The organism is Hoeflea sp. YIM 152468, from assembly GCF_029210485.1.
In the GTDB taxonomy this organism is placed as follows: Bacteria; Pseudomonadota; Alphaproteobacteria; order Rhizobiales; family Rhizobiaceae; genus Hoeflea.
On record NZ_JARGET010000012.1, the window covers coordinates 114,540 to 172,210 of the forward strand.

Genomic DNA, 57,671 nt, shown 5'->3' on the forward strand with positions numbered 1-57,671 from the left:
CCAGGCGATTTCGGCGCCAGTCATGCCGGCAATCATTTCCGCCAGATCGCGGACCCGATGGGTCTCGGTCATCTGGTTGAAGATTTCCACCTTTGAGCCGGCTGCAGGCGGGTTGTTGAGCGCAATCTCGATGCAGCGCACCGAATCCTGAATGTGGATGAAGGCGCGGGTCTGACCGCCGGTGCCATGCACGGTCAACGGATAGCCGATGGCTGCCTGAATCAGGAAACGGTTGAGCACGGTTCCGTAGTCGCCATCATAATCGAACCGGTTGACCAGTTGTTCGTGACGCCGGGTCTGATCGGTGTGGGTGCCCCAGACAATGCCCTGATGCAGATCGGTGATGCGCAGATTGTCGTTCTTGGCGTAGAACTGGAATACGAGCTGATCGAGACATTTGGTCATATGATAGATCGAGCCGGGATTGGTCGGATACAAAATGTCCTGCTTGACCGTTTCGCCGGACATGGTTTCGATGCCGACCGGCAGATAGCCCTCGGGAATCGCCGCGCCAATGGTGGAATAGCCGTAGACGCCCATGGTTCCCAGGTGCACCAGGTGCGCATCGAGATCGATTGCGACCATGGCATTGAGCAGATTGTGGGTGGCGTTGACATTGTTGTTGACCGTGTAGTTCTTGTGCCGGTCGCTTTTCATCGAATAGGGCGCGGCGCGCTGTTCGGCGAAATGGATGATCGCATCGGGTCGCTCTTCGGCCAGCCAGGTCTTCAGCACGTCATAATCGCGCGCCAGATCGATGAGATGAAAATGGATCTTCCGGCCGGTTTCAGCGTGCCAGATCCGGGTGCGTTCCTGAATCGAATCCATCGGGGTCAGGGACTGAACCCCCAGTTCGGTGTCGATCCAGCGCCGCGAAAGGTTGTCGACAATATGAATCTCATGCCCGGCGTTGGAGAGATGCAGAGCTGTTGGCCACCCGACGAAGCCGTCGCCACCCATAATTGCAATCTTCATTGATCAATCTCCTGTGCCTGCATGGTTTTAATCCTGATAGATCGGTTTTATGACAGAAACACGATTGTCTCAATTCCAACGTGGGGCTGTGGACAAATGACTTACCAGACCGGACGGGCGGGAACCATGGACATATCGCTATCGGGACGGATAGACGACGGCAGTCATCATCTGACGCAACGGGTGTATTACGAGGACACGGACTTTTCCGGTTTCGTCTATCACGCGCGCTACCTGCATTTCTTCGAGCGTGGACGAACCGATTACATCCGGCTGATGGGCGTTTCCCAAGGCGCGTTGCATGCCCGGTCAGACCCTGCCGAGGTCGTGGCCTTTGTCGTCAGGCGCATGGAGATCGACTTCAGATCTCCGGCGCGGATGGATGATGTGCTGACCATCATCACCACACCGGTGGAGGCCCGGGGCGCGCGCCTGCAGTTGCAGCAGTCCATCAAGCGTGGGGACGAGGTGCTGGCATCGGCATCGGTGACGGTCGTGGTGATCAATGGTTTCGGCCGGGCGCGGCGGCTGCCCGATACATTGCTGGCGCTTGTTGCCGGTGACAGGAACAACTGAGATTTCAAGAAGAGGGTGTTTGCGTTGATGGTTTCATCGGAAAGCGATCTGGAGAAGCTCAGGCAGATCGGACGGATTTGCGCCAACGCGATCCGGGTCATGGCGGGCGCGATGGAAGCCGGCATGACAACCCGCGAGCTTGACCGGATCGGACGGCAATACCTGGAAGCCAACGGGGCCCAGTCAGCGCCTGAAACCTGCTATCAGTTTCCCGGTGCGACCTGCATCTCGATCAACGAGGAGGTCGCCCATGGCGTTCCCGGCGACCGGGTGATCGCACCGGGCGATCTGGTCAATATTGACGTGTCAGCCCTCAAGGATGGTTTTTTTGGCGATACCGGCGCCTCCTTCGGCGTCGCGCCGGTGGCACAGAAGACGGCGCGATTGCTGCGTGACGGCAAGCGGGCGCTGTCGGCTGGGCTTACTCAGGTCAGGAGCGGCGCCCGCTATGCATCCATCGGCGATGCGGTCGGCAGGTTTGCCGGCAAGAACGGCTATACGCTCATTCGCAATCTGGCCAGCCACGGGGTCGGACTGTCGCTGCACGAGGAGCCTGCAGAAATTGCCACCTGGCCCAATCGCAGCGACAGGCGCGTCATGGCCGAGGGGCAGGTCTTTACGATCGAGCGGTTTCTGTCATTGGGAGCGGTCTTGGCTGAAGACGCGGACGAGGATGACGGTGGTGGAAACTGGACGCTCTACTCCTGTCCACGCGCACTGACAGTCCAGTTCGAACACACGGTTGTCGCCAGCCGCAATGGCCCGATCATCCTGACTTTGCCGGACAATATCGCCTGAATGCCGGCAAACCGGCTTTGTGGCTGAATCCTAACCAAGCCTTAACCATAATAATCCATTACTTAAACCGTTAGGATTGCGCGCAACAGATGCGCCATCCTTTCACCAAAATTGGCCGCGAGAAGACTAGACAAGTGAATAGGCGGCGAACGCTCACTTCTGGACTCCCGGCAAAAGTGAAGTCTTGGCCGCCCGGTAATAGAGCCGGGCGTTTGGATTCGAGGGTTATTGAATGGAACAGGTTGGACTTGCAGCAGCCAGCGAAGTGACGCTCTGGTCGCTTTTCATGCAGGCCGGGTTTGTGGTCAAGATTGTGATGCTTGGGCTGATTGGCGCCTCGATCTGGACCTGGGCGATCGTGGCGGACAAGTGGATCTCGTTTGGCAAGTTCGGCCGGCAGCTCGACCAGTTCGAGCAGATTTTCTGGTCCGGGCAGTCGCTTGAGGAATTGTACCGCACGCTGTCGGACCGCAAGTCGACAGGAATGAGCGCGATCTTTGTTTCGGCCATGCGGGAATGGAAAAAGTCTTTCGAGCGTGGCGCAAAATCCCCGATCGGACTGCAAATGCGGATCGACAAGGCGATGGATGTGACGCTGGCGCGTGAAGCTGACGCGCTTGAATCAAAGCTTGGTTCGCTGGCAAGCATAGGATCTGCAGCTCCGTTTATCGGTCTGTTCGGCACCGTGGTCGGCATCATGACCTCGTTTCAGGCGATTGCAGGGTCGAAGTCGACCAATCTCGCCGTCGTGGCGCCCGGCATTGCCGAAGCGCTGCTTGCCACCGCGATCGGGCTCCTTGCCGCCATTCCGGCTGTGATCGCCTACAACAAGTTCTCCGCCGACGCCGGCAAACTGTCGGCCCGGATGGAAGGTTTTACCGACGAGTTCTCCGGGATCTTGTCGCGCCAGATCGACGAGCGTCTCAACCCGCGCGCTGCTGCGGAATAGGGGGCAACCATGGGCATATCCAGACAAGGTGGTCGAGGCGGTTCGCGCCGTGGACGGCGTGGAAGCCACAAGCAGCTTCTGAGCGAAATCAACGTCACGCCGTTTGTCGACGTGATGCTGGTGCTGCTGATCATTTTCATGGTGGCCGCACCGCTTCTGACCGTTGGCGTGCCGATTGACCTGCCCGAAACCCAGGCCAACGCGCTCAATTCGGACACCCAGCCGATCACTGTTTCGGTGAACTCGGATGGGCAGATCTATCTGCAGGAAACCGAGATCGCCTTCGATGAAGTGGTTCCCAAGCTCGAGGCGATTGCCACGACAGGCTATGAGGAGCGGATCTATGTGCGCGGCGATACCAATGCCGATTACGGAACCGTGATGAAGGTGATGGCGCGGATTTCCGCTGCCGGATTCAGGAACCTTGGGCTGGTCACGCTCCAGGAACAGGACAGTTGACGGCGCGCTGATGAAGGGAAGTCTGGCGACATCAACGGTTTTTCACGCGCTGGTGCTAGGGTTCGCGCTGTCGTCGTTTTCTGCGCCCAGAACACTGGAAGTGGCCGACGTGGAATCGTTTCCGGTCAGCATCGTGCCGATCGAGGAAATCACCCAAATCCAGCAGGGCGAGAAAACCGCGCCGATTGCCGAAAAGGCCGCGCCAATGCCGACCTCGCGGCCCGATCCGGTGGCGGATGCGGAAAATGCCGGTGACAATTCCGTCGACCTGAAGCCGGTCAAGGAAGCCAAGCCCAGCCCTAGGGAAGTCGTGTCCGAGGCGCCGCCAAAACCGGCGGAAAAGCCTGCGCCCCAGCCTGATCCTGCTCCCACGCCGCCGGCGCCCGAACCGGCCAAGGTGGCTGAACCAAAACCGGCGCCCGACCCTGCGCCAAAGCCGGCTCCGGAAAAGCCGGCAGAGCCAGCGCCGGCTCCGGTGGAAGTGGCTGCCTTGCCGGCGGAAACCACGCCCGATCCCGTGGCGGAGGCGATCACCGAGGCCGCGCCGAGCGAGCCGGCGTTTGCGGCCTTGCCCAGCGCCGGGCCGGTGCCCGAAAGCAGACCGGAGCCGCAGAAGAGCGTTGCCAAGGCCAAAGCGTCTGAACAGGCTTCCTCGAAAGAGAGCGACTTCAATGCCGATCAGGTTGCTGCGCTGCTGAACAAGCAGGACGCTGCGGGTGGCGGAGCCAAGCGCACGACCGAAACCGCGTCGCTGGGTGGGTCGCAGACCACACGCGGAAACACGCTCAGCCAGAGCGAAATGGATGCCCTGCGCGGCCAGATCCAGAAGTACTGGAACATCATTCCGGGCATGGCCGATGGCGGAGATGTGCGGGTGACTGTGAAGATGAGGCTTGATCTGGCCGGCAATGTCGTTGGCCAGCCAGAAGTGACGGCGACCGGCGGATCTGCAGGAACTCGCGGCACATTGGCAGGCAGCGCCCGACGCGCTGTCCTTCAGGCACAACCTTACCAGTTGCCCAAAGAAAAATTTGATTCCTGGTCGGAAGTGATCGTGAATTTCGACCCCAGCCAGATGTTTTGAGGGCGGGGCACATGACTGTGATAGAAATGGTGCTGAAAGGCTGCATTATGAATATGATCAACCGGATTTTTGGTTTGTCGCTGGCGATGGCGGGAGCGCTCGTGTTGCTGGCTTCGACACCGGCACGCGCCGTTGTCGAGATCGATATCAACAAGGCCAATGTCGAGCCCCTGCCGATTGCCATCACCGACTTCATCTCAAGCGACGCCGTGGGCGGGCAGATTGCTGCCGTGGTTGCGGCCGACCTCAAGCGCTCGGGCTTGTTTGCCCCGATCGACCAGGCTGCGTTTATCGAAAAAATCTCCAATCCTGATGTCGCCCCCCGGTTCGAGGATTGGCGGGTGATCAACGCCCAGGCCCTGGTCACGGGCCGTGTGGTGCGCGAAGCGGATGGCCGATTGCGGGCAGAGTTCCGTTTGTGGGACACATTTGCCAACCAGCAGCTCTCGGGGGAACAGTTCTTCACCCGTCCGGAAAACTGGCGCCGGGTGGCCCACATCATCGCCGATGCGATCTATGAGCGGCTGACCGGTGAAAAGGGCTATTTCGACAGCCGCGTGGTGTTCGTGTCCGAAAGCGGTCCGAAGATTGACCGCAAGAAACAACTGGCGATCATGGACCAGGATGGCGCCAACATCCGCATGCTGACCAATGCCAATGACATCGTGCTGACGCCGCGGTTTTCACCAAGCCGGCAGGAAATTACCTACATGTCGTTCGAGGGAGGCCAGCCACGGGTCTATCTCCTGCAGCTTGAAACCGGTCAGCGCGAGTTGGTCGGCAATTTTCCCGGCATGACCTTTGCGCCGCGGTTTTCGCCAGACGGGCAGAAGGTGATCATGAGCCTTCAGCAGGAAGGCAACGCCAATATCTATACCTTGGATCTGCGCTCGCGCTCGACAACCCGGCTGACAAGCACGGCTGCGATCGATACCTCTCCATCCTACTCGCCCGATGGCAATCAGATCGTTTTTGAAAGCGACCGGGGCGGGCGTCAGCAGCTTTATATCATGGGCACCGATGGCTCAAACCAACGACGTGTGTCATTTGGCGACGGTTCCTATTCAACGCCGGTCTGGTCGCCGCGTGGTGATCTGATTGCATTCACCAAGCAATCGGGTGGCAAATTCTCGATTGGGGTGATGCGCACCGACGGGTCGGGCGAACGCATCCTGACGACCGGGTTTCACAATGAAGGGCCAACCTGGGCACCCAATGGCCGGGTGCTGATGTTCTTCCGTCAACCCGCCGGCTCTGGCGGCCCGCAGATCTATTCGATCGATCTCACCGGCTACAATGAGCAACTGGTGACAACACCAAGCTATGCCTCTGACCCGGCCTGGTCTCCGCTGCTTGAATAGCTCGATCGCAAATTGGGCTGGTTTTTGCCGTCTTCGTGCCGCATTCTGCGTCCAGACGCGGCTTGCACGCGAAAAACACAGACAAAATTAACCCTGTTTCTTCAACGCCGATTAACCGCGACCGGTTACAAAAGATCAACCAAACACTTCCAAGGAGTCCGGCCATGCGCCGCATGCAAGAATTTGCCCGCACCCCGGCGATGATCGCGCTTTTCACAGCGCTCGTCCTGACCGGCTGCGCCTCAAAAAAGAACAACCTTCCCAACAACGCCGCCGATCTGGGGCTTGCTGGCAATGCGACGCCGGGGTCTCAGCAGGACTTCACCGTCAATGTCGGTGACCGGATTTTCTTCGATACCGATTCGTCGGTGGTCCGGGCCGATGCGGCGGCGACGCTTGACCGTCAGGCGCAGTGGCTCAATCAGTATCCGAACTATCAGGTCACGGTTGAGGGACATGCCGACGAACGCGGCACCCGTGAGTACAACCTTGCGCTCGGCGCTCGGCGTGCATCCTCTGCCCGTCAGTATCTCATCAATCGTGGCATCCCGGCCAACCGTATCCGCAGCATTTCCTTCGGCAAGGAGCGTCCGGTCGCAGTCTGCGATGATATCTCCTGCTGGTCGCAAAACCGTCGCGCGGTTACCGTGCTTGGCGGGGCGGGCAGCTGATCAAGGTCACGCTTGTCTGATTTGAGAGGGCGGTCTGCGGGCCGCCTTCTTTTTCATTGGGTGGGCGTGTGATCATAGTTTGGCCGGTTTGTGCGTTGATTTGATACGCTGCGATGCGTTATTCCGGAGGTCGGGGCGTATGCCCGCGTAATGAGGTCAGGCTGATGAAACCCATTTGCAATTTACTCGCAGCGGCGATGATGGCCGCTTTTGCCTATCCGGTGCATGCGGCACCCCTGCTTTCAGGATTTTCGCATGGCATCCTCGAGCCGCCTGCAGCAACCGGCAGCAGTCAAACCGACCGGGCGCCGGTGGTTCTGGCGCAGAGCGGAGATCCGACCTACCGGATCGGCCAACTCGAAGAGCAGGTTCGTGGACTGACTGGCCGGATCGAGGAACTCGGGTTCCAGTTGCTGCAAATGCAGGAACAGATGCGGCAGATGCAGCAGGACAACGAGTTCCGCTTCCAGGAACTTGAAAAAACCGGCAATCAGCGTGGCGATGCCGGCTCTTCGGTGCCGTCGTCAGGCGTTGAGCCGTCGTCCACGGCGTCCACATCTACCCAACAGGGGGCAGGCGCGCCCGCAACCGATCTCGGATCAATCAAGTTCGACAAGAATGGTGATCTGATCGGCGGCATTATCGAGCCGATGGATCAGGGGAGCCAGACTGCCGCCTTGTCCTCGCCCGAGGATTTGTATCAGACTGGTTACAACCACATGCTTGCTGGAGACTACTCGCTTGCCGAGCAGGTGTTCCAGGATTACGTGACCAGTTTTCCCGAGAGCGCCCGCGCGTCCGACGCGATGTTCTGGCTCGGTGAAGCCCAGTATTCGCAAGCCAGATATCAGGAGTCTGCGAAAACCTTTCTTGATGCCCACAAACAATACCCTCAGGCCGACAAGGGCGCCGATTCGCTGTTGAAACTCGGAATGTCGCTGGCCAGACTCGACAACCGCGAAACCGCCTGCGCGACCTTGCGCGAAGTTCTGATCCGCTACCCTGGCGCTTCCGCGGCGGTTCGCGCCAAGGTCAGTGAAGAGCAGAAGCTGGCGAGCTGCTGATTACCCGCCGCATCCCGGGTGCTTCGGACCTGGCAGATCGGGCCGGCCAGATGCCCCGAACCTTTCATGACATTCTTTCTGATTTCTATGCCGGGCTGAAGGATCGCCGTCCAATTGGCCTCGGCGTGTCCGGTGGTTCCGATTCCCTGGGATTGCTGTATGGGCTTGCCCGAATCGTCCCGCCGACACAGCTGGTTGTGCTCACGGTTGATCATGGCTTGCGCGACGGGTCCGCTGATGAAGCGCGCTGGGTCAAAGCCCGGTGCCGCCAGCTTGGCGTTCGTCACGAGACATTGCGCTGGACCGGCGATCGGCCTGTGTCGGGACTGCAGGCAGCCGCCCGGGTGGCGCGCTATCGCTTGATGGGTGCAGCTGCAGCCCGGCACGGTCTTGCAGCGGTTCTGACTGCGCACACCCGCAATGATCAGGATGAAACACGCGCGATGCGGCGGGCGCGCAGCCCAGCAAATGATGCGCCGGGACTGGCTGGTATTCCACCGGCCACGTTGTTTGACGGGAAGATGTGGGTGTTGCGGCCCCTTCTGACCCTGCAACGGGAAGATATCCGAGACTTTTTGCGCCGGGCCGGGATCGAGTGGATTGAGGACCCGTCGAATGCCGATCCCCGATTCGAGCGGGTGCGGGTTCGCGCCATGCTCGCACAGCAGCTTCCTGCGGACGGGGATGCTGACGGTGCGCAGTTTGCTATTGCCCGCAGACGGCTCGCGGGCAGGGCCGCGGATTTCATCAGGGCCAATTGCAGCGAAACCGATGGCCTGGTCCGGATCGTATGCCGGCCAGGGGAGGATGCGGATGTGGTCGCGGCGGCGGTTGAAGCTGTGATTGATTATTGCGGCGGGGCCGGACGCCCGCTGGACCGGCGTGGCAAGGCGACGCTGGCGCGGTTCCTGGGTGGCGGATCGGGTGGCAAGGGCAGACAGGCGATCAGTGTTGGCCGCTGCTTGATCGAGCGCAATGGAAACATTCTGGCCGTCAGGCGTGAAAGCCGCGGACTTGAAGCCTTGACGCTTTCGCCCGGCCATTCAGCTGTCTGGGACGGGCGCTACCGTGTGAGAAACCTGTCCAATGTCTCGCCGCTGACGGTTTTTAACGATCGCGCAGGCGCGCATTTGCCATTGTTCCGCCGCGATGCCGAGAGAGAACACACATGCTGGACTGTGGAGAATGGAGTCGCCGGTGGTTTTGTCCAGCAAAGATTGGCCGGGCGAAGTTCACATATCTTGCCGGTTTACGAAATGCCTGTGGCCCAGTCCCTGGCGCAATTGGCCCGGTCGACCGGCTTTCCCCAGTGTCCCTGGACCGATCTGCCGGAAATTGCCGCGTTAACCGCGATGCAAGTGCGGTGACAAACGACTTACGTAGCCTTGGCAAGGCCCCCTCAGGCTCCTATGTTGTAAATCAGTATTCGAAATTCGGTATGCGCCGGTGGCAGCAGGCCTTGATCCCCCGAGGAAGAGCATGAACCCCAACTTCCGCAATTTTGCCCTATGGGCAATCATCGCACTCTTGTTGATCGCACTGTTCAACATGTTTCAAAGTCCGAATGAACGGACCGCCGGGCGTGACATCGCCTATTCCCAGTTCCTCAAGGATATTGATGCGGGCCGCGTGCGCGATGTCACTATCGTGGGCGAACGGATCTCCGGCAATTACACCGACACCGCCACCGGCTTTCAAACCTATTCGCCCGGTGATGCAGGTCTGATCCAGCGGTTGAACGAGCGCAATGTGGCGATTACGGCCAAGCCGGAAGTTGACGGCTCCAACACGCTGGTCGGTTACCTGATCTCCTGGCTGCCGATCCTGCTCATTCTGGGTGTGTGGATTTTCTTCATGCGCCAGATGCAGGGCGGTTCGCGCGGTGCCATGGGGTTTGGCAAGTCAAAAGCCAAGTTGCTGACCGAAGCGCATGGCCGTGTGACCTTTGCCGATGTGGCCGGTGTCGACGAAGCCAAGCAGGACCTCGAAGAAATTGTCGAATTCCTGCGCGATCCGCAGAAATTCCAGCGGCTGGGCGGCAAGATCCCCCGTGGCGTTTTGCTCGTGGGCCCTCCTGGTACAGGTAAGACTTTGACAGCGCGCGCTGTTGCGGGCGAAGCCAACGTGCCGTTCTTCACGATTTCCGGTTCCGACTTTGTCGAGATGTTTGTCGGCGTCGGCGCGAGCCGGGTTCGCGACATGTTCGAGCAGGCCAAGAAAAATGCGCCCTGCATCATCTTCATTGACGAAATCGACGCTGTCGGTCGCCATCGCGGCGCCGGCCTTGGCGGAGGCAATGACGAGCGCGAACAGACGCTCAACCAGCTGCTCGTCGAAATGGATGGGTTCGAAGCCAATGAGGGTGTCATTCTGATCGCCGCGACCAACCGTCCCGACGTGCTGGACCCGGCGCTGATGCGTCCAGGCCGGTTTGACCGTCAGGTCGTTGTGCCGCTGCCGGACGTCAATGGCCGGGAGAAAATCCTCAAGGTGCATGTCCGCAACGTGCCGATGGCGCCGAATGTGGACCTGAAGGTTCTGGCGCGGGGTACTCCGGGCTTCTCCGGCGCGGACCTGATGAACCTGGTCAATGAGGGCGCCTTGCTGGCAGCACGGCGCAACAAGCGGATTGTCACCATGGCCGAATTCGAAGACGCCAAGGACAAGGTGATGATGGGGGCCGAGCGACGCTCGACCGCCATGACCCAGGAAGAAAAGAAGCTGACTGCCTATCACGAAGCCGGTCATGCGATCGTCGCAATGCATGTCGCTGCGGCCGATCCGGTGCACAAGGCAACGATTATCCCGCGCGGACGGGCGCTTGGCATGGTCATGCAACTGCCCGAAGGCGACCGCTACTCGATGAGTTACAAGTGGATGGTGTCGCGGCTGGCGATCATGATGGGCGGCCGGGTTGCCGAAGAGCTGACTTTCGGCAAGGAAAACATCACCTCCGGCGCGTCCTCGGATATTGTCCAGGCCACGAAGCTGGCCCGTGCAATGGTGACGGAATGGGGGTTCTCCGATGAGCTGGGCCTGGTTGCCTATGGCGAGAACCAGCAGGAAGTCTTCCTTGGTCATTCGGTGGCGCAACAGAAGAATGTGTCGGAAGCAACCGCCCAGACAATCGATAGCGAAATCCGGCGGCTGATTGATCAGGCTTACATCGAGGCACGCGAGATCCTGACCAAGCACAAGAAGGGTTTCACCGCCATCGCGGAAGGGCTTCTCGAGTATGAGACGCTGACCGGCGACGAAATCAAGGCGCTGATTCGCGGTGAAAAGCCGGCGCGCGACATCGGGGATGATACGCCGCCGACCCGTGGCACCGCTGTACCGACCGCCGGCGCCAAGAAGGGCGGAGCCGGCAAGAAGGGCGACGAGCCTGACGCAGGTCTGGAGCCGCAGCCGCAATAGGCCGTGTGCGGTAAACCTTAATAGAAATGAGTTGTTGACAGCCGCCACCGGGCGGCTGTTTTGTGTATAGTGCAACGGTTTGTAACAAAACCTGATTGTAATGATGCGGCAATTTGCCAGATCAGGCTGTATAAGTACAATATTCGTTGACTTTACCGGGGGCTTTCATGACCAGGCGATATTTTGGCACCGATGGAATTCGTGGCCAGGCAAACAAGGTGCCTATGACGCCGGATCTGGCAATGCGGGTTGGCATTTCAGTTGGAAATCTGTTCCGGCGGGGGGATCACCGGCACAGAGTCGTGATCGGCAAGGATACCAGGCTTTCGGGCTACATGATCGAGAATGCCCTTGTGGCGGGCTTCACGGCCGCGGGGCTGGACGTGTTTCTGCTCGGGCCAATCCCGACACCGGCGGTGTCAATGCTGACGCGCTCGCTCCGCGCGGATATCGGCGTGATGATTTCCGCCTCCCACAATCCCTATCAGGACAATGGCATCAAGCTTTTCGGACCGGACGGCTTCAAGCTCTCGGATGAACTTGAGCATCGTATCGAAGAGCTGATGGATGAGGACATCCTTCTGCAATTGGCGCGTCCTGATGCGATAGGCCGGGCCAAGCGGATCGATGGCGTGGATGACCGCTATATCGAGTCTGCCAAACGCACCCTGCCCAAGGATATTACCCTGGCGGGAATGCGGGTGGTCATCGATTGCGCAAATGGCGCAGGCTACAAGGTGGCGCCCGCGGCGCTTTGGGAGTTGGGTGCCGACGTGATTGCCATCGGCGAAGAGCCAAATGGCACCAACATCAACCTCAATTGCGGGTCGACCCATCCGGTCGCGCTCTCTCGCAAGGTGCATGAAGTGCGTGCCGATATTGGCATTGCGCTGGACGGCGATGCCGATCGGGTGCTGATTGTTGATGAAACCGGCGCGGTGATCGATGGTGACCAATTGATGGCGTTGATCGCTGAATCATGGGCTGCGGATGGCTTGTTGCGCGGTAACGGTATCGTGGCGACAGTGATGTCCAACCTCGGTCTGGAACGCTTCCTTGAAGGCAAGGGCCTGACCCTGGCGCGCACCAAGGTGGGCGACCGCTATGTGGTCGAACATATGCGCAAGCATGATTTCAATGTCGGTGGCGAGCAATCGGGCCACATTGTCCTGTCGGATTTCGCCACTACGGGAGACGGGCTGATTGCTGCATTGCAGGTTATGGCCTGTGTGCAACGCATGGGACGCCCGGTGTCGGAGGTGTGCCGGAGGTTCGAGCCGGTGCCGCAGGTTCTCAAGAATGTGCGCCATTCCGGCGGAAATCCGCTCAATGCCAGTGTGGTCAAGGCCGCGATTGCGGATGCGGAAGCGGCCTTGGGCGATTCCGCCCGGCTGGTTATCCGGCCTTCGGGAACCGAGCCGCTGATCCGGGTGATGGCGGAAGGTGATGACCGCAACCAGATCGAAACCATTGTCGATGAGCTGATTACGGTGATTTCAGGCGTACGCAACGCAGCCTGATCCATTCCGGGTGCCAACAAACATTCGCAGGCTCGGGCAATGTTTGCAAGCATTGCCGCGGCAAACATTTGCCATGCCGATCCTGGTTACGGAAAATCCGATCCGTCTTCGTTGTGACGCCGATTTTTTTATTGTGACCTTATCTCCGTTACGCTTGAGACTTGTTGGTTTCAGGCCAGGCCGGTCAAGCGTGTTTTTTGTGCTTGGTAGTAGAGTTCGCGACCAGGTGCGTCGAGCATGTCTACGAGCAGCAAGCAGTGTTTGTTTTTACTACATGAACTGCAATAGTGGTAAATAGACGTGGTTAAGTACGCATTAACCTTTGTACTTCATTCTCCATTGCGAACCAATAACCGTGTTGTCACCCGAGCAGGCGGCAGCGCACGTCTCGACGATGGAGTCTATCATGAGAAAGATTGTCTTGGCCGGTGCGGCCATGTTGCTTGCCGGTGCTGGGTGGGCTGGAGCCGCAGATGTTCTTCCGCCTCCAGTCTATGAGGCTCCGATTTATGATCCGCCGGTTGCGCAACCGGTTGCTGCGGCCGGCGGCTGGTATCTGCGCGGCGATGCAGGCTATTCCTGGAACAAGATGAAGCGCGTCGATTTCTTTCAGGGTGACCTGAATACCTACGTGCCGTTCACAACGGCCAAGCTGCGCTCTTCCTACAGCGTTGGCGGTGGTGTCGGATACCAGATCAACCACAAACTGCGGTCTGACGTGACGCTGGACTATTTCAGCCAGGCAGATTTCAGGGGCTCGACCACAGGCAGCTGTGGCGTGGCCCCCGCCTGCACCTCGACTGACCTGACTTCGGTCTCGGGACTGAGCCTGTTGGCAAATGCCTATGTCGATCTCTACAAGGCCGGACGTTTCACCTTCTACGCTGGTGGTGGTCTCGGCGGCACGCGTGTCAAATGGGATGATCTGAGCAACACCTCCTGCGAAACCGGCAACTCTGCAAATTGTGACGGCACAGAGTTTCATGGCGGCGCCGCGGGATGGCGGTTCACCTACGCCCTGATGGCCGGTGCGTCGGTCGACGTGACCTGCTCGCTGAAAGCCGATGTCGGCTACCGTTACCGCAACATCGGAGGCGGAGCGATGTTCAAGGCCCTAAACAGCAATGGTTACCAGGGCTCACACGGCAGCATTTCCTCCCACGAGGTCCGCGGTGGCCTTCGCTACAGCCTCGGTGGTTGCGCGCAGGAAGAAGTCTACATCGAGCCGGCCCCGATCATGCCTGCCGTCTACAAATAGGCGACGCCTGAACCAGGGACTGCCTGTTGTTCCAAACAAAAAGCCGCCCGGTCAGTTGCCGGGCGGTTTTTTCGTTTGGCGCCGGGTGCTTGTATTGCCGTCGTACTCAATGTGTACTTCACAGAAACAGCGTTAACAGACGTGCTTAACAAACGTGCTTAACCGAGACTTAACCAGTCGGGACCATAGTGGCCTTCACACGCATTCGGACGCTTTGTGCGAGACCGGATCTACTGAAGGGAAATTTGGCCATGTTCATCCGAATTGCTGTGACGTCCTGCATTGCAGCCCTGACCGGCTTTGCAGCGTCCGCACACGCTGCTGATCTTGACGAGATTATTTATGCTCAGGAATTGCCGGTGACCCAACCGGTGGAAATCGGCACCGGGTGGTATTTGCGGGGCGATCTGGGATACTCGCTAAAGACCCGGGGTGCTGCCACCAGCTATTCAGTCTTTAACACCGGGCCGCCAGCGACTTATACGGATACCGCATTTGACAGCTTCGCGCTGGATGGTGGCGCGTCTGGATCTGTGGGCTTCGGCTACAATTTTACCGACTATCTGCGCGGCGATCTTACCTTCGATTACAGCAGAGGTAACTTTACCGGGACCACAAGTTCGGGGCTTGCCTGTACCGCTCTGGGGGGCGGTCAGTGCGCCAGCGTTGAGTCGCAGAATGTCGAGCAATATGGCTTCATGGCCAATGCCTATGTCGATCTCGGGACCATTGTTGGGTTCACCCCCTATGCCGGTGCCGGCGCCGGGGTTACCCGCGTGACCTGGAAGGACACGCTGGCAAGCTGCGTTTCAAGTGGGGGCAATGTCTGCGGCGGCATCGGCAGAGCCCGATTGGGCGCCGAAAGCTGGCGCTTCACCTATGCCTTGATGGCCGGCGTTTCCTACGATTTGTCCAGGGATCTCAAGCTGGACCTGGGTTACAAATACTCCAAGGTCGAGTCCGGCAACCAGTCCGGCTTTGACACCACCACCATGCTGTCTGGTGCGACAGGTTACCAGATCCGCGACAATGGCTTCGAGAAGCATGAAATTCGCGTCGGTCTGCGTTACGATCTCTGGTAGGCGACCGGCCCACACAGGCGGCAGGGAAGGGCGGATCATCTCCGCCCTTTGTCGTGTGAGGACACGCGGGATGTCGCTTGACTTCGAAATCGCACGGGTCTAATTCGGCAAGTGGGCCACCCCTCCCCAACGAGGGGCCACTATCTGGAAGGATAGCCACATGACGAATCTTGCGAAGCCGGACCTGCGTCCGGAAAACCCCCGTTTTTCTTCTGGTCCCTGCACCAAGCGTCCCGGCTGGACGCCTGAGGTGCTCTCCGACGCGGCTCTGGGCCGCTCGCACCGGGCCAGAATCGGCAAATCCAAACTCAAGCAGGCGATTGACCTGACGCGCAGCGTTCTCGGCGTGCCGGATGACTACCGCATCGGTATTGTGCCGGCATCGGACACCGGCGCCGTCGAAATGGCACTGTGGTCGATGCTCGGCGCCCGCGGCGTCGACATGGTGGCCTGGGAAAGCTTTGGCGAAGGCTGGGTCACCGATGTGGTCAAGCAGCTCAAGCTTGATGATGTGCGCACGATCACCGCGCCCTATGGCGAATTGCCGGACCTGGCTGAGATCGATTTTGATCGCGATGTGGTCTTCACCTGGAACGGCACCACGTCGGGTGTCCGGGTTCCCGATGCCGGCTTCATTCCGGCGAACCGGGCCGGGCTGACCATTTGCGACGCCACCTCGGCGGCATTTGCGCAGGCTCTCGATTTCACCAAGCTCGATGTCACCACCTTCTCCTGGCAGAAGGTTCTGGGTGGCGAGGGCGGTCACGGCATGCTGATCCTCAGCCCGCGTGCGGTGGAACGGCTCGAAACCTATCAGCCGGCCTGGCCGCTGCCGAAAATCTTCCGCATGACCAAGGGCGGCAAGCTGATCGAGGGCATTTTTGTCGGCGAGACCATCAATACGCCCTCGATGCTCTGCGTTGAAGACTACATCGACGCGCTGATATGGGCGCAAAGCATTGGCGGTCTTGTCGGGTTGATGGCGCGCGCTGACGCCAATGCCCAGGTTCTGCATCGCTTCGTTGCCGAGAATGACTGGATCGCCAATCTGGCCAAGGTCGACGAGACACGGTCCAATACATCGGTCTGTCTGGTCATAGCCGACCCCGGGATTGCGACGCTCGCGCCCGAGGCCCAGGCGGCGTTTGCCAAGGCGATGGCAGGCCGTCTCGAACAGGAAGGCGTGGCGTTTGATATCGGCGCCTATCGCGATGCACCTCCCGGTCTGAGGATCTGGTGCGGCGCTACAGTCGAGACCGCTGACCTGGAAGCCTTGATGCCCTGGCTGTCCTGGGCGTTTGCCCAGGAAAAAGCTGTGCTCCGGCAAGCTGCCTGATCTTGCCTGAATGGCCGCGCCGGCGTCGGTCTGCGCGGTCCAGCATCCCGTTTCTCCCCTATTCGACCTTAGCAATGGAGGCCATCATGGCGCCCCGCGTACTCGTATCCGACAAGCTCTCCCCCACCGCCGTTCAGATCTTCAAGGATCGCGGCGTCGGCGTCGATTATCTGCCGGATGTCGGCAAGGACAAGGAAAAGCTGCTCGACATCATCGGCCAGTATGATGGCCTTGCCATCCGCTCCGCCACCAAGGCGACCGAGAAGATGATCGCGGCTGCGACCAATCTCAAGGTCATCGGCCGCGCCGGCATCGGCGTTGACAATGTCGATATCCAGGCCGCCTCGCGCCGCGGCATCATCGTCATGAACACGCCGTTCGGCAATTCGATCACCACCGCCGAGCACGCCATTGCCTTGATGTTTGCGGTGGCACGCCAGCTTCCCGCCGCCGACGCCTCGACCCAGGTGGGCAAGTGGGAAAAATCGAAATTCATGGGTGTTGAAATCACCGGCAAGACGCTCGGGGTCATTGGTGCGGGCAATATCGGCTCGGTGGTCTGCTCGCGCGCCATTGGCCTCAAGATGCACGTTGTCGCCTATGATCCGTTCCTTTCAAAAGAACGGGCTGAAGAGATGGGTGTGGTCAAGCTCGAACTGGACGAGTTGCTGGCGCGCGCCGATTTCATCACCCTGCACGTGCCGATGACTGACAAGACGCGCGGCATTCTGGACGCCGAAGCGCTGGCCAAGACGAAGAAGGGGGTTCGCATCATCAATTGCGCGCGTGGCGGTCTGATCGATGAGGCAGCGCTCGCCGAAGCGATCAAGTCCGGCCATGTGGCTGGCGCCGGTCTTGACGTGTTCGAGGTCGAGCCCGCTACGGACAGCCCGCTGTTTGGTTTGCCAAACGTGGTCTGCACGCCGCATCTGGGCGCTTCGACCACGGAAGCGCAGGAAAACGTGGCGCTGCAGGTCGCCGAGCAGATGTCGGATTATCTGATCCGAGGTGCTGTCTCCAATGCCATCAACATGCCCTCGATCACCGCCGAGGAAGCACCGATCCTCAAACCGTTCATCCGGCTTGCCGATGTGCTCGGCTCGTTTGCCGGTCAGGTCACCGAAAGCCCGATCAAGCAGATCGAGATTCTCTATGATGGCGTGACGGCGGGGATGAACACCAAGGCGCTGACCAGCGCGCTGCTGGCCGGACTGATCCGCAATCAGGTCTCCGATGTCAACATGGTTTCCGCGCCGATCATGGTCAAGGAACGCGGCGTCATCCTGTCCGAGGTCAAGCGCGACAAGACCGGCGTTTATGATGGTTATATCAAGCTCACGGTCACCACCGAGCGCCAGACCAGATCGGTGGCTGGAACCGTGTTCTCGGACGGCAAGCCGCGCTTCATCCAGATCAAGGGCATCAACATGGATGCGGAAGTCGGGGCCCACATGATCTACATCGCCAATACCGATGTGCCCGGCATGATCGGCTTCATGGGCTCGACGCTGGGCGATGCGGAGGTCAACATTGCCAACTTCCAGCTGGGCCGGAACAAGGAAAGCGGCGACGCCATTGCGCTTCTTTATGTCGACGACGTTGTCAGCCAGGATGTGCTCGACAAGCTGACCGCCCACAGCGCGATCAAACAGGCCAAGCCGCTGGTCTTCAATATCGACTGAGCAATTGCCGTGCAGGCAACAGGAAACTGCCCCGCAACTGGTATCCCGTTTCGGGGGCAGCGATGGGCCCGGGCATGTGAAGCTGTCTATAAGCGCCATTTCCGGCAGGAGCGGGGGGGAACCCACCGCACCTGCGAAGGGTGCGCCAGAGTGCGAAAAGCGGACATCGATTCGATGGAGGCTTTTCCTGCAACGCCGCGGTGCTGCATGAGCGCTGCGCGCCCTTGTGAAATATCCGTCCTTGACGGGGTCACGCAAATCTTTCACATCTGCCACAGATGGTTTTCAGCCGCCGACAATGCGTCTGGAATGAAAAGGGAATACGGTGAGGTTTAGCCAAAGAGCGCCGAATCCGTAACTGCCCCCGCAACTGTGAGCGGTGAGTTATCCCGATGAACACCACTGAGCTTTGGGCTTGGGAAGGTTCGGGAGAATGCTGATCCGCAAGTCAGGAGACCTGCCATCAACGGCATTATCTGGTGCCGTCAATGCAACTCAACCAGACGGGGTGTCTGGATCGGAGATCATGATGGCGACGCGGAAATTCCCGTGCTTTAAGACATGTCTGTCCCGCACCCCGCATATTCGCGGAGGGCGATATGACCACGCAGCAAAACCACAAGATTACCGTCTGCACAACGTGTCGATACAAGGGAACGGACTGTCGCCCGGGTTCCGAACTGATCGAGAAGCTAAGGGCCGCGATCAAAGCCGCCGGCGATGCTGTGCCCGAGGATTTCGAGGTGTCAGGCGTGGCCTGCATGGCCGGGTGTGATCGCCCCTGCACGGTCGCCTATCACGGCAGCCGCAAAGCGACCTATCTGTTTGGCGACATCGACCCGGCCGTGGACATCGACGATCTTGTCACCTTTGCCCAGCAATATGCTTATCTGCATGACGGCTGGTGTTCCTCTGTCGATCGTCCAGGCAAACTCCGCAAATCCACGCTTGCGCGCGTGCCTTGCGCAATCATCGCTCTGGAAGCCAGCGAGATTTGTGCATCATGAGGGCTGCTGATCTTGAGGTTCACGGCGTAAGCTGGGCACCGGCCAAATCGGCCCAACCTGCTCTTCATCCGACCAGCTTCAGTGTTGCTTCGGGGCGGGTCCTGGGCGTCGTCGGTCCAAATGGTGCGGGCAAATCCACCTTGCTGCGCCTTCTCTACCGGTATCACAAGCCCCGGACCGGACACGTGCGCGTTGGCGGGCAGGACATCTGGTCGATGCCAGCCCGTGATGCTGCGCGGCGGATCGCAGCGGTGTTGCAGGAATCCGTCCCGGCATTCGGGTTGACGGTTCGGGAGATCGTCCGCTTGGGCAGAACCCCGCATCGGTCGCGGTTTGCCACATCGGGCGCAGGCGACGACCACGTGGTGGAGCGTGTCCTCGACACCTTGAGCCTGCATTGCCTGGCCAACCGGGATGTCGGCACCCTGTCAGGCGGGGAGAGGCAGCGGGTCATGGTGGCGCGGGCTCTGGCGCAAGACCCGCAGGTCCTGATCCTTGATGAGCCGACAAACCACCTGGATGTGCGTCACCAGCTCGAGGTCGTATCGCTGATCCAGAGCCTCGGCCTTACGATTGTCGTGTCCCTGCATGATCTCAACCTGGCCTCAGGGATTTGTGACGATGTGCTGATCCTGAAAGACGGTCATCCGCAGGGGGTTGGCCCGCCGGACGCGCTTCTGACTGATGCCCTGGTATCGAACACGTTTCGCATCCATGCGCGGCGCGAACATCTCGTTCCGAGCGGGGCACCGCATTTTTCCTTTACCCTTCCCCATTGAAAAGAACGGCCGCCATGAAACTTACACTCTGCACACTGGCTGCCATAGCATTGGCAAGCACCGCGATGGCGCAGACCACGGTGAAAAGCTGCGACCGGTCAATCACGTTCGAGGCCCCGCCACAGGCTGCAATCTCCAACGATGTGAACCTGACCGAAATGATGCTGGTGCTGGGCCTGGCGGATCACATGATCGGCTACACCGGGATTTCGGGCTGGCGGACCCTTGACGAAAAAATGACACTGGGCATCGAAGAACTGCCGGAACTGTCGTCCCAATATCCATCACGAGAAGTGCTGATCGGCGCAGATGCCGACTTTTTCTTTGCCGGCTGGAATTACGGTATGAAAGTCGGTGGCGAGGTGACGCCTGAAACGCTGGAGCCGCTGGGCATTCAAGTCTACGAATTGACCGAAAGCTGTATCCACATCGGTGACAAAGGCCCGGCGTCCATGGATGATATGTACAATGACCTGCGCAATCTCGGCGCGATTTTCGACGTCTCGCACAGGGCGGAAGAGCTGATTGAGGGTTACCAGGCCGATCTGACCACATTCCTCGATTCCCAACCGGTGGTGGACACCAAACCACGCGTATTCGTCTACGATAGCGGCGAAGACATGCCGGTCACCGCAGGCCGCTACGCCATGCCCAACGCCCTGATAGAGGCCGCAGGCGGCATCAATATTATGGATGACTTCGAGAAAAGCTGGGCCACCGTCGGCTGGGAAGCGGTGGTTGAGCGCAACCCCGAAGTGATCGTGATCGTGAACTACGGCGCGGTCACCGCAGAACAAAAGCGGGAATTCATGATCAGCAACCCGGCGTTCGCGGATATTGATGCGGTTCGCAATGATCGGTTCGTCGTGCTTGAATATGTCGAAGCCACCCCTGGCCCCCGCAATATCGACGCCGTGAAGACGCTGGCTGCCGCATTTCGGGGTGAGTAGCCCGGCATGAACAGGATACGGCTTTCGGCAGGCCCGCCTGCCCGCACTTCCCCCGTCCTCTGGACCGTCGGTATCATTGGCGTTGCTGTCCTTGTTGGATCGCTGTCGTTTGCCGTGAGCGTCGGGGCGGTGGCTGTTCCGCTGGAAACCGTCTGGGGCATTCTTGTCAACAAGATTGCCCCTAACACATTTGCTGTGGATTGGTCCGCCGGGCGGGAAGCGATCGTCTGGGACATTCGCTTTCCAAGGGCCATTCTTGCCTGCCTGGTCGGAGCCGGACTGGCCATGGTGGGCGCCAGCCTTCAGGCCGTGACACGCAATCCTTTGGCCGACCCGCACCTTCTCGGCATTTCTGCCGGCGGGGCATTCGGGGCTATTCTGGCCCTGTTGCATACGGGATTGTTCATCGGGCTTCTGACCGTGCCGCTGTTGGCGTTTTTGGGCTCGCTCGGAGCCACACTTCTCGTTCTTGCCGTATCACAGGTTGCCTCGGCCACGAGTGCGGACAGGCTGGTATTGGCTGGTGTGGCCGTCTCATTCATCGTGATGTCGGCGGCAAACGTGCTGATCTTCGTTGGTGATCCGCGGGCAACCCACACTGTCGTGTTCTGGATGCTTGGCGGACTGGGATTGGCGCGGTGGGATCAACTGATTTACCCCGCACTGGTTCTGCTGTGCTGCGGCACCTATCTCTGGCTGAAATCGGGAACTTTAAACGCAATGACGGTCGGGGATGAGACTGCAACCACGCTGGGCATTCCAGCCGCCTTTTTTCGGCTCACTGTCTTTGTCATCGGCGCTCTTGTCACAGGTGTGATGGTCGCATTCTCGGGGATCATCGGTTTTGTTGGCCTGATGATCCCGCACATCGTGCGCCTTCTGGTCGGGGGCGATTATCGCCGCCTGCTGCCGATCTCTGCCTTGTGCGGAGCCGTTTTCCTCGTTTGGGCAGATATCATCGCGCGGACCATCATGGCTCCAAATGACATGCCCATCGGCATTGTGACCGGCTTGATTGGCGGGGTGTTCTTTGTCTGGCTGTTGCGGCGACGGATGGGCTGAAAGCGCAGACACCGACAGCGGCGCTGTTACGAAATGCGGGTCAGTCTGAAGCTAGAATTTGGACAGGAATAGCCAGTCGAATGGTCAAGCCGTGAGGCTGCCAATCCCGCGAGATTGCAGCCTGAAGGGATTGTGCGATGGTTTGTTCCAGCTTGCTCCCAAAGCCCGGTTCCTGATTTCCGTCGTCTCCTCGCACCCCTGGGCCTTTGGTTTCTGACCACCGCAGCTCAAGCAGATCGCCTTGAACCGCTACCGCGATATCCAGACTTCCTTCAGCGCTCGACAAGGAACCGTATTTTGCGGCATTGGTTGCAAACTCGTGGAACAGAAGCGCCAGTTTGGTGAGTTTTTCGCCATTGATTGTCAGATCGTCGCCCTTCAGCTCCCATTGTCGGACACCGTCGATCTCGTAAGGAGCAAGCGTATCGGCCAGCAGCTCAAACAATGTGATCGACTTCTCTTTGAAAGGGTCGTTGCCAACGAGATTGGGAAGCGACATCTCATGCACTCGGGACAAAGCCAACAGCCTGCTTCTGACCGTGGCGGCAAGATCTGCCGGCGTTTGTGCCGCGCGCGCTGACAAGGCTATAATCCCACCAATGATTGCAAACAGATTTTTGACCCGGTGGTGCATTTCGCGCAGCAACAGCTCCTGATGTTGCGCAGCCTTTTTCCGTTCAGAAATATCACGGGCAATCTTGGATGCGCCGATGATCGTCCCGGTGCCGTCCCTGATCGGCGAAACTGTCAGCGAGATGTCGATCAGTGTGCCGTCCTTCCTGCGGCGCACCGTCTCGAAATGATCAACCTGATCGCCCGCATGAATTCGCGCCAGAATCGCAGGTTCCTCATCGAGTCGGTCTTCGGGAATAATGAGTGTCACCGGTCGTCCGATTGCTTCGCAGGCTGTGTAGCCAAAAAGCCGCTCGGCAGCCTTGTTCCAGGACGTGATGATCCCCGCCAGGCTTTTGCTGACAATCGCATCGTCCGACGATTCCACTATCGCAGCCAGAAATGCTGCCGCATCGTGTCGCGCCTGGGCCTCGCGCACCGCCGATTCCAACTGTTGAAGGCGATGATCGCCATCGAGTAAGCGCTGCCGGTCGTCGAGGGAAGATGGCATTATCAACAGTCCTCTTATGCTGAGTGCTGAGAGCGGAACGAAGCAATCGAATACGACAAGAGTGTGTTTATATTAGATTGTATTGAGCAGAAATAAAGTGGCGCGTTGAACTCCTTCAAAGCCGCGGCAAATCCGTGGCTTGTGGGTTGTCCCGACTGCCGCAAGCCGGTGCAGCGCAGCCGGGCCAACGAAGTCCCGGCTTGCATGCTGCTGTGGCTTGTTGCCATCGTATGTCCGGGCATTGGCCTCGGCGGGCGGGCGTTGGGCTGGCTGCCTTTGCGGCAGCCTTTTACCGCCTGCCCCGCTCCGAAAGCCAGATCCCGCCAAGCACCAGCACAAGCGCGATCACGTGATAGAGGTGCAGGGTTTCGCGCAGGATCAGCACCGACAACACGGTGCCGAAGATCGGCACCAGATTGATGAAGATGCCGGCCCGGTTCGAGCCGATGATCTCGTTGCCCTTGATGAACATCACCTGAGCCAGCAGCGAGGGGAACACGGCGGTGAAGGCGGCAACGAGCCAGCCGGTGGTGTCGGGCAGAACCGCCGTCCCGCGACCGATCTCGAAAGCTGCAAACGGCAGCGAGGTGAGGAAGGCAGCCCCCGCCATAACCGTGATCATCGACTGCCAGTGCAGCACCGGCTTGTAGCGCAGCGCCACGGTGTAACCGCCGTAAAACACCACCGCCACCAGCATCAACGCATCGCCGCGATTGAGTTCCAGCCCGATCAGACGCGCCAGGCTGCCGCTCGAGGCAGTGATGGCGACACCGAGCATGGTCAGCCCAAATCCGATGATCTGGGCCGGGCTGACCCTGATGCGAAACAGGATGAAATTGGCCAGAAAGATCAGCATCGGCATGCCGGCCTGCTCGATGGCGACGTTGATCGCCGTTGTGTGTTCGAGCGCCGAGTAGAGCAGGATGTTGAAGAAGGTGAAGCCGAACATGCCATAGCCGACCAGCAGGGCCAAATTGGCCCGGATCACTGTGATGTCGCGGCGGACTTGCGGCAAGGCAAACAGCAGCAGAATGGAAAAGGCCATTCCCCATCGGACCGAGGTGAGAATCATCGGAGAAATATGACCGACCGCAAGTTTGCCAGCGATCGCATTGCCGCCCCAGGATAGGGCGGTGATGATCAAGAACACATAAGCGTGCAGAGCCAAATCGGAACTTTCGAGATGAGGGCTGGATTTTGGCTGGTCAAGAGCCGGCGAGTGACGTCTGTTTAGCACAAGGATCTCCGACAGCCAGGCGCAATTTCCACTTGCTATCGCAGGGGTGGCGTGCCGGAGAGGTTGCCCGGTGTCTGATTGGGGACCAAAAACCGGGTTTGCGGGCTTGAGCCGGACCGGATTGTCGAGCGCGTGTGAAATAGTCGCGTAAAAACCGCTGTTGGTTGCGCCCAAGGGTCGATTTTGCGTGACCAAGTCTGTATGGATGCGCGGGTTTTTGTTTTCCGAGCCTCTCGCGAGAGGCCGATTTCCAAGAGGTTGTCATGGCCAACGTAGTTGTTGTCGGGTCGCAATGGGGTGATGAGGGAAAAGGCAAGATCGTCGACTGGCTGTCCGAGCGCGCCGATGTGGTGGTGCGGTTTCAGGGCGGCCACAATGCCGGCCACACGCTGGTCATAGATGGGGCCGTCTACAAGCTGTCGCTGCTGCCGTCGGGTGTCGTGCGGCCGGGCAAGCTCGGGGTCATCGGCAATGGCGTGGTCATCGACCCGCATGCGCTGGTCAGCGAGATCGACCGGCTGGCCGGGCAGGGCGTCGTCATCAATGGTGACAATCTGCGCATTGCCGACAATGCGACGCTGATTCTCTCGCTGCACCGGGAGCTTGACGGCTTGCGCGAGGACGCGGCTTCCAGCTCCGGCACCAAGATCGGCACCACCCGCCGCGGCATCGGCCCGGCCTACGAAGACAAGGTCGGGCGCCGCGCCATCCGGGTCATGGACCTGGCCAATCTGGAGACGCTGCCTGCCAAGGTCGAGCGGTTGCTGACCCACCACAATGCGCTCAGACGCGGGCTTGGCCAGGCGGAAATCTCGGTCGAGACAATCCTTGAGGAACTCACCTCGGTTGCCGGGCGCATCCTGCCCTTCCGCGAAACCGTCTGGCTGCTGCTCGACAAGAAACGCCGCCAGGGCGCGCGCATCCTGTTCGAGGGGGCGCAGGGCACGTTGCTCGATGTCGATCACGGCACCTATCCGTTCGTCACCTCGTCCAACACCATCGCCGGTCAGGCTGCTGCCGGCTCCGGGCTTGGGCCGGGGGCGCTGAGCTACGTGCTGGGGATCACCAAAGCCTATACGACCCGTGTCGGAGAAGGCCCGTTCCCGACCGAACTCAACGATGAAACCGGACAGTTCCTCGGCGAGCGCGGGCATGAGTTCGGCACCATCACCGGCCGCAAGCGCCGCTGTGGCTGGTTTGATGCGGCGCTGGTGCGCCAGGCGGTGGCGGTCAACGGCATCACCGGCATTGCCCTGACCAAGCTCGACGTGCTCGATGGTCTCGAGCAGCTCAAGATCTGCATCGGCTACGAGCTTGACGGCGAACGGGTCGATCACCTTCCCGCCAGTCAGGGCGCGCAGGCCCGCGTCTCCCCGATCTATGAGACCATCGAAGGCTGGAAGGGCACCACCGTCGGCGCCCGCAGCTGGGCCGATCTGCCGGCTCAGGCGATCAAATATGTCAGGCGGATCGAAGAACTCATCGGTGCGCCGGTTGCGCTTCTTTCCACAAGTCCGGAGCGGGATGATACGATACTTGTGACTGACCCGTTTGAAGACTAGGTTAGCGCAACTGCGTGAAGTGACGCGCTTTGTGGGATCAAACCAGGGTAAAACATGGCGGATTTTGTAGCAGTCATCCGGAAGGCGGTCGATAACCTGCCTGACAATACTCCGGAGAACCGGACAAAGGTCTATGACAAGGCGCGGGCAGCCATCCGCCGCCAGCTCGAGGCGATCAATCCACCACCGTCCGACGAGGTGATTGCGCGGCAACTGGCCAAGCTTGATCTGGCCATCGATGAAGTCGAGATCGAGCATGCCGAAGCGCTGCCCGCCGATGCCGATGAGACAGACGCCTTGATGGCGGAACTCGAATCGATGGTGGAAAAGAGCCCGGTGATTGCCGAGCCAACCCCGGCAGAACCAGAACCGGCGCCCAAACCCGCGCCCAAACCCGCTGCTGTTGTGGTCAAGCCGGAGCCTCAAGCTCCTGCGGACCCGGTGCTTTACGATGAGGAACCTGCCGCGGCGCACGGGCAGGAGGCTGACCCTGTTCCGGCCGCACCGGTTGCACCGGCGGAAAGCCGCTCGACGGAGCTGCTCGGGGATGCCCATGACCAGGCCTTCGGCCTCGGAGAGGCGGCAGGCCGGTCCGAGGCGGCCTCGGGCTCGGCCGCCGGCAAAGCCAGCAAAAGCGGCCTGATCGCGGGTTTGGTGGTTCTGGGGATCGTTGCTGCCATCGCCTATGCAGGCTGGAGCTACAAGGACACGGTTGTCGCGATGTTCAGCGCCTCGCCGATCGACACGCCGATGGAAACCGAGCAGCCCGCACCGGTTGCCGAGACGGCGGAGGTCACCCCGGAACCGGAGCCAGAACCGGAAGCGGACCCTGCGCCGGTCGAAACGGCGATGACCGGGGACGCGCCGGTCGACCCGGTGTCGGGTGGCACGGAAAAGTTCACCCAGCGGCTCGGCCCCGACGGGACCGAAACCGATCCGGGGCCAGCGCCCGCGCCCGAGGGCAGTGATGCCGAAGAGGGCCGTTCGGTGGCCGAACTCACCGATGCCGGCCCGGCAGATGAAACAGACGCCGAGGCCGCCAGCGCCGCCACCGACGCCGCCGGAACGCCTGGCGAAACCGCCGCCCCCGGTGCGGCGCCCCCGGCCGACTCCCAGTCCGGGTCCCAGTCCGGGTCCTTGGGCGTGACGCAAAAGATGATCCTTTATGAAGAACGCCTGGGCCAGCAGTCGCTCGAGGTCAAGCCGGGCACGGTTGTCTGGGATCTGGTCAGCGAGGCCTCCGACAGCGGACCCGACGAGCAGGTCATTCGCGGCGAGATCAACAATCCCGACAAGGGGTTTTCGGCGCTGATCACCATCAAGCGCAACACCGACCCGTCGCTGCCGGCGAGCCATCTCGTCGAGATCGTCTTTGCCGTGCCGCCGGATTTCGACGGCGGCTCGATCGACCAGTTGCAGCGCATTGCGATGAAACAGACCGAGGCCGACCAGGGCAATCCGCTGATCGCAGTGCCGGCCAAGATCACCCAGGACTTCTACATGGTGGCGCTCAATGATCTCGAAGAGGCGCGCAAGACCAACACCGACCTGCTGCGCCAGCGCAACTGGATCGACATTCCGGTGGTCTATGCCAATGGCCGCCAGGCGCTGATCACGCTGGAAAAAGGCGCCAGCGGCACCGAAGTCTTCAACCAGGCGCTCGACGCCTGGGCGAGGGCCACACCGCAGCCTTGACAACGTGGGGCCGGGTCAAGCCCCTCCCACCTGTGGGGAGGGGTTGGGGAGGGGCCTTTCATGAAGCCCGAAGTGGATCGATCGGCTGATCCGATCCATTGGCTGCCGCCAAATTCACTCGCAGCTCTGTGCGGCCTCAAGTGCAGCGGCCCTGTCCGCCCTGGCCAGTGCCCCCAATTGCTCAACCGCATTGTAGAACCGGGGATAATCACTCCCGCACAGCTCGAACAGCCGGAGAAACGCCGGAACAAGGTCATTGTAGACCGAGGTGGCGGCGATCTTGGCGTTGTTGATCGGTGCCTCGACCCAGCCGTCGTAGCCTGAAAACCCACCCCAGCGGCTCTCGCGCATCTGTCGGGCGCGCGCTCTCAGCCGGTCGATCGCGGCTGCCTTTGCCGCCCGCTTCTCCACCGCAGTGCCTGTGCCGGCATAGACATGCGCGAGCTCGTCCCGGGTTTCTGCCACCAGCGCAAGAAACTCGGCATTGCGTTTTAGCCCGGCCTGGTAGCGGCGCAAGCCGTCCGTATCTCCGGCCGCGCGCAGCCATGTCTTCACTCCGGTCTGTTCCACCGCACCGGCAAAGGCCTCGTTGAAGGCCGAATCGTCGTCGATATAGACGCGCTGATGGGCCAGTTCATGAAACACCAGGCTGGCGAGATAGGTTTCGTCCTGGCGCAGCATGGTCGAAAGCAGCGGATCGCTCGACCAGCCCAGCGTGGAATAGGCGGTGACGCCCGAGACATGGACGTCGAATCCCTGCCGCGCAAACCCGGCCGCGGTCCAGATCGCCCTGTCTTTGGAAAAATAACCCCGGTAGGGCACGCAGCCGAACACCGGAAAGCACCAGACCTTTGGCGCGAGCGAGAATTCCGGTGCGGCAAACACCGCCCAGGTGACATAGTCACGGCCGATATCGACGTAAGCGCGGTAGCTCTCATTGTCGGGCAGGTCGAGCGCGTCGGTGGCAAACTGCCGGATGGCGCTGGCCGTGGCCATCGCGGCCCGCACCGGCTCGGGCGTCGAAGCATCGCTGATCAGCCTGGCAACAGATTGCCGCGCCGCCATGATCTCGGCATGGCCTTTCAGCGACTGGGCGTAATAGCCCACGCCGGTGCAGCCGGAGAGGCCAGCCACCAGGCCGATCATCGTGATCAGGGATAAGAAGAGGCGTATCACGCTCTGCCTACAGGTTTGCCCGGTTGTCCGCCAGCGCCGGAGGGGCGACGGCTCGTTAAAGAGACTGAGTGGTAAAGCGGCGGGCGGGTTTGGGCAAGACTGGGGGAGGCCAGTGTTGGGAGGCGAAGTGCGGGCAGGGCTCGCCCGAATCGGAACTTTGGGGACGGAGCCGAATAGAGCGAAGCTGGACGGGCACCAGAACTAGGCATGGAAAGCAGAATTACTGCGAAATGACCGATGACAAAAACCCAAACATTTTCAACCTAAGAGACAGTGCCATCGTATAGGCTGTTGCCTTGCTTTTTATCGGATCGGAGTTCACGCATTTTTAGATTTATTCTTTCTTCAGTAAAAGTTAGAATACAATATGTATTTCGTTCCTCACCCGGTCGCCGCTTCGAAGAAACTCCCGAGCTACCATTTGATATTACTGTAATTGCGGGCGTCTCTTCACCGCCCATAAGCGGCAGGCTTTGATAGCGCGAAAGATGTGGCATGTGTTGATGACCATGGATAGCGATATGAACGCCAGCCTTTTGAGCGGTTTCCAAGATTTTCGAAGCGTCTAAAGAAAGTGTCACTCCCTTACTGTTAGGTGTCTCAACGTGGTTGACGGGGAGCAAGTGATGATGGACGGCCAACATGCGATAGGTTTTCAAGTCGCCATCGTTCTTCGAAAGCTGTTCAATAACCGAACATCCATTTGGCCCTACGTACCCATACTCGGTCCATTTGGTAGCCAAAATTCGGCATGAATTCAGAATTGCGATGCGCAAATCAGCCCGCTTCAATCGGATGACCTCGATTCTATCCAGCGGGGCTTTTACATCTCGATCTAGTAGTTCATTTAGGAATATTCGAAAATCTCTCTCGTGCTTGAAGGTCACTTGTTTTTCGACGGCGATCTTGGCGGGGTCGATAGTCTCTGCCTCTCCGTACCTCACGACGTCGTGATTGCCTGGAAGAGCAAGCAATGAATTCTTCTCAACTCCCAATACCTCTCCCAGGGCTGTCATTTCGGCAACAATGTTCTTCATAACTGCATCACTCCAATCCCCGTTTGAGGTGAAGTCGCCCGTTATCAATATTGCTCCTATGTCGCTGTCCAGGCCCAATCTCTTAAGGTCCTCAAATACACACTCAGTCAGGGTGTACTTCTCTTCCCCTAGCCGTTGATCTTCACCTTGGGTCAAAAATTCGTAATCTTCGCCAAAATGAAGATCGGACAGAACAAGTACACTAGAATTATTTGATCTTTTAGTTGATTCAAGTTTGTCAATATGATCTGATTTAACAGCATGCGAATTAAGTATAGCTATTGTGCCGTCGCCAAACAAATTCCCTATGTCATTATTATATTCGCATTCTTCAATTGAAGATAGGCGGAACCATCCAAATACGCTTGCAGCTGAATGCTTGTAGTAATCAGGTATCAAGTGTAAACTAGGTATATTATTTGATGGTATTATTCTTTCTGAGGAAGCTGCTAGAAACATTCGTGAGGTGGAGCGATCAACAATAAATATATCAATTTGGTTCGGGAGTTCATCTAGGTACATAAGGAAAGGATCTTCAAAATCTTTCTTCCACCATCCCCACCAAGCTGTCCCTTGGCTATCAATAATTTTTTGATGCGCTGAGATCGTGTCGATACCAGCAGTCGTGTCTCGAAAACGTATTGCTATTGCCGGTGTTCCCATTCGAAAACCCTCCTAAATGGCGGACGTGGAATTTTCCATTCGGCTATTGCTGGGACTGCGGACAACGCCGCTTCAAATGTGTTATGGTCTTTCGCCAAAGCTGCCTGTCTCAAAGCTTCTGCGATGCTTTTTGTGCCTCCCGCAACAGCGACTTCATTTCGTGAGCTCCAAACATCAATAGAATCGCGTCCTGGAGCACGACGGCTTACATATGGCCATTGCCAGCTTTCGATACCGGAAACTGGTTTGATCATCGGATCAGAAAAATCGTTGGGGCGAACTCGTAAAGCTAGCTGGTAGTCATTAAACACAAATCGAAGCCATTTTTTCTTTTTGCCATTTAGCGGCGGTACCTCCGGGAGAAATCGAACACGTATCTTCAGTAGGCGTCCTAATCTTGGACTGGTCGAAAGGCCTTGCTCGAAGCTGGAATTGTAAGCTTCCGCCTCAAATAGCGGCAGCTCATAGCGTGGTTTGAAATTAGCGATTGAGACCGTCGACCAGCTTTCTAACCATTCGAAAATGTTCGCAAATTCTCGTTCGCCCGTAGGGCGTGTATCAGGCGGCCACACCGATGCAAAAATCAGCCCGTTTAAACCGACACAATTTGCTGCCCATGACATCCACGTCAATGCATGCTCAGGATACCAAGGAGGATCGACAATGGCCGTTTTGTACCCAGATATTCTCGGGGCGTCCGAGTCTATCTGGATTTGCGAGTGATTATCCACAAAATGAATAGGTTGACGGTCTACCAGAGCCACATCTCGACCCAGCTGATGGAAGCGCCTAGCAACGGAGGGAGTCCCCACTGCCAAAATACCTTCTTCTTTATCAACCATCTCAACAAATTTCTCGATAGTGTGGGGAGTGAAGCGCCAGTCAAAATCCAGTGGATGGGGTTCCGGAAGTGAGTTCACTAGTTATCCTTCTGTCGATTTGGACGTCGGTTAGTTTCAAACGAAACCGCTCGTTTACTTAGACACCTGCGGCTCTAATTAACAGTCTCGTGCTTCAAATGGTGCGCAGGCATTTTGAATGCCACACACTCACGCGTCCAGTTGCCACTCAGCATTTTGGTAGGCTAAGCGGTGTGATTTTCACCCAAAAACGCCGTCGTAGAAATCGCACTAGACTCCATTTTTATGCTTAGTGAGAACACGTCAGCACAGAAATACGAACGACTGCTTCCCGCCTGAAGTCGGCCCTGACACAAAAACCCCGAAAGCAGGGTGCTTGCGGGGTCTGTGTTGATCGTCAGTGCGCCGTGTCTCAGTCGTCGTCGACCGTCACCAGCGCCTTGTCGCGCGCGGCGGCGGCCTTCTGGACCGCCTCCTGGACCTTTTCGAAAGCCCGGACCTCGATCTGACGCACCCGCTCGCGGCTGATGTCAAACTCGGTCGACAGATCTTCCAGCGTGATCGGCGCATCGCGCAGGCGGCGGGCTTCAAAGATGCGCTTTTCACGCTCGTTGAGCACGCCAATCGCGCTTTGCAGCATGGCGCGCCGCGTTTCAAGCTGGTCCTGCTCGACCAGCATGTCTTCCTGGCTTTCCGACTCGTCGACCAGCCAATCCTGCCACTGGCCGGATTCACCTTCGCTGGCCCTGATCGGCGCGTTCAGCGACGCATCGCCGGCAAGCCGGCGGTTCATCGAAATCACTTCGTCTTCGGAGACGTTGAGCTTGGTGGCGATTTCGGCCACCTGGTCGGGTCTCAGATCGCCATCCTCGACCGCCTGAATGCGGCTTTTCATCTTGCGCAGGTTGAAAAACAGCCGCTTCTGGTTGGCCGTCGTCCCCATCTTGACGAGACTCCAGGAGCGCAAGACATATTCCTGGATCGAAGCCCTGATCCACCACATGGCATAGGTGGCGAGACGGAATCCGCGCTCGGGATCGAATTTCTTGACGGCCTGCATGAGGCCGACATTGCCTTCCGAGATCACCTCGCCGATCGGCAGGCCGTAGCCGCGATAGCCCATGGCGATCTTGGCGACCAGACGCAGATGGCTGGTGACCAGCTTGTGCGCGGCCTTGGTGTCCTCGTGCTCGAGAAACCGCTTGGCCAGCATGTATTCTTCTTGCGGTTCCAGCATCGGGAACTTGCGAATTTCCGCCATGTAACGATTCAAACCGTTTTCACCAGCGGAGACGGTCGGAAAACTTCCTTGGGCCATGATAGCACCCCCCTTATTTCGTTTACGGCTTCCTATCGGCAAGCCAGCAAGCCCGGACCGAATTTCGCATCCGAGCGTGACTGTACTATAAAGCATCTAATTGTGGCGAAAGCCGGGATCAAGGTGCGACGTTTTCACACTCGCGTGAAGCGGTGCCGGACAGGTTTCAGAGGCTGGCCAGCGCCCGGCGCAAATGCTCCATGTCGTCGGGCAGCGGTGCCGTAAACCGCAGTGTCTCGCCGCTTGCGGGGTGCTCGAACACCAGCAAAAAGGCATGCAGCGCCTGGCGCGGAAACGCCGTGACGATGTCCCGGACTTGCTCGGGCAGGCGGTTGGCCTTGGTTCTGAAGCCGCCGCCATACTCTGCATCGCCGATCAGCGGATGGCCGATATGGGCCATGTGCACCCTGATCTGGTGGGTACGGCCGGTTTCAAGCCGGCATTCCACCAGGCTGGCAGCGGCGGTGCTGTCGGGTTTCTCGTCATAGCGTTCACAGACGAGATAGTGGGTCACGGCATGGCGGACATCATCACCATTGTCCTCGCGCACGGCCCGGCGGATGCGGTCGCGGGCGCGGCCAAGGCTGGCGTTGATGGTGCCCCTGAGCCCCTGCGGCTTGCCCCAGACAATGGCCTGATAGGCCCGCTCCAGCGGGCCGGTAAGGCCGTGGTCGGCGAACTGTTCGGCCAAATGTCGGTGGGCGAGATCGTTCTTGGCCACCACCATCACCCCGGTGGTGTCGCGATCAAGACGGTGGACGATGCCGGGTCTGCGCACGCCGCCAATGCCTGACAGGCTGTCACCGCAATGATGGATCAGCGCATTGACCAGCGTGCCGGTCCAGTTGCCGGCGCCGGGATGGACAACCAGGCCTGCCTGCTTGTTGATGACGATGAGATCGGAATCCTCGTAGAGGATGTCGAGCGGGATATCCTCGCCGGCCGGCTCGGCGTCCTCGGGCTCGGGCAGGGTAAGCTCAACCGTGTCGCCGGGACTGATCTTGTGCCTGGCCTGCCTGGCAGCCATGCCATTGACGGTGACGGCGCCCGCTTCGATCAGCGCCTTGATGCGGCTGCGCGACAGATCCGGCTCCAGTTCCGCCGCCAGCCAGGCGTCGAGCCGGCCCGATGCACCTTCGCCAACGACAAGGCTTTGCCGGCCGGAGCCATCATCAACAGCGCCCTGGGCTTCCCTATTGGGCTTGGCTTCGGTAAACGGTGTCGCGTTCTTCACTATCAGGGTCCGCCCGGCAAGGAATTGAAATGTCGAAAATCAACGAGAGCGATCTCGACGAAAAGCCGCTTGATCCGGAGATGGAAAAAGTCCGGCGCAAGATGGTCCGGTTGCTGGCCGTGTCGATCGGCATCATGTTCATCGGTCTTATGACCGTGCTGGGCGCGCTTGTCTATAAATTCACGCGCAGTGACGCCAGCGCGACAGCGATTGCGTCGGCTTCCGGTCCGTCGGCGACGGTGCCGTCGGATGCGCCGGTCGAGGGCGTGGCGTCGCTTCCCGAAGGATTTGCGATCGAAAGCGTCTCGCTTGACGGGCCGCGTATCGGATTCTTCGGCCGTGCTGCGGATGGATCAAGACGGCTGATCATCCACGACATTTCGGTCGGCCGGATTGTCAGCGACATCGTTGTGATCAATCGGTGACCACCGGCTGGAGCGGGCGCCAGCGTCTCATCAGGGTTCAGGATCCGGCGGATCCGCGGATTGCCGAATTTACAGCGATGCGCGACAAGGATCTCGCAGGCCGTGGTGACCGGTTCATTGCCGAGGGACGGGTTGTGCTGCAGGCTCTGCTGGATGCCGAAGCCGGGTCGAGGCAATTTGTCATCGAAAAGGCGCTGATTCTTGAAAACCGGATTGACGGCCTGGGTGCGCTTCTGGACCGCATTGATCCTGCCTGTCCGGTCTACGTTGCCGGGCGCGATGTGCTCGACGCTGCCGTCGGCTTTGCCATGCATCGCGGCATACTTGCTGTCGGGCGACATGTGCCTGCGGTGTCGTTTGCCAGCTTCCTGTCAAACCTGCCCGATCAGGCCTTGCTGGTTGCCGCTTGCGGAATTTCCAACCATGACAATATTGGCGGAATTTTCCGCAATGCCGGCGTCTTTGGCGCAGATGGCATCGTGCTGGACGCCTCCTGCTGTGATCCCCTCTACCGCAAGGCTATCCGGGTTTCGGTCGGCGCAGCGCTGCGGGTTCCGTTCTGCCGGGCCGGTTCGATCGGCGAGCTTGTGGGCGATTTGTCGGAGCAGGGTTTCGAGGTTGCCGGATTGTCGCCGCATGGGGCCGAGCCTCTGAGCACTTATCAGCCGGGCCGGAGGCTGGCCCTGCTGACCGGGACCGAAGGCGAGGGGCTTCCCGCTGCACTGCTCGATCAGATCAGGACCTTGCGGATCGAACAGGCGCCGGGGATGGACAGTCTGAATGTCGCCACCGCCAGCGGCATCGCGCTCTGGCACGCGGCGACCAGAATGGGGCGAACCGGGGGATAGAGCACGCTCGGCGCCGGGTTTCGAAATCCCGGCGCGGCACCCGTCGCACGATGGGAAAACTGTGGTGTCTCAAGTGCTGTTGGCAAGCAATTCACGCGCCCGCATCGCCAGACTTGGCTCGGCCGATCCCGGTTGCGGGCCGTCTTCGCTGCCTTGCAGGATCTTGTAGACCGGAGAGTTGGCACCGTCCCTGCTGGCGGTTAGCTCCACCATCAAGGCGGCAACGCTTGCCAATTCGCGGCGCAATGCCGGATCGTTGGAACTCTTGTCGGCCTTGAGCAGCCGCTCGATAAGCGCAGCCTGCCGGGCGCGCAGGCGGTCGATTTTCTCGTCCTCGCTCAGATCTTCGTTTCCTGTTCTTTCAGACCGCGCCACAGCAGTGTCTCTGGACGCTTGTGGTGTTGCTCTTGGCGCGGGCGCCTGCCGTGGTGCCGGGCTGGAAGCCTGCGGAACTGCCGGGCTGGAATCCTGCGGCTCAGTCTCGGGGGCGGCCTTGGCTTCGATCTCTGTCGGGGCTGCGGGGTCGACGGTCAGCGGCAACTCGGGTTTGGGGGGAACCGGGGCCGCCGTGCCATTGCTGGCGCCGGCCGGTGTTTTCGCCCGGGAACCGGTTTCGCTGAGGGCCTTCCTAGCGGATCTGAGTTCATCGGAGAGCTCGCGGTTCTTGGTCTTGAACCGATCGACCTCGGCAATTCGCCGGTCAAGCGCATTTTCGCGATCGGTGAGCGCGGTAATTGTCTTGGCAAGCATTTCTTCGCTATGCGTGAGCCGGTCATGGGCGGTGTCCAGGCGGATTTCCAGATCCTTATTGACAGTTTCAAGGTCCTTGAGAGCGTCACGCAACATGTTGCGCTCGGTGCGCAGTTCGCGGATTTGGGATTTGAAATTCTCTGCTTCGGTGTCCAGTGTGACGACATCAATGCGAAGCTCTTCGATCTCGGCGCCGATCCGGTTAATTCGATCATCGCGCATGGCGATTTCGTGTTCGCGGGCTTGGGCAAGGTGGGTCGCGTCGGCAAATTTTCCGGTCAGTGTGGTGATTTCGGCGTCGCGTGCGGTGACCGTTGCACGCAGATCCCGAATGTCAGCATCACGCTCTTCGACCAGCCTTTCGGCCTCGATCTTTTCAGCCCGGATGGCCACCAGTTCGTTACTGAGCCGCGTTCCGTGAGCCATGCTGGCGGCAAGTTGATCCCGGTTTTGTCTCAGATCGACAGACAGGCGGGCGTTTTTCGCTGCAAAGGCGGCTCGGTCCATGTCTTTTTCAGCCCGGATCTCGGCTGTAGACAAGGGCACGCTGGCTCGGATCCTGCGTTCAGTCAAACTCACCACGCGCTGATGAATAATCGGCGCCAAGATCAACGCCACCAGGGCGGCGGCGAGAAAACCCAGCGCAAATAACAGGACGAACTCGATCACTATGTATCCACATTTTTACTTGCCGGGCTCAAGACTTGCCCAGCCAAAACTTGCGAGAGCATTAAGCATGGTCAAGCGATGGCGGCAAGAGCGGAGTGTGACCGGCTGGGAGCAAAACCAGGGCGTTCGGACCACACCGAGAATGCGGCCGAGCCCGATAGCCTTATTTTGCGGCTTGGCAGAATGACATCAGAACGGGTTCCATGTCGGTGTCTGCGTCATCTTCAGGTAGCCGATATTGACCCCCAGGCGGGCGCCAACGCCGGTGCGGATGGGGATCACCAATACATCCTGACGCTTGAGCACGGTCATGCCCAGACCGGCCACCACATAGGCCGAACCGGAAACGCCGCCAAAGCGGCCATAAACGCCATCCACGCTGGGCAGATTGTACACCAGCATCATGGTTCTGTTGCCATTGCCGCCATAATCCCAGCCCAGTGACGGGCCCTGCCAGAACACATCATGCTGGCCGGCATTTTTCGTGTACAGCTCGCCTTCACCATAGGTCAGGCCTCCGATAAAGGCGCCCGAGGCTTCCTGACCGAGAATATAGCCATTGGGCAGCCCGTAAGACTGGAAGGCCTTCTCCACCAGTTTTGCCAGACCACCCGAGGTTGAGCCGAAAAAGCCGTGACCGGCGTCGACAATCTCCTGGGTGCTGTATTCCGACGAACCTGCCGCCTGGGCGCCAGCGCCAGAAGATGTTCCGGCCACAAACAGCAGGGTCAGAAAGAATGAGAACAGTGCACGGATGCAAAAGCGGGACGCGATCATGGGGTCCACTCCATTGATGAGTCTTTCAAGATTCCAGAAAACAGTTATCACATTGTGGCGCGCCGATCTTAATAAGCAGTTTACCAAATGTGGTGTCTTTAGGGCGGAAGTGATTTTGTAACGTTGGGGTAAAGCCACGGCGCTGGCGTGGTACTACAAAACTTGCGATGGAAATCGCCGAATGCAATTTTGCCCCCGAGCCGATTCGAAGCGCAGGGCGCAAAGAGGAGATATTGATGCCGAAGAACCACAATTTGACCCTGGCGGGCCCGGATCTGGCCGCGCTTTTGTGCAGCCGGGTGTGCCATGACATCATTTCGCCGGTGGGGGCGATCAACAACGGGCTGGAACTGCTTGATGAGGGCGGTGCTGATGCCGATGCGATGGACCTCATCCGGACCAGTGCTCTGAATGCCTCTGTCCGGCTCAAATTTGCGCGCCTAGCTTTCGGCGCGTCGGGTTCGGTCGGCGCTTCAATCGATACCGGCGAAGCTGAAAAAGCGGTTCTCGATTTTGTCTCAGCAGACAAGAAAACCGTCGTGACATGGAACGGGCCGCGCGCCATCATTCCGAAGAACCAGGTCAAGCTTCTCCTCAACCTGTTTCTTGTCGCCTATGGCGCTATCCCCCGCGGCGGAGAGATCGATGTGACGATCGAAACACCCGAAACCAATCCGCGGTTCCGTCTGGTCTGCAAGGGCCGGATGGTGAGGGTGCCTCCGAAGTTCCTCGAGATTCATTCCGGCAATGCCGATGAGGCGATCGATGCGCATTCGATTCAGCCCTATTATACAGTGCTTCTGGCCGAAGAGGCGGGGCTCGCCTTGTCCTGCACAGCCAATGCCGAAGAAGTGGTGTTCGCCGCGCAACCTGTTGCGGCGTGATAGCCAGGCATCACGCGGCAACGCTCCGTTAAGCCTGTCTGCTTACGAAATCTTCGCTCCCTTGGACTAGTCTTCATCTCAATGGCAGCGGGTCCACACCTTGGAGCCGCTGCGACGAAGCCGAAGGAGAGCCGCCATGCGTCGCTTGATGATTGCCGATGATTCCGCCGTGATTTGCAAGGTTGCCAAACGCATCCTGACCGGGCTGGATTATCTTGTTATCGAGGCTTCAAATGCCGGAGAAGCGTTGATCATGTGCGATGCGCAGCTTCCCGATGTTTTGTGTGTCGATGCGGGAATGACCGGGGCGCTGGACCTGATCTCTTCCGTTCGACAGATGGACGGCGGCAAAGATGTCCGCATTCATTATCTGATGATCGAAAAGGAATTCAAGCAGATGATGGCGGGCAAGCGCGCCGGGGCTGACGAATTCCTGCTCAAGCCGTTTGACCGGCGCAGCCTGACCGAGGCCTTCGCACCCTATGCCGTTGCCGCGTGATCAGGAAAACGGCAATTGGTTGTCGGCCCCTGGTCGATGGGCGTCGGCTTCTGGTCAAAGGGGCGCTGATGACAGGAAAAACCCGCCGGTGCGGCGGGTTCCTCAAGCTCACTCTTGCGAGGGAATGGAATCAGGCGCTTTCGCGGACTTCGGTTTCTTCCGGTTCGCGCAACACATAGCCACGACCCCAGACGGTCTCGATGTAATTCTTTCCGCCTGCCGAGGTGGCAAGCTTCTTGCGCAACTTGCAGATAAAGACGTCGATGATCTTCAGTTCCGGCTCGTCCATCCCGCCGTAGAGATGATTGAGGAACATTTCCTTGGTAAGGGTGGTGCCTTTGCGAAGCGAAAGCAGCTCCAGCATCTGGTATTCCTTACCGGTGAGATGAACCCGCTGAGATCCGACTTCGACGGTTTTCGCATCGAGATTGACGACCAGGTCACCGGTGGTGATGACCGATTGGGCATGGCCCTTGGAGCGCCGCACAATTGCGTGAATCCGTGCAACCAGTTCGTCCTTGTGGAACGGCTTGGTCATATAATCATCGGCGCCGAAGCCGAGTCCGCGCACCTTGTCTTCGATGCCGGCCATGCCGGACAAGATCAGGATGGGCGTCTTGACTTTGGACAGTCTCAGTGTCCGCAGCACCTCGTATCCGGACATGTCCGGCAAATTGAGGTCCAGCAGAATGATGTCATAGTCGTAAAGCTTGCCGAGATCGACACCCTCTTCGCCCAGATCAGTGGTGTACACATTGAAGCTCTCCGACTTCAGCATCAGTTCGATGCTCTGAGCCGTAGCGCTATCATCCTCGATCAGTAGAACCCGCATTTTAATCCCCTTTTCCGCCGCCGCAAGGTTTTAAGATCCACTTACGCGATACGGATCCAGTCGTTGCCTGATTTGGAGGCTGCCATGGAATGATTAACAAATCCTGATCAGGTTAGGCAACCCAATCCGAATGTTAATTATCACTGGCATACTCCTGATTTTATTTCCTAAAAAACTCTTGGCTTTCTTGAAGTGAAACTTCAGGAAACGCGTCCAAGTGATTCAAAGGACTCCGGAATGGCAGGCAGAAAAATCATTTTTTCCGTTTACCCTGCCTTAAACCATGAGCGGTATTATTAATGAGGCCCGTAAACGAATGGTTACCATGGCGCGTGAAAAGTTAACGCCACGGTCATTATTTGCAAATCGGGCAGGGCGAGTTTGCCAAAGTAACGAGTTTCAGTAGCCGGGATCTCGCATCACGGGAGTATTGCGTATGAAGTCGCGTGAGAGCCATGTTCGCCTGAAGCAATTTCAGGTTAACGAAAAAACCCGTCAGCTTGGCCAGATCCAGCTGATGATGGCGGAAATGGAAAAAATGGCCGCGGAGCTGGAGTACCAGATCGCTGCCGAGGAAAAGAAGGCAGGTAACACCGATCCTTCCCATTTCGCCTACCCAACCTTCGCCAAGGCGGCACGCCAGCGGGCCGACAATCTGCAAACCTCGATTCGCGAATTGAAGGTGCAGCTGGACGCGGCTGAACTGGCGCTCGAAGAAGCGCAGGCCGAGTTCGACAAGGCAACAGCGCTGGAAGTGCGCGATGCCGGGCATCGGTCAAACCGCGCAGGCTGAGCAAAATCAGACTGCAAGGCATGAATACTGGTCCTCAGGCCAGAGGCGTGGATGGTTGTCCGCGCCTTTGGTGTCTGGGGCAGCATCACAGGCTGCGCTCTGTGACAGTCATGAAGACAATGGTTGTTCGCATCGAAACCAAAGCGGCCTTGCCGGTTCAGGTGACCACATCACGCCAATCAGGATTGCGTTGCGCTTGCGCCTTGAAAAAAGGACAAAGCGGAATGATCTTCCAGCCGCCGATGCGGGCGGCTTCGACGGCGTGGCTTGCCAGCGCCTGACCGACACCCTTGCCACGCAGGCTGTCGGGAACACCGGTATGATCAATGATGACGAGGTGCGGAGACGCGCGTGAAAAGGTCATTTCGGCCTCAGCGCTCTCAAGCCGGGCAAGGTAGCGACCGCCGGTCGGGCCGTTTTCGTCGATAATCTGCATGATGCCTCCGGTTTGCCAAGCCTGGCCGCTCTCGGATATGGAAAGGAGTGGCGCTGGGTGATGTCAGCCTATATCGGTTTGCAGCGGACACATATCGGAAGATTGCTCAATTGTTGATGAATTTGGCGATGCCCATCCAGGATTGGTTCTCTCACGCATGGCGCGGGGAGCTTAAGGGATGCGTCTGATTCTGGCACTGGCATTGGTGGTGGCGCCGCTGTTTTTCGGGCTGGGCATCGTCTTGCCGCTGATTCGGTTTGAGACGCTGTATTTTTTCGACCAGTCACCATCACTCCTGGGCGTGATTGCGGCGCTTTGGACCGGCGATGATCCCGTCCTGGCGGTGGTAGTTGGGCTCGTGTCCGTTGTTTTTCCGGCAATCAAGATGGCTGCTATCGCGGCGGAAGCGGTTGGGGTCGAGCGGAGATCCGGACTGGCGGCGCGTCTGCTGCCGCAGCTGAGCCGATGGTCGCTGATGGATGTGGTTTTGGTGGCGCTGGTTATTGTCGCCGCGAAGACCGGGGGAATAGCCCAGGCGTTCTCACAACCGGGCCTCTGGTTCTATGCCGGCTCGGCGCTCACCGCTGCGGTCGCCCACGGGCTTGCCGGCCGATCACCGCACCAGCCGGACTCGTAGTCTTGCGGCCACTTCAGTGACGCCGGCGGCCCGGAGACCTCACGCGATCCGGCGTTGTCCCGGCCCGGCACACGCCTGCACCAGGCGCGGCCGGGCCGGGCCTGCAAGACCGCGCTGAGCGCACTTCCGATTGTATGATTTGATCTGCCCGCAGAGCTGCGGGACTTAGGGCGGCAGGGTCAATGCCGGTACTGCTGAATGCGCGTGGTGCGCAAGCCGGCAAGGCCGTGATCGCTGATCGATGACTGCCAGGAGAGAAACTCCTCGACAGTCAGCGTGTAGCGGTCACAGGCTTCCTCAAGGCTGAGCAGGCCGCCACGAACCGCAGCCACCACTTCAGCTTTTCGCCTGATCACCCATCGCCTTGTATTGGCGGGGGGCAGATCGGCAATCGTCAACGGGCTCCCGTCAGGGCCGATCACATATTTGACACGGGGTCGTACCATATCGGTCATTGGACTCTCTTACATACTCAAGACCTATGAGCCGACATTACAGGTGCGGGTTTAAAAATTGGCTAAGGCAGCGGCAAGGATTTGGTAAGATTTTGGCACACCGGGCGAAAAGCTTGCCGCCAACGCACCGCAACTCTCGCTGCATCTTGTTGCGCAGCGTTGCGCACCCTATAATGGGATGGTCCGCAATGGATTATTTGCAACCGCTTGATCAGTGCCTTGAACGCTGTTGAATGCCGGGGAAGACCGTGAACAGTCTCGATTTTGATAAGGCCCCGCGCGACACGCGGGTGGTTGTCGCCATGTCAGGCGGCGTTGACAGCTCGGTGGTGGCGGGAATTCTCGCGCGGCAGGGCTATGATGTGCTCGGCGTAACGCTACAACTCTACGACCATGGGGCGGCGGTGCACCGGACCGGCTCCTGTTGCGCCGGTCAGGACATAGACGATGCGCGCCGGGTTTGTGAAACCCTGGGAATTCCGCATTACGTGCTTGATTATGAAAAGCGGTTTCGGGAAGCGGTAATCAATCCGTTTGCCGAGGCCTATGTCGCCGGCGAAACCCCGATTCCATGCGTGGCCTGCAACCAGACCGTCAAATTCGCCGATCTTCTGGCCACCGCCCGCGATCTGGGCGCTGATGCTCTGGCGACCGGGCATTACATTCGCTCACGCGCCAATCCTTCGCCGGACAATCCGCGGCGGCGGGCGCTGTTCCGTCCGGTGGATGCGGACCGGGACCAGAGCTATTTTCTGTTTGCCACAACCCAGGAGCAACTGGATTATTTGCGTTTTCCCTTGGGCGAGTTGTCAAAGGCGCGCACGCGGGAGCTTGCGGCAGAGATGGATCTGGTGGTCGCCGAGAAGGCCGACAGCCAGGACATCTGTTTCGTGCCGCAGGGCAAATACGCCAATGTGATTGCCAAGTTGAAACCCAATTCGGCGCTGGCAGGCGACATCGTCCATGTCGACGGCCGGGTGCTGGGCCAGCATGCGGGTATTGTCCACTACACCATCGGCCAGCGTCGCGGCATCGGCGTGGCGACCGGCGAGCCGCTGTATGTGGTGCATCTGGACGCCCGGTCGCGGCGGGTGGTCGTGGGGCCGCGTGAAGTGCTGGAAACACGGCGGCTGGTCCTGCGTGACATGAACTGGCTTGGCGACACGGCGCTTGACGGCCTCGGCGCCGACGGGCTTGCGTGCTTTGCCAAGGTGCGCTCAACCCGGCCGCCGCGGCCTGCCATCTTGCGCCAGGACAAGGGCGTGATTTCGGTGGAACTGGTTGAAGGTGAAGCCGGTGTGGCGCCGGGACAGGCGTGCGTGCTGTATTCGGCACCGGGCGATGAGGCGCGGGTGCTCGGCGGCGGCTTCATTGACCGCTCGGAGCGATCCGCAGCGGCGGAAGCAATGCTGTCGAGGCTGTTGCAGCCGGCAGCCTGAGATCAACCGCCGTTGGCCTTGCGCCGTGGCGGTGGTGTCCGGCGGAGGCGTGCCCGATAGCGTGGCTTAATGAGGACGCACCCGATCCTTGCCTTGATGGGTGGGGTGGACAACGCCGGTCGAGATCGACGCGGCCTGGATCAATCGTGGCGGACACTGCCTTCGGACAGGATCTCGATCACGGCGAGCCCGTCGGACACCGGTGTTCGCGGGGTTGCGCCGGTGCGGATGCAGTCGAGAAAATGGGCGCATTCGCGCGTCAAGGGCAGACCGTCGGCAATGGCTCTGTATTCGGGGTCAACCATCTCCGACTGCCAGCCGTAATCATCCTCCCATAGTTTGTGGTGATAGACCGCAAGCTTCTCGTTCCAGGGCGCCACATCATCGAACACCGCCATCGCCTTTGAGCCGATCACGGTCAGCCTGCGCTCGCGATAGGGGTTGAGCCGGGAGGCGAAGACATGGCTGCGAACGCCGCTGGGGAATTGCAGATGCAGGTGGGCGAAATCCGACAGGCGGTTCAGCATGGCGGAGCCAACGCCGCGGACATTGATCGGCTTTTCGCCGGTGAGCGCCAGAATCAACGACAGGTCATGGGGCGCGATGTCCCACAGCGCGTCATTTTCGGCGTGGAATTTTCCCAGACCGACCCGGTGGGAGTGGATATAGCGCACCGCGCCGAGATCACCGGCGGCGATCATCGCCTCTAGCGCCTCGAAGGCGGGATGAAACCGCAGCACGTGGCCGGTCATGGCAACCAGCCCGGTTGGCTGCACCGTATCGACCACGCGCCGGGCATCGGCAACAGACAAGGCAATGGGTTTTTCGACCAGCAGGTGTTTTCCGGCTTCGACGACATCGATTGCCTGGTTTGCGTGGTATTGCGGCGGCAGCGCCAGAATCACACCGTCGATTTCCGGATCGGCCAGCAGCGCTTCAAACGACATGGCCTTGACGCCATGCATGGCGGCCACCGCGTTGGCCCGCTCCGGATGACGGTCCGAAACCGCGTACAGAGCGCCGAGCTCGGCGAAGGTCCGGGCGTGATTTGATCCCCAGTAGCCGCAGCCGACGACGGCAATCCTGGGGGGGAGGGCACTTTCCATGGCGGCGTTGATCCTGTGCTTTCTTGTCCTGGTCGTTGGCCGACCGGATTAGACCCGATGACCTGGCAAGGCAAGACATTGCCGGCCTTAAGTGGCGCGCGCAGGTGCGGCATGGCGTCTTGCTGTTACGTGTTCGTGGACCCCGCCGCCGCCGGGCCGGGGTCTGGCCAGGCGCCCCGGCCGCCGCGCTGTGCCTGTCAGGCCGGCTTTTCGGGGCCCGGATGCGGCGGTGTGGGCGGTTTTGACCGGATTTGCAGGGCGGCGGCGAGAGAGAAGCATCAGCGGGATGCGCCTCCCGGGGCGGCCCGGCCCCTTGCCTGGGCAGGGATGGCCTTTTTCCGGCGGTCGCAGGGCGCAAGAAAAGCGCGATATGCGCTTGACACCACAGCAAGCCCCACCTTATATCCCGCCCGTCCGGTCGATCACAGTCGACGGCTGGCGGCGGGGTAGCTCAGCTGGTTAGAGCAGCGGAATCATAATCCGCGTGTCGGGGGTTCAAGTCCCTCTCCCGCTACCAAATTTTTCCAAATATTGCAGGTAGTTGGGTCTTGCGCATCGCGGACCAACTGGCGCGTGGAGCGTCCGGGGTGGGGGCAGCGGATTTGAGATTTTGAGGCCTGTTGTTTGAGATGGAATTCCTTTTTCCTTTCGTGTTCCTCGGCCGACATCGCCCCACCAATGATGCCGGGTTCGATCCGCACCGCATTCAGCGATGCCCTGTCAGACGAGATCAGCAGGCAGATGTTGTCCGGATTGGCTCCGGATTTTCTGTCGCAATCTTGCCGCTTTGGAAGTATGGGCTAGCAAAATATCCGGATTTGACGACCCAGGGTCCGGTAATGGCGCCCGCCTCGATCGGCATGGTGTACTCTGAGAGTACACTTGGAAACTGGCCGTACCCCGTCACAGCGCCGACCCACCTGCCATCCTTTTTTGAAACGAAACTCATATCAGCCTTGTTTCGAATGAAATCTGCAAAGGGTGAGTTCGTGTAAGACGCGGTGAGTGGCCTATCAAAATAGACAGTACCTGCGGTGACTTCCGCAACGATATATGGCGAGACCGTCCCGTCATAGACTACGACCACGCGCCCAGTGGCCAACGAGCCCGTAAACTGTGCAAATGAATTGCCCGCCTGCCCTGAGATTGTGCCATGCATGTTGCTATTGGAAAGCAACTCGCCGCCGCGGACAAACATTCCGTCAGGAGCTTGGGCCGATGCAATCACGCTACTGGCGGTGGCAAAATCCGTGCTGTAGCTGTGCAGAAGCAGGTGGGTTGTGTCGCCATCGGTGCAGACGTAAGACACGGACACTCCGCCTGCATCAGCGCTGGTCGCGGAATAGACAGTCCCTGCTCGCGTGAAAGACAGCCCGTCGCTGCTTATTGCTAGGCCGACACTCGTCCCAGGACCCGAAACCCCACGTTCAAGATAATAGATCCGGAACACAGATCCATCATACGTCACGGTAGCAGGTCCGACTCCGTTTGGCTCGGCGGTGCCGCTGATCAAAACCGCTCCGTCATCGACATAGGCTGCGCCGCCGGTTGAGGTCCATCGTCTTATCTCCGACCACTTTCCGGCAGTGAGGACGCTTGCGAAAACATGAACGTGGTTTCCTACACGTATCGCGGAGGGCCAGGCAACATGATTTCGGGTGGCGCCGGAGACAGATCTAGCAGGGTTGCCAACCTTGGTGAATTCGAAAACCCGGTATCGGCCTTCAACCCCGTGTGTGTTTGCCACATACCCGTCAGCAAGGGCCGCCCAACTCCAGAACAGGAGCGCAAGTGTGATGATGATCTTTTTCATTCTCAAGGTTTCCCAATTGCCTCCCTAAGGGCATGAATATCCAGCGAGTTATTTCTGCTATTCACAGAGCAAAGGTTGTGGTGAAATAATGCGGATATTCTGTCGTCAGAGTTAATCTTGTGCATCTGGTCGCGACTGTCGTTTGGGTAAAGGATACCCTGTAATTTCAAATCGATACGATTTTTGAACTGTCAAAAAATTGTGGAATCTGACTCGTTGGGTAAACGATTTTATTTGGTGTTGAAATGAAAAAATGCTACCTAAGGTTAGTGCTAATAAGGTTAAAAAACAATAGTGCAACACTTTTGCCTGATAAATGATTCGCTGCTATCTACGACGTTCTGAGCAGTGGTTATTTTTGCGGTAAGGAATAAGTACTGACGTAGGGTCGCCGTGAAGGCCGAGGTGTATTTTCGTCAGCCCGGCTGTGATGCCGTCGTTATCGATGACCTCCCCACCGATGCGGTCCGTCCGTGCATGAGCCAGCCCCGCGCAGTCGTGCTGCCAACAGCTTCGCGCCCACGGCGTTCTGATCGCTTGAGCCGGCGTCGATATCCACGATCGCCGCAAGGTCCATCGGCCTGCGAGCGGTTGGCGTTGCCTTCCGCTCCAGCCAAACCAGCGCGCCAAGGCTGTCATCTCAGCGCCGGTCTGTCCTGCCGGCAAAGCTGACAAGCATCCACGGTGTTGGTTCGCTCAATGTCCAGCCGGAGCCGGGCCATGTGGCCAGTGCGTTTTCGCGGGCTGCCTGTGCGCCGATCCGGCGGTGATGGGATCAGCCAAGCCTCACGCCACGATGTGAAGAGCTGCATCGGCTTGGGCGATCTTTGAATTTGACGGCGCGTCTGGTGGCTGCGTTGATCATCGTACTTCAAGGTCCGGGAAGAAGCGGCACCGGGTCAAGCGATGTTCAGACCTTCTGGTCCGGCAGAAAGCCCGGGTTCGCGGTGGCTGGCAACAAGACTAATGGGGGTGTCAGGCGCGTATCAGGGGCAGGCCGATGCGGGTCAGCATGGCCTGCTCCTCCGGCCCCGGTGTCTGATCGCAGATCACGGCCCGGGCCGTCTGCGGCGATTTCCAGCGCAAGGGTGCGGGGCGGCCGAATTTGCCGTGATCGGCCAGAAAGTAGCACTGGGTTGCTGCGCTGCGCATGATGTTTCGCAGCGCGAACCCGTCGCGATCGAAATCGGTCAGGCCTTGCGCGGCGCTCAGGCCGCCAAGGCTGATGAAGGCGAAATCGACATTGTAGCCTGCCATCATTTCCGCCGCATCCGGCCCGGTGGTTATGTTCTGGGCGAGCGAAAGGGGTCCGCCCAGCAGCACCACCTCGGCCGCGCCGCCCAGTTCCTGGGCGATGGCAATGTCATTGGTCCAGAGCTTCAGCCCGACACGCGCCCGCAGCTGCCGTGCCAGGGCCAGGGTGGTTGAACCGCAATCGAGAGCCACGCGCGCCCCATCCGGCACAAGGGCTGCAGCGCGCCGGGCGATCCGGGTCTTGCCGGCAATATTGGTCGCAAGCCGGGCCTGCAAATCGGGCTCCTGTAACCCCAGCCGCGCCGCACCGCCATAAACCAGCCGCAACAGCCCCCGGTCTGCCAAGTGCGAAAGATCATGTCGCACTGTCTCGCGTGTCACGCCCAGTCGGGCGGCAAGCTGCACCGTGCGCGCAGACTCGACCTTGTCGAGATGGTCAAGAATGGCGCGGTGGCGCTGGATCGGCAGATCGGTCATGGGCGGTTTCCTGTGGCGGCTTATGGATGCCACAGAATTTTCGATATGCCAATAAGGTAAAGAAACTTCCAAATTATGCCAAGTCGCGCTAGTCCTGAGACCAGAGCCAGATTGAGGGAATGCGATGACCAGAACCGACCTGCCAAGCCATGCCCGCGTAGTTATTGTCGGGGGCGGCATCGTTGGCGCATCCACCGCCTATCACCTGACCAAATCGGGAATTTCCGACGTGGTGCTGCTCGAACAGGGGCAGCTCTCGTCGGGAACGACGTGGCATGCTGCCGGTCTGGTGGGGCAGTTGCGCGGGCATTCGGTGCTGACCGAGCTGATCAAGCATTCCACCAAGCTGTATTCCGAACTGCATCAGCTGACAGGGCTTGAGACCGGCTGGAAGCAATGCGGCTCGATCTCGGTTGCGCGCACGGATGGGCGGATGGGGCTGTTGCGCCGCACCATCGCCAGCGCCCGTGCACAGGGGGTGGAGGTGGAGGAAATGACGCCCGAGCAGGCCGGCGAGATGTGGCCGCCGATGCGGGTGGAAGATCTCAAGGGGGCGATCTGGCTGCCTGGCGACGGCAAGGCCAATCCGACCGATCTGACGCAATCGCTGGCCAAGGCTGCGCGCATGGGCGGGGCACGGATCGTCGAGGGCGTGCGGGTGACCGGGATCAGCCAGAGCGGCGGCCGGGTGAGCGGAGTTGAGACCGCGCAGGGCAACATCACCGCAGAGATCGTGGTCAATTGCGCCGGCCAGTGGGCGCGGAAGCTGGGGCAGATGTGCGGTGTCAGCGTGCCGATGCATTCGGCGGAGCACATGTATATCGTCACCGGTGCGGTGCCGGGGGTTCATCCCGACTTGCCGGTGATGCGCGATCCCGACGGCTATATCTATTTCAAGGAGGAGGTCGGCGGCCTTTGCATGGGCGGGTTCGAACCGGTCGCCAAACCCTGGGGAATGGATGGCATCCCCGACGACTTCGCGTTTCAGCTGCTCGAGGATGATTGGGACCAGTTCGAGATTCTGATGCAAAACGCCCTCATCCGTGTGCCTGGGCTGGAGACGGCGGAGGTGAAGAAATTCTACAATGGCCCGGAAAGCTTCACCCCCGATAACAACTTCCTGCTGGGTGAAGCGCCGGAACTGAAAGGCTTCTTCGTTGGGGCCGGGTTCAATTCGATGGGGATTGCCAGTGCCGGCGGGGCCGGGCTGGCGCTGGCCGAATGGATTGTCGAGGGCGCGCCGACGATGGACCTGTGGCCGGTCGACATCCGCCGGTTCGCCGGTTTCAACAACAACCCGACATGGCTGCATGACCGGGTGAAGGAAACCCTGGGGATGCATTACACCATGCCCTGGCCAAATCTCGAGCAAGACAGCGCGCGGCCCTTCCGCCGGTCGGCTCTTTATGACCGGCTGAACGCCAAAGGCGCGGTCTGGGGCAGCAAGATGGGCTGGGAGCGGGTGAACTACTTTGCCCGCAACAAGGCGGAATCGTCAATCGAGTATTCGTTTGGCCGTCAGAACTGGCACGATGCGGTGGCGGCGGAACATGTCGCGACCCGCACCGGGGCGGCGCTGTTCGATCTGTCGTCGTTTTCCAAGCTGATGGTGGAGGGCCGCGATGCCCTGGCGGTGCTGAACCGGATCTGCGCGGCAAATCTGGACAGGCCGGTTGGCACTTCGGTCTATACCGGCATGTTGAACGCGCGGGGAGGGTACGAAAGCGACCTGACGGTGTTCCGGTTGGGCGAGGCGCGGTTCATGATCGTGACCGGATCGGCGCAGGCGGTGCATGACGCCGACTGGATCAGGAAGAACACGCCCGGGGACGCGCATGTGTGGGTGTCGGATGTGACCAGTGCGTGGTCGGTGCTGGCGGTGATGGGACCCGACGCGCCGGCACTGCTGCAAGGCCTGACGCGCAGCGATCTGTCCGACGCTGCCCATCCCTTTGCCACTGTCGCCGAGATTGATCTGGGCTACGCAACGGTTCTGGCAAACCGGATGAGTTATGCCGGCGAGGCCGGGTTCGAGCTGTTCGTGCCGGTGGACTTCACGCTAGGGGTGCATGAGGCGCTGGTGGGGGCGGGCGCGCTGGTGCATGCGGGCTATTATGCGCTCGACAGTCTGCGGATCGAGAAAGGCTTTCGGGCCTGGGGGCGGGAACTGACGCCCGACATCACGCCGTTTGAGGCGGGTCTCGGCTTTGCCGTCGATTTCGACAAGCCGGACGGGTTTATCGGGCGCGAGGCCTTGCTGGCGTTGCGCGGGAAGCCGTTGCATCAGCGAATAGTAATGCTCAGTGTGGATGATCCTACGCCCCAGCTTTGGGGTGGGGAATTGGTGGCTCGTGACGGAGTGCCGGTGGGCAAGGTGATGTCGGCGGCGCATGGCCACAGCATCGGGCGGCCTGTCACGCTGTGCCGGATCGAGGAGCCGGCACGTGGCATCGACCGCGCCTATCTCTCGAACGGCCGGTTCGAGATTGACCTTGCCGGCGCGCGGTTTGCCGCGACCTGGCACCCCAAGCCGCCGGTCTAGGACTTAGGTCAGAGGCGTTTACTCGTCTGTCGCCGTGTTTCTTGCTTCTTCGTGCGCGATTTTCAGAAAGGCGCTGACCAGTTTGCCGCCACGACGCTCACGCAGGCAGATCAGGGTTTCGTCCATCATCATCTGCTCTTCTTCCTCCAGGGGGATGCGCACCAGGCGTGGATCTTCGCCAAATTCGGCAGCGGAGACAAAGCCCACGCCAACACCCGAGGCGACAATCTCGCGCACCGCTTCGCGCCCCTCGGCGATGATCGAGGGGGTAAAGACGAAACCGTTGGCCTCTGCTGCTTCCTCGAACTTCTTGCGGGTCTTGGAGCCGGATTCGCGCATCACCAAAGGCAACCCCTGAAGATCCTGGAAGCCGAGGCTTTTACGTTGGGCGATTGGATGGTCGAGGGCAACAAAGGCGGAAATCGGGGTGGAGTTGAGCGCGACGGTTTCAAAATCGCGCGATGGCGGGAGTTCGCCCAGAATGCCGATGTCCGCTTCATAACTGAACAGGCTCGCAATCACGGTTTCGGTGTTGCCACCACTGATCGTGACCCCGACACCGGGGTATTTCTGCCGAAACCGGGCCAGGATCTTGAGCACATGCAGCGCGCTATCCGCCACGATGCGCAGGGTGCCGGCGCGGGTCGCGCGGCTCTCGGTGAGCAGTTCCCGCGCCTGCTCTTCATTGTCGAACAGACGCCGCGTGATCTCCAGCAGCTTTTCGCCCGAGGGGGTCATTGTGACCTGTTTTCTGTGCCTGTTGAACAGGAGGATATCGTATTCCTCTTCGAGCTTGCGCACCTGGTCGGAGATCGCCGGCTGGGTCAGCAGCAACTCTTCCGCCGCTCGGGAAAACCCGCCGCAAATGGCCACATAGTGAAAGGCGCGAAGCTGGACGTAGCGCATGACAGGCTATCCTTCATAGGGGAAGCTTATATATCCAACGAAACTAACGATTTGCTCTATGAGGAGCAAGCGCGCTTTATGGTCGTCTGCAGCTTTCGTCTCTTTCCCCAACACCAAGGACTGCCAATGCTTCCTGTCGCCTTTCTGATTCATCTGGCAGGAGCGGTGATGTTGCTGCTGTGGGCCGTGCGGATGGTTCGCACGGGTGTGGAGCGGGCGCATGGCACGCGGCTTAGGGCAGCTTTGCGCGGCGCGCGCGGCGGTACTCCGCAAATGGCGCTGGTCGGGATGGTGCTGGCGGTGGTGCTGCAAAGTTCGACCGCTGTGGGGATTCTGGCTGCCGGGTTCGCAACCTCGGGTATCCTGACGGTGGCGACCGGGATTGCGGCGCTGTTGGGAGCGGATCTGGGATCGGCGCTGGTGGTCAAGATCCTGTCTTTTGACCTGTCGGGCCTGATCCCGTTGCTCCTGCTGGTTGGGGCGACGATGTTTCTGAAATTCGAGGCGCGAACCGTGCGGCAGACCGGACGGATTGTGCTCGGCATCGCTTTCATCCTGGTGTCGCTGCAAATGGTGGGGCAGGCGACCGGACCCTTGCGCGGCAGCGACCTCTTGCCGGGGCTGATGGGCTATTTGCGTGGCGACCCGGTGACCGCTTTTCTTGTGGCGGTGATGATTGCCTGGGTCGTGCATTCCTCGGTCGCGACCGTGCTTTTGCTGGTGACCTTCGCCGCTGGCGGGATGCTGCCTCTGGAGGTAGCCGTGCCGATGGTTCTGGGCGCCAACCTTGGCGGCGGCATCGTCGCCGTCTGGCTCACACGGGGAATGGAACAGGAGGCCCGGCGCATTCCGCTCGGCAATCTGATCTTTCGCGGCATTGCGTCGGTTTTGCTGCTGGCGCTCACGCAGGCCGTTGAACTGCCGATCACGCTCCTGGGCGCGACAGAGCCGGTTCAACTGGTCAATTTTCACCTGGCTTTCAACTTTGTGCTGGTTGTGCTGGCCTTGCCGCTTGTCCATCCGATGGACCGGCTGACGCGGCGCCTGCTTCCGCAGCCGGCGGTCAAATCCGGAGAAAATGAAACATTGCCCGAAGTCAGCATGCTGGACCGTGCCACGCTCGGCAATCCGGCTTTTGCGCTCGCCAGCACCAAGCGCGAATTGCTGCGAATGGGCGAGACCGTGGCGGCGATGTACCGCCCGGTGATGGAATTGATGGACGGTGGCAATCTGGAAAAGATCGCCCGCGTTCGTGCGCTCGACGATCAGGTCAACCGCAAACACACCGGCATCAAGCTGTTCATAGCCGAGCTCAACCGGGGTAAGCTGACAAAGCACGAGGCAAAGCTTGGCGCCGAGCTGACCGATTTCTCCATCACCCTTGAACATATCGGCGACATCATCGCCAAAGGCCTGCTGACCCTTGCCGAAACCCGGGCGCGGCAGAATCTGCGTTTTTCGCCGGAAGGCTGGCTGGAAATGTGCAATCTGCACAGCCGGGTCGAGGCGAACATGCATCTGGCACTCAACGTACTGATTTCCGGAGACGTCGAAAGCGCGCGGCAATTGGTGAAGGAAAAGGAGGTGATGCGAAAGCTGGCGCGCGACAGCCACGACCGCCATCTCGAACGGCTGTGCAACAGCCATTCGGCCAGTATCGACACATCCGATATCCATCTGGAAATCGTGCGCGCACTGAAAGAAATCAATTCGCTTCTGGTGACGGTCGCCTATCCGATCCTGACCGAAAGCGGACTGCTGCTGGAAAGCCGCCTGGCGCACGCATCATAATCCATCAGTAGAAACGTTGCATGGATACAAAATAACGATTTTACATATACAAGTCGGCGTGGAAAAACGAACCCATACCGCCACTTCCAAATTGAGGCTGCACCCATGACTACGCTTGCAAATGATGCCTTTCCGAACCCCGCCAAGGGGGAGCCGTTCTTGCTCACGCCGGGTCCGTTGACGACTGCGTTTTCGGTGAAAGAGGCGATGTTGCGCGATTGGGGGTCATGGGACGGGGATTTTCGCGCCATGACCAAAAGCATGTGTGATCAACTGGTCGCCTTGGCGGGCGATACCTCGGGTGAATTCGTGTGCGTGCCGATGCAGGGGTCGGGCAGCTATTGCGTCGAGGCGTTGCTGGGAACCTTCGTGCCGCGCGATGGCAAGGTGCTGGTGCTGGCCAATGGCGCCTACGGGCTGCGGGCGGCGGAAACCATGCGCTATCTTGACCGCGCCTATACGTTGATCGACAACGGCGACTACATGCCGCCGCGCGGCGATGAAGTGGCTGCCGCCCTGGCCGCCGATCCTGCGATCACGCATGTGATTGCAATTCACTGTGAAACGTCGTCCGGTATCCTGAACCCGGTGGCCGAAATTTCCGAGGCCACCTATGCCGCCGGACGCAAGCTGCTGGTCGACAGCATGTCCGCCTTCGGAGCGATGGATCTGGACGTGCGCCGCATCCGGTATGAAGCGATGGTGTCTTCGGCCAACAAATGCATCGAGGGCGTTCCCGGATTTGGTTTCGTGATTGCGCGCAAGAGCGAGCTGGAGGCCTGCAAGGGCAACTCGCATTCACTCAGCCTCGATATTCATGCGCAATGGACAACCATGGTGAAGACCGGCCAGTGGCGCTATACACCGCCGACCCATGTCGTGGCGGCGTTTCTGGAGGCGCTGCGCTTGCATGCGGCGGAAGGTGGCATCGCCGGGCGGGGTGCGCGCTATGCGAAAAACCGCGATGTGATGGTGGCGGGGATGCGGGAGCTTGGCTTCGAAACCCTGCTCAAGGACCGCTGGCTCTCGCCGATCATCGTGACGTTCTTTTGCCCTGCCGATCCGAAGTTTGTTTTCACCGAGTTTTACGAGCGGATGAAAAGCAAGGGCTTTATCATCTATCCCGGAAAGCTGACCGTGGTGGAGAGCTTCCGGGTCGGGTGCATCGGCCGCATGGACGAGGCGGTGATGACCCGTGTGGTTCAGGCTGCCAAAGAGTCACTCACTGAAATGGGGGTCAGCTCTGCTGCACCGTCCGCCGCCGCAATTGCCGAGCGCGCAAAGCTCGCCGCCTGACAAGGGCCTCAAGCACGTTTTATAAAGGACTGACAATGAATGCTTCCTCCCACGCCCCCGTTGTGGCGAACGACCGCAGTTATCCCTGGCCCAAGGTTCCAGCCATCGCCATCTGCCTTGATGGATGTGAGCCGGACTACCTGACCCAGGCGATTGCCAAGGGCCTGATGCCGACGCTCAAGCGGATGCGTGAAACCGGAACCGACCGACTGGCGCATTCGGTGATCCCGTCGTTCACCAACCCCAACAACCTGTCGATCGCCACCGGGCGACCTCCGTCGGTGCACGGGATCTGCGGCAATTATCTCTACGAACCAGAGACCGGCAAGGAAGTGATGATGAATGACGTGCGGTTCCTGCGGGCGCCGACCGTGTTCTCAAAATTCCACCAAGCCGGCGCGCGGGTGGCGATTGTCACCGCCAAGGACAAGCTGCGGGCGCTGCTGGGCGCAGGGCTGACATTTGATGATGACCGGGCCAGGTGCTTTTCGGCGGAACGCTCGGACAGTTCAACCCAGGCCGAGCATGGACAGGAGGCGGCCAGCACATGGCTGGGGATGGCGCAACCGGAGGTCTATTCGGCAGAGTTGTCGGAATTCGTCTTCGCTGCCGGCGTCAAGCTGCTGGCGGAGTGGAAGCCGGATGTGATGTATCTGACGACCACCGATTACGTGCAGCACAAATATGCCCCACATCAGCCCGAAGCGCAGGCGTTTTATGAGATGTTCGATCGCTACCTCACACAGCTTGATGCAATGGGAGCGGCGATCGTGGTCACCGCCGATCACGGCATGAAGCCCAAGCATGATGCCAATGGCGAACCGTCGGTGATCTATGTCCAGGATCTGCTGGACGAATGGCTGGGCGAGGCGGCGGCGCGGGTGATCCTGCCGATCACCGACCCCTATGTCGTCCATCATGGCGCCCTGGGCGGTTTTGGCACGGCCTACCTGCCCAAAGGCGCTGATACGGCGGATATTATCTCCCGATTGGCCGCGCGGCCCGAGATTCTTGAAGTGATGGACAAGGCCGAAGCGGTGAAGCGGTTTGAGCTTCCGGCGGACCGGATCGGTGACATCGTCATGATCTCGACCGAGAACATGACCATCGGCACCTCCGCCCACCGCCATGATCTTGCCGCGCTGAACGAGCCGCTCAGAAGCCATGGCGGTCTGACCGAACAGGAGGTTCCGTTCATCGTCAACCGGGTGATGGATTTGCCGAATGAACCGGTCCTGCGCAATTTCGACGCGTTCTTTTATGCCACCACGGCAGCGGCCCAATGAGCAGTGCAATGAAAGGGACGGATGATGTTTGATCCACGCACGCGCAAGCTCGAGCCCAGGCACGAGGCCATGCGCATCGGGGGCGAAAAGGTGTTCACCGACGAGGTGATCGAGGTTCGCTATCCCTATACCGATGAAGTGATCGGCACGGTTCCCGCCGGCAAGGCCGAACATGCGGCCCGGGCGTTCGAGATTGCGGTGGCCTACAAGCCGAACCTCAGCCGCTATGATCGCCAACAGATCCTGTTCCGCGCGGGCCAGCTGATCAAGGAGCGGCGCGAGGAACTGGCCTATTGGCTGGTGCTGGAACTCGGCATCTGCTGGCAGCATGCGCTCTACGAGACCGGTCGCGCCTATGACGTGTTCACGCTGGCGGGGCAAATGGCCATTCTCGATGACGGCCAGATTTTTTCCTGCGACCTGACCCCGCAGGGCAAAGAGCGCAAGATTTTCACCTTGCGCGAACCGGTCGGCGCGATTTCCGCAATCACGCCGTTCAACCACCCTCTCAACATGGTCAGCCACAAGATCGCGCCGGCGATCGCGACCAACAATTGCGTTGTCTGCAAGCCGACCGAATTGACGCCGCTGACGGCGATTGCGCTTGCCGACATCCTGTATGAGGCGGGCCTGCCGCACGAGATGTTCCAGATCGTCACCGGCTGGCCCAAGGATATCGGCGATGAGATGATCACCAACCCCAATATCGACATCATCACCTTCACCGGTGGCGTGCCGGTGGGCAAGCTGATTGCCTCCAAGGCGGGGTACAAAAGAATGGCGCTGGAGCTGGGCGGCAACGACCCGCTGATCATCTGCAACGATCTGTCGGATTCGGACCTGGACAAGGCTGCCACGATTGCGGTTGCCGGCGCCACCGGCAATTCGGGCCAGCGCTGCACCGCCGTGAAGCGGATTCTGGTGCAGGAGTCTGTTGCCGACCGTTTCGTGCCGCTGGTGCTGGAAAAGGCAAAAAAGCTGCGCTTCGGCGACCCGATGGATCCCGAAACCCAGCTCGGCTGCGTGGTTCATGCGCAGGCGGCAGAAACCTTCGAGCGCCGGGTGATGGACGCGGAGGCGCAGGGTGCGAAGATTCTCTACCACCCCGGCCGGCAAGGCGCACTGTTGCCCCCCATTGTGGTCGATCATGTCCCGCATGGCAGCGAACTGGTGATGGAGGAAACCTTCGGCCCGATCGTGCCCATCGTCCGGGTGCCCGATGATGATGATGCGGTGATGGCCATTTCCAACTCCACCCAGTTCGGCCTGTCATCGGGGGTCTGCACCAATGATTTGAACCGCGCGATCGCTTATGTGAACGGGCTTGATGTCGGCACGGTCAATATCTGGGAGCAACCGGGATACCGGATTGAAATGTCTCCCTTCGGCGGCATCAAGGACAGTGGCAATGCGGTCAAGGAAGGCGTGTTGGAGGCGATGAAGTTTTTCACCAATGTCAAAACCTATTCCTTGCCTTGGCCTCGCTAAGGCGATCAGATCTCCCTGCACCTGACGCGGCTCCGCCCTGGAGCCGCTTTTTTGCAGGTATGGAACAAGGGCGCGGCGCATGAAGATCAGCCATACCGAGGGCGAATCAAACCAGTCGGCGGCGCGCAGGGCCTGGGCCGCCAGGCATCCCGACGCCGTCACCCGCGATCTGCTGGCCCGTGATGGCGACGCCTTTATGCACCAATCCCTGTCCAGCCCTTGCGTCTCCACCATCGCCAGGGCGGACGGTATCTGGATCGAGGATACCGCAGGCCGGCGCTTTATGGATTTTCACGGCAATTCCGTGCATCACATCGGTTATGGCCACCCCCG

The 57,671-nt window shown here is 59.6% G+C and carries 51 protein-coding genes, 1 tRNA gene and 1 riboswitch (2 of these 53 cut by a window edge); of the genes, 35 read left to right on the plus strand and 17 right to left on the minus strand.

All coding sequences use genetic code 11. The features are described 5' to 3' along the window. Positions 1–975: the 5' portion of an NAD-dependent epimerase/dehydratase family protein gene (locus PZ897_RS07175; RefSeq protein WP_275751214.1), read on the minus strand. Its footprint begins 246 nt before the window's first position; the window shows 975 of its 1,221 coding nt (coding positions 1–975); the start codon lies at positions 973–975; its stop codon lies beyond the left edge, outside the window. 96 nt (positions 976–1,071) lie between these two features. On the opposite strand from PZ897_RS07175, the gene ybgC reads away from it, so the two are divergent. The 19 genes from ybgC (at position 1,072) to PZ897_RS07270 (ending at position 22,030) form a co-directional block, all read left to right on the plus strand. After that, the gene (ybgC, locus tag PZ897_RS07180; RefSeq protein WP_275751216.1) at positions 1,072–1,551 is read left to right on the plus strand and encodes a tol-pal system-associated acyl-CoA thioesterase; all 480 of its coding nucleotides are present in this window, start codon (positions 1,072–1,074) and stop codon (positions 1,549–1,551) included. 24 nt (positions 1,552–1,575) lie between these two features. Beyond that, positions 1,576–2,349: a type I methionyl aminopeptidase gene (gene map, locus PZ897_RS07185; RefSeq protein WP_275751218.1), complete on the plus strand. Its 774-nt coding sequence runs from the start codon at positions 1,576–1,578 to the stop codon at positions 2,347–2,349. A gap of 232 nt (positions 2,350–2,581) precedes the next feature. After that, positions 2,582–3,298 carry a protein TolQ gene (gene tolQ, locus PZ897_RS07190; protein ID WP_275751220.1) on the plus strand — a complete coding sequence of 239 codons (717 nt, stop codon included), beginning with the start codon at positions 2,582–2,584 and terminating at the stop codon, positions 3,296–3,298. A 9-nt stretch (positions 3,299–3,307) separates the two neighbouring features. Next, complete coding sequence (gene tolR, locus PZ897_RS07195; protein WP_275751222.1) at positions 3,308–3,757, plus strand: protein TolR; 450 nt, start codon at positions 3,308–3,310, stop codon at positions 3,755–3,757. 10 nt (positions 3,758–3,767) lie between these two features. Next, the gene (locus tag PZ897_RS07200) at positions 3,768–4,841 is read left to right on the plus strand and encodes a hypothetical protein (protein WP_275751224.1); all 1,074 of its coding nucleotides are present in this window, start codon (positions 3,768–3,770) and stop codon (positions 4,839–4,841) included. Positions 4,842–4,894: 53 nt separating this feature from the next. Further along, complete coding sequence (gene tolB / locus PZ897_RS07205) at positions 4,895–6,202, plus strand: Tol-Pal system beta propeller repeat protein TolB (protein ID WP_275751319.1); 1,308 nt, start codon at positions 4,895–4,897, stop codon at positions 6,200–6,202. A gap of 164 nt (positions 6,203–6,366) precedes the next feature. After that, the gene (gene pal / locus PZ897_RS07210) at positions 6,367–6,873 is read left to right on the plus strand and encodes a peptidoglycan-associated lipoprotein Pal (RefSeq protein ID WP_275751321.1); all 507 of its coding nucleotides are present in this window, start codon (positions 6,367–6,369) and stop codon (positions 6,871–6,873) included. 164 nt (positions 6,874–7,037) lie between these two features. Next, positions 7,038–7,937, plus strand: a complete 900-nt coding sequence (gene ybgF / locus PZ897_RS07215) for a tol-pal system protein YbgF (protein WP_275751226.1) — start codon at positions 7,038–7,040, stop codon at positions 7,935–7,937. A gap of 50 nt (positions 7,938–7,987) precedes the next feature. Beyond that, entirely contained in the window at positions 7,988–9,304 is a 1,317-nt protein-coding gene (tilS, locus tag PZ897_RS07220; protein WP_275751228.1) for a tRNA lysidine(34) synthetase TilS, read from the plus strand. 112 nt (positions 9,305–9,416) lie between these two features. Then, positions 9,417–11,354, plus strand: coding sequence for an ATP-dependent zinc metalloprotease FtsH (gene ftsH, locus PZ897_RS07225; RefSeq protein WP_275751230.1), 1,938 nt, complete (start codon positions 9,417–9,419; stop codon positions 11,352–11,354). A gap of 167 nt (positions 11,355–11,521) precedes the next feature. Then, on the plus strand, positions 11,522–12,874 hold the full coding sequence (gene glmM, locus PZ897_RS07230) for a phosphoglucosamine mutase (RefSeq protein WP_275751232.1): 1,353 nt from the start codon (positions 11,522–11,524) through the stop codon (positions 12,872–12,874). 406 nt (positions 12,875–13,280) lie between these two features. Then, entirely contained in the window at positions 13,281–14,132 is an 852-nt protein-coding gene (locus PZ897_RS07235; protein ID WP_275751234.1) for an outer membrane protein, read from the plus strand. A 251-nt stretch (positions 14,133–14,383) separates the two neighbouring features. Beyond that, positions 14,384–15,214: an outer membrane protein gene (locus PZ897_RS07240; RefSeq protein ID WP_275751235.1), complete on the plus strand. Its 831-nt coding sequence runs from the start codon at positions 14,384–14,386 to the stop codon at positions 15,212–15,214. A 160-nt stretch (positions 15,215–15,374) separates the two neighbouring features. Next, the gene (locus PZ897_RS07245) at positions 15,375–16,550 is read left to right on the plus strand and encodes a phosphoserine transaminase (protein WP_275751236.1); all 1,176 of its coding nucleotides are present in this window, start codon (positions 15,375–15,377) and stop codon (positions 16,548–16,550) included. 86 nt (positions 16,551–16,636) lie between these two features. After that, positions 16,637–18,232, plus strand: coding sequence for a phosphoglycerate dehydrogenase (serA, locus tag PZ897_RS07250; protein WP_275751237.1), 1,596 nt, complete (start codon positions 16,637–16,639; stop codon positions 18,230–18,232). Between the two features lie 262 nt (positions 18,233–18,494). After that, positions 18,495–18,712, plus strand: a riboswitch (cobalamin riboswitch). Between the two features lie 119 nt (positions 18,713–18,831). After that, the gene (locus tag PZ897_RS07255) at positions 18,832–19,239 is read left to right on the plus strand and encodes a DUF1636 domain-containing protein (RefSeq protein WP_275751239.1); all 408 of its coding nucleotides are present in this window, start codon (positions 18,832–18,834) and stop codon (positions 19,237–19,239) included. Then, positions 19,236–20,018: an ABC transporter ATP-binding protein gene (locus PZ897_RS07260; protein ID WP_275751241.1), complete on the plus strand. Its 783-nt coding sequence runs from the start codon at positions 19,236–19,238 to the stop codon at positions 20,016–20,018. Before PZ897_RS07255 ends, PZ897_RS07260 begins: the two co-directional genes overlap by 4 nt. Before the next feature lie 14 nt (positions 20,019–20,032). Then, positions 20,033–20,968: an ABC transporter substrate-binding protein gene (locus tag PZ897_RS07265; protein ID WP_275751243.1), complete on the plus strand. Its 936-nt coding sequence runs from the start codon at positions 20,033–20,035 to the stop codon at positions 20,966–20,968. A gap of 6 nt (positions 20,969–20,974) precedes the next feature. Beyond that, positions 20,975–22,030 (plus strand): iron ABC transporter permease, encoded by a 1,056-nt coding sequence (locus tag PZ897_RS07270; RefSeq protein ID WP_275751245.1) that lies wholly within the window; start codon positions 20,975–20,977, stop codon positions 22,028–22,030. A 40-nt stretch (positions 22,031–22,070) separates the two neighbouring features. On the opposite strand, the gene PZ897_RS07275 is transcribed toward PZ897_RS07270, so the two are convergent. Further along, positions 22,071–23,153, minus strand: coding sequence for a PAS domain S-box protein (locus PZ897_RS07275; RefSeq protein ID WP_275751247.1), 1,083 nt, complete (start codon positions 23,151–23,153; stop codon positions 22,071–22,073). A gap of 289 nt (positions 23,154–23,442) precedes the next feature. Continuing rightward, on the minus strand, positions 23,443–24,321 hold the full coding sequence (locus PZ897_RS07280; RefSeq protein WP_275751323.1) for a DMT family transporter: 879 nt from the start codon (positions 24,319–24,321) through the stop codon (positions 23,443–23,445). A 332-nt stretch (positions 24,322–24,653) separates the two neighbouring features. Here PZ897_RS07280 and PZ897_RS07285 point away from each other — a divergent pair, with 332 nt between their 5' ends. Both PZ897_RS07285 and PZ897_RS07290 read left to right on the plus strand, forming a co-directional pair. Beyond that, entirely contained in the window at positions 24,654–25,952 is a 1,299-nt protein-coding gene (locus PZ897_RS07285) for an adenylosuccinate synthase (protein WP_275751249.1), read from the plus strand. Between the two features lie 54 nt (positions 25,953–26,006). Continuing rightward, positions 26,007–27,647: a hypothetical protein gene (locus tag PZ897_RS07290; RefSeq protein ID WP_275751250.1), complete on the plus strand. Its 1,641-nt coding sequence runs from the start codon at positions 26,007–26,009 to the stop codon at positions 27,645–27,647. Positions 27,648–27,761: 114 nt separating this feature from the next. Here PZ897_RS07290 and PZ897_RS07295 read toward each other — a convergent pair whose 3' ends face one another. The 5 genes from PZ897_RS07295 to PZ897_RS07315 all read right to left on the minus strand — a co-directional run bounded on the left by PZ897_RS07295 (position 27,762) and on the right by PZ897_RS07315 (position 33,935). Continuing rightward, positions 27,762–28,823 (minus strand): aminopeptidase, encoded by a 1,062-nt coding sequence (locus PZ897_RS07295; protein WP_275751251.1) that lies wholly within the window; start codon positions 28,821–28,823, stop codon positions 27,762–27,764. Between the two features lie 263 nt (positions 28,824–29,086). Next, entirely contained in the window at positions 29,087–30,523 is a 1,437-nt protein-coding gene (locus tag PZ897_RS07300) for a metallophosphoesterase (protein WP_275751253.1), read from the minus strand. After that, positions 30,505–31,443: a hypothetical protein gene (locus PZ897_RS07305; protein WP_275751254.1), complete on the minus strand. Its 939-nt coding sequence runs from the start codon at positions 31,441–31,443 to the stop codon at positions 30,505–30,507. The genes PZ897_RS07300 and PZ897_RS07305 overlap by 19 nt, the downstream gene beginning before the upstream one ends. Positions 31,444–31,795: 352 nt before the next feature. Then, positions 31,796–32,701: an RNA polymerase sigma factor RpoH gene (gene rpoH, locus PZ897_RS07310; protein WP_275751256.1), complete on the minus strand. Its 906-nt coding sequence runs from the start codon at positions 32,699–32,701 to the stop codon at positions 31,796–31,798. Between the two features lie 166 nt (positions 32,702–32,867). Next, positions 32,868–33,935, minus strand: a complete 1,068-nt coding sequence (locus PZ897_RS07315; RefSeq protein WP_275751258.1) for an RluA family pseudouridine synthase — start codon at positions 33,933–33,935, stop codon at positions 32,868–32,870. 29 nt (positions 33,936–33,964) lie between these two features. On the opposite strand from PZ897_RS07315, the gene PZ897_RS07320 reads away from it, so the two are divergent. Together PZ897_RS07320 and PZ897_RS07325 are read left to right on the plus strand one after the other, a co-directional pair. Then, positions 33,965–34,360, plus strand: coding sequence for a hypothetical protein (locus PZ897_RS07320; protein ID WP_275751260.1), 396 nt, complete (start codon positions 33,965–33,967; stop codon positions 34,358–34,360). Between the two features lie 77 nt (positions 34,361–34,437). After that, the gene (locus PZ897_RS07325) at positions 34,438–35,208 is read left to right on the plus strand and encodes an RNA methyltransferase (protein ID WP_275751325.1); all 771 of its coding nucleotides are present in this window, start codon (positions 34,438–34,440) and stop codon (positions 35,206–35,208) included. Between the two features lie 69 nt (positions 35,209–35,277). Here the strand turns inward: PZ897_RS07325 and PZ897_RS07330 are convergent, their stop codons facing one another. Continuing rightward, the gene (locus tag PZ897_RS07330; protein WP_275751262.1) at positions 35,278–36,627 is read right to left on the minus strand and encodes a hypothetical protein; all 1,350 of its coding nucleotides are present in this window, start codon (positions 36,625–36,627) and stop codon (positions 35,278–35,280) included. Between the two features lie 189 nt (positions 36,628–36,816). After that, positions 36,817–37,404: an EipA family protein gene (locus tag PZ897_RS07335; protein WP_275751264.1), complete on the minus strand. Its 588-nt coding sequence runs from the start codon at positions 37,402–37,404 to the stop codon at positions 36,817–36,819. Between the two features lie 236 nt (positions 37,405–37,640). Between PZ897_RS07335 and PZ897_RS07340 the strand changes: the two genes are divergently transcribed. Continuing rightward, positions 37,641–38,288 (plus strand): histidine phosphotransferase family protein, encoded by a 648-nt coding sequence (locus PZ897_RS07340; protein WP_275751266.1) that lies wholly within the window; start codon positions 37,641–37,643, stop codon positions 38,286–38,288. Between the two features lie 136 nt (positions 38,289–38,424). Further along, positions 38,425–38,787, plus strand: coding sequence for a response regulator (locus PZ897_RS07345; protein ID WP_275751267.1), 363 nt, complete (start codon positions 38,425–38,427; stop codon positions 38,785–38,787). A gap of 130 nt (positions 38,788–38,917) precedes the next feature. Here the strand turns inward: PZ897_RS07345 and ctrA are convergent, their stop codons facing one another. Then, positions 38,918–39,619 carry a cell cycle two-component system response regulator CtrA gene (gene ctrA, locus PZ897_RS07350; protein ID WP_275751268.1) on the minus strand — a complete coding sequence of 234 codons (702 nt, stop codon included), beginning with the start codon at positions 39,617–39,619 and terminating at the stop codon, positions 38,918–38,920. Between the two features lie 436 nt (positions 39,620–40,055). Between ctrA and PZ897_RS07355 the strand changes: the two genes are divergently transcribed. Further along, the gene (locus PZ897_RS07355) at positions 40,056–40,412 is read left to right on the plus strand and encodes a flagellar export protein FliJ (protein ID WP_275751270.1); all 357 of its coding nucleotides are present in this window, start codon (positions 40,056–40,058) and stop codon (positions 40,410–40,412) included. Between the two features lie 157 nt (positions 40,413–40,569). Here PZ897_RS07355 and PZ897_RS07360 read toward each other — a convergent pair whose 3' ends face one another. Beyond that, on the minus strand, positions 40,570–40,848 hold the full coding sequence (locus PZ897_RS07360; RefSeq protein WP_275751271.1) for a GNAT family N-acetyltransferase: 279 nt from the start codon (positions 40,846–40,848) through the stop codon (positions 40,570–40,572). Between the two features lie 178 nt (positions 40,849–41,026). Between PZ897_RS07360 and PZ897_RS07365 the strand changes: the two genes are divergently transcribed. Next, positions 41,027–41,485, plus strand: coding sequence for a paraquat-inducible protein A (locus tag PZ897_RS07365; protein WP_275751272.1), 459 nt, complete (start codon positions 41,027–41,029; stop codon positions 41,483–41,485). A gap of 179 nt (positions 41,486–41,664) precedes the next feature. Here the strand turns inward: PZ897_RS07365 and PZ897_RS07370 are convergent, their stop codons facing one another. After that, positions 41,665–41,940, minus strand: a complete 276-nt coding sequence (locus PZ897_RS07370) for a DUF1153 domain-containing protein (protein ID WP_275751274.1) — start codon at positions 41,938–41,940, stop codon at positions 41,665–41,667. 248 nt (positions 41,941–42,188) lie between these two features. Between PZ897_RS07370 and mnmA the strand changes: the two genes are divergently transcribed. Next, complete coding sequence (mnmA, locus tag PZ897_RS07375) at positions 42,189–43,379, plus strand: tRNA 2-thiouridine(34) synthase MnmA (protein WP_275751276.1); 1,191 nt, start codon at positions 42,189–42,191, stop codon at positions 43,377–43,379. Positions 43,380–43,519: 140 nt separating this feature from the next. Here mnmA and PZ897_RS07380 read toward each other — a convergent pair whose 3' ends face one another. Continuing rightward, the gene (locus PZ897_RS07380; protein ID WP_275751278.1) at positions 43,520–44,485 is read right to left on the minus strand and encodes a Gfo/Idh/MocA family oxidoreductase; all 966 of its coding nucleotides are present in this window, start codon (positions 44,483–44,485) and stop codon (positions 43,520–43,522) included. A gap of 440 nt (positions 44,486–44,925) precedes the next feature. Here PZ897_RS07380 and PZ897_RS07385 point away from each other — a divergent pair. Then, positions 44,926–45,002: transfer RNA gene (locus tag PZ897_RS07385), tRNA-Met, on the plus strand. A gap of 213 nt (positions 45,003–45,215) precedes the next feature. Here the strand turns inward: PZ897_RS07385 and PZ897_RS07390 are convergent. Together PZ897_RS07390 and PZ897_RS07395 are read right to left on the minus strand one after the other, a co-directional pair. Beyond that, positions 45,216–46,298, minus strand: coding sequence for a hypothetical protein (locus PZ897_RS07390; RefSeq protein WP_275751280.1), 1,083 nt, complete (start codon positions 46,296–46,298; stop codon positions 45,216–45,218). Between the two features lie 975 nt (positions 46,299–47,273). Next, positions 47,274–48,029 (minus strand): DeoR/GlpR family DNA-binding transcription regulator, encoded by a 756-nt coding sequence (locus PZ897_RS07395; protein WP_275751282.1) that lies wholly within the window; start codon positions 48,027–48,029, stop codon positions 47,274–47,276. A gap of 124 nt (positions 48,030–48,153) precedes the next feature. Here PZ897_RS07395 and PZ897_RS07400 point away from each other — a divergent pair, with 124 nt between their 5' ends. Further along, the gene (locus tag PZ897_RS07400) at positions 48,154–50,571 is read left to right on the plus strand and encodes an FAD-dependent oxidoreductase (protein WP_275751284.1); all 2,418 of its coding nucleotides are present in this window, start codon (positions 48,154–48,156) and stop codon (positions 50,569–50,571) included. An 18-nt stretch (positions 50,572–50,589) separates the two neighbouring features. Here PZ897_RS07400 and PZ897_RS07405 read toward each other — a convergent pair whose 3' ends face one another. After that, positions 50,590–51,477 (minus strand): LysR substrate-binding domain-containing protein, encoded by an 888-nt coding sequence (locus PZ897_RS07405; protein ID WP_275751285.1) that lies wholly within the window; start codon positions 51,475–51,477, stop codon positions 50,590–50,592. 126 nt (positions 51,478–51,603) lie between these two features. Here PZ897_RS07405 and PZ897_RS07410 point away from each other — a divergent pair, with 126 nt between their 5' ends. The 5 genes from PZ897_RS07410 to PZ897_RS07430 form a co-directional block, all read left to right on the plus strand. Continuing rightward, positions 51,604–53,268: a Na/Pi cotransporter family protein gene (locus PZ897_RS07410; RefSeq protein ID WP_275751287.1), complete on the plus strand. Its 1,665-nt coding sequence runs from the start codon at positions 51,604–51,606 to the stop codon at positions 53,266–53,268. A gap of 105 nt (positions 53,269–53,373) precedes the next feature. Then, positions 53,374–54,564, plus strand: a complete 1,191-nt coding sequence (locus PZ897_RS07415) for a 2-aminoethylphosphonate--pyruvate transaminase (protein WP_275751289.1) — start codon at positions 53,374–53,376, stop codon at positions 54,562–54,564. Positions 54,565–54,599: 35 nt separating this feature from the next. Continuing rightward, positions 54,600–55,850 carry a phosphonoacetate hydrolase gene (phnA, locus tag PZ897_RS07420; protein ID WP_275751290.1) on the plus strand — a complete coding sequence of 417 codons (1,251 nt, stop codon included), beginning with the start codon at positions 54,600–54,602 and terminating at the stop codon, positions 55,848–55,850. A 21-nt stretch (positions 55,851–55,871) separates the two neighbouring features. Then, positions 55,872–57,338 (plus strand): phosphonoacetaldehyde dehydrogenase, encoded by a 1,467-nt coding sequence (phnY, locus tag PZ897_RS07425; RefSeq protein ID WP_275751292.1) that lies wholly within the window; start codon positions 55,872–55,874, stop codon positions 57,336–57,338. A gap of 79 nt (positions 57,339–57,417) precedes the next feature. Then, positions 57,418–57,671, plus strand: partial view of an aspartate aminotransferase family protein gene (locus PZ897_RS07430; protein WP_275751294.1) — the start only. It continues 1,096 nt past the right edge of the window; the window shows 254 of its 1,350 coding nt (coding positions 1–254); its start codon is at positions 57,418–57,420; its stop codon lies off the right edge, out of view.

Excerpts from the sequence above, each read along its gene's own strand:
- PZ897_RS07240 (WP_275751235.1), top strand. The coding sequence starts at position 14,384 with ATGTTCATCCGAATTGCTGTGACGTCCTGCATTGCAGCCCTGACCGGC.
- PZ897_RS07410 (WP_275751287.1), top strand. The coding sequence starts at position 51,604 with ATGCTTCCTGTCGCCTTTCTGATTCATCTGGCAGGAGCGGTGATGTTG.
- PZ897_RS07415 (WP_275751289.1), top strand. The coding sequence starts at position 53,374 with ATGACTACGCTTGCAAATGATGCCTTTCCGAACCCCGCCAAGGGGGAG.
- PZ897_RS07200 (WP_275751224.1), top strand. The coding sequence starts at position 3,768 with ATGAAGGGAAGTCTGGCGACATCAACGGTTTTTCACGCGCTGGTGCTA.
- glmM (WP_275751232.1), top strand. The coding sequence starts at position 11,522 with ATGACCAGGCGATATTTTGGCACCGATGGAATTCGTGGCCAGGCAAAC.
- phnA (WP_275751290.1), top strand. The coding sequence starts at position 54,600 with ATGAATGCTTCCTCCCACGCCCCCGTTGTGGCGAACGACCGCAGTTAT.
- PZ897_RS07300 (WP_275751253.1), bottom strand. The coding sequence starts at position 30,523 with ATGGGAACACCGGCAATAGCAATACGTTTTCGAGACACGACTGCTGGT.
- PZ897_RS07320 (WP_275751260.1), top strand. The coding sequence starts at position 33,965 with ATGTCGAAAATCAACGAGAGCGATCTCGACGAAAAGCCGCTTGATCCG.
- PZ897_RS07255 (WP_275751239.1), top strand. The coding sequence starts at position 18,832 with ATGACCACGCAGCAAAACCACAAGATTACCGTCTGCACAACGTGTCGA.
- tilS (WP_275751228.1), top strand. The coding sequence starts at position 7,988 with ATGCCCCGAACCTTTCATGACATTCTTTCTGATTTCTATGCCGGGCTG.
- PZ897_RS07265 (WP_275751243.1), top strand. The coding sequence starts at position 20,033 with ATGAAACTTACACTCTGCACACTGGCTGCCATAGCATTGGCAAGCACC.
- PZ897_RS07275 (WP_275751247.1), bottom strand. The coding sequence starts at position 23,153 with ATGCCATCTTCCCTCGACGACCGGCAGCGCTTACTCGATGGCGATCAT.
- PZ897_RS07390 (WP_275751280.1), bottom strand. The coding sequence starts at position 46,298 with ATGAAAAAGATCATCATCACACTTGCGCTCCTGTTCTGGAGTTGGGCG.
- tolB (WP_275751319.1), top strand. The coding sequence starts at position 4,895 with ATGATCAACCGGATTTTTGGTTTGTCGCTGGCGATGGCGGGAGCGCTC.
- PZ897_RS07260 (WP_275751241.1), top strand. The coding sequence starts at position 19,236 with ATGAGGGCTGCTGATCTTGAGGTTCACGGCGTAAGCTGGGCACCGGCC.
- PZ897_RS07285 (WP_275751249.1), top strand. The coding sequence starts at position 24,654 with ATGGCCAACGTAGTTGTTGTCGGGTCGCAATGGGGTGATGAGGGAAAA.
- PZ897_RS07370 (WP_275751274.1), bottom strand. The coding sequence starts at position 41,940 with ATGACCGATATGGTACGACCCCGTGTCAAATATGTGATCGGCCCTGAC.
- rpoH (WP_275751256.1), bottom strand. The coding sequence starts at position 32,701 with ATGGCCCAAGGAAGTTTTCCGACCGTCTCCGCTGGTGAAAACGGTTTG.
- tolQ (WP_275751220.1), top strand. The coding sequence starts at position 2,582 with ATGGAACAGGTTGGACTTGCAGCAGCCAGCGAAGTGACGCTCTGGTCG.
- pal (WP_275751321.1), top strand. The coding sequence starts at position 6,367 with ATGCGCCGCATGCAAGAATTTGCCCGCACCCCGGCGATGATCGCGCTT.
- PZ897_RS07235 (WP_275751234.1), top strand. The coding sequence starts at position 13,281 with ATGAGAAAGATTGTCTTGGCCGGTGCGGCCATGTTGCTTGCCGGTGCT.
- PZ897_RS07270 (WP_275751245.1), top strand. The coding sequence starts at position 20,975 with ATGAACAGGATACGGCTTTCGGCAGGCCCGCCTGCCCGCACTTCCCCC.
- PZ897_RS07405 (WP_275751285.1), bottom strand. The coding sequence starts at position 51,477 with ATGCGCTACGTCCAGCTTCGCGCCTTTCACTATGTGGCCATTTGCGGC.
- PZ897_RS07290 (WP_275751250.1), top strand. The coding sequence starts at position 26,007 with ATGGCGGATTTTGTAGCAGTCATCCGGAAGGCGGTCGATAACCTGCCT.
- PZ897_RS07395 (WP_275751282.1), bottom strand. The coding sequence starts at position 48,029 with ATGACCGATCTGCCGATCCAGCGCCACCGCGCCATTCTTGACCATCTC.
- ctrA (WP_275751268.1), bottom strand. The coding sequence starts at position 39,619 with ATGCGGGTTCTACTGATCGAGGATGATAGCGCTACGGCTCAGAGCATC.
- PZ897_RS07355 (WP_275751270.1), top strand. The coding sequence starts at position 40,056 with ATGAAGTCGCGTGAGAGCCATGTTCGCCTGAAGCAATTTCAGGTTAAC.
- ybgF (WP_275751226.1), top strand. The coding sequence starts at position 7,038 with ATGAAACCCATTTGCAATTTACTCGCAGCGGCGATGATGGCCGCTTTT.
- serA (WP_275751237.1), top strand. The coding sequence starts at position 16,637 with ATGGCGCCCCGCGTACTCGTATCCGACAAGCTCTCCCCCACCGCCGTT.
- tolR (WP_275751222.1), top strand. The coding sequence starts at position 3,308 with ATGGGCATATCCAGACAAGGTGGTCGAGGCGGTTCGCGCCGTGGACGG.
- PZ897_RS07335 (WP_275751264.1), bottom strand. The coding sequence starts at position 37,404 with ATGATCGCGTCCCGCTTTTGCATCCGTGCACTGTTCTCATTCTTTCTG.
- PZ897_RS07360 (WP_275751271.1), bottom strand. The coding sequence starts at position 40,848 with ATGCAGATTATCGACGAAAACGGCCCGACCGGCGGTCGCTACCTTGCC.
- PZ897_RS07345 (WP_275751267.1), top strand. The coding sequence starts at position 38,425 with ATGCGTCGCTTGATGATTGCCGATGATTCCGCCGTGATTTGCAAGGTT.
- PZ897_RS07245 (WP_275751236.1), top strand. The coding sequence starts at position 15,375 with ATGACGAATCTTGCGAAGCCGGACCTGCGTCCGGAAAACCCCCGTTTT.
- ybgC (WP_275751216.1), top strand. The coding sequence starts at position 1,072 with ATGACTTACCAGACCGGACGGGCGGGAACCATGGACATATCGCTATCG.
- PZ897_RS07325 (WP_275751325.1), top strand. The coding sequence starts at position 34,438 with ATGCGCGACAAGGATCTCGCAGGCCGTGGTGACCGGTTCATTGCCGAG.
- ftsH (WP_275751230.1), top strand. The coding sequence starts at position 9,417 with ATGAACCCCAACTTCCGCAATTTTGCCCTATGGGCAATCATCGCACTC.
- PZ897_RS07380 (WP_275751278.1), bottom strand. The coding sequence starts at position 44,485 with ATGGAAAGTGCCCTCCCCCCCAGGATTGCCGTCGTCGGCTGCGGCTAC.
- phnY (WP_275751292.1), top strand. The coding sequence starts at position 55,872 with ATGATGTTTGATCCACGCACGCGCAAGCTCGAGCCCAGGCACGAGGCC.
- PZ897_RS07340 (WP_275751266.1), top strand. The coding sequence starts at position 37,641 with ATGCCGAAGAACCACAATTTGACCCTGGCGGGCCCGGATCTGGCCGCG.
- PZ897_RS07400 (WP_275751284.1), top strand. The coding sequence starts at position 48,154 with ATGACCAGAACCGACCTGCCAAGCCATGCCCGCGTAGTTATTGTCGGG.
- PZ897_RS07365 (WP_275751272.1), top strand. The coding sequence starts at position 41,027 with ATGCGTCTGATTCTGGCACTGGCATTGGTGGTGGCGCCGCTGTTTTTC.